Here is a 53,156-nt window from a genome sequence, read left to right as displayed (position 1 = left end):
GATCTTTTTCCCAGGTAACTGCGCAATTTTGAACGAAAGCGCTTCAGTTGCGCAGTTACTATATGCCTCGATTCGTTACCAATTTACAAATGCTTAACCAAACCGTCCGTTTCAGCCCGCCGAGACGGCCGACGACATGACACAGATTTCCGGTGATTCGCCTATTCGCCGAGGGCTCGAAGTGACTGATACCCACGGTGGCTTTCCAGCCGACCGAGATCAATGACGTCGCCGTATAAGCCGGATTTATCAACAGCTTGGGCGCTGCCTCTCTATTTCCCATCATCCTTCAGGTAGTTGTTGCCGTTGACCGTCGGAACCTTTGTCCGGCTCGAACATGCTCATGGTCTCGGTCTTGCCGCTCGCGTCGGTCAGATCGAGACGATAGCCGGAAGCTTGTAGCGTCCGCTTGCGCCGGCCGGTTGCTTGACGTGGTGACGCCCGATTGCGATCCGCCGATTTCGTTCGTCATCGAGGCGCCCGACCAGCCTGTGCGTTCGAAAGTATCGTTTCGATGAATCCTCAGCGTATGGCTGGACGCCACCGACCCCGATGAGGTCTGGGATTTTATGCAGGTTTCTTGAACGCTTAGCCAATGCTCCACTAAATGGATTACTCACGACGCCACGCCACCTCCTATTAGGCGAATGGCGGGGGGCCGGCAAAAGTGGGAGAACTATCGACCGGAAATTCTCCGCACTTGAAGGTTCCTACGACGCCTGGAGGTGTGCCATGAGAACCATGTGCTCCGCATTGACGCTGTGCATCGCCATTGCCCTTTGCACGGCAAATGCCAGATATGTCACCTTGCCCGGATACGCCTTCAAGACCAACCCGAAATGTCAGCGCCACGAACCGAAAACGAGGTTTGACACAAGGTGCGACTGGCCGAGATTGGGCTTCAAGGACTTCACGCCCCCGCTCGTGACCGTGCTTGGAATCTGAAGATCCTTCTCAGCATCCGGCGCTTTAGAGATAACCGCTGGCACGGAAATAATCGCCCGGGCAGTTGCCCGACCCGCCCGAGAGGCTCTACTCCCGCGCCAGCACGAAATCGTGCTCATCACTTCGCCGAGTTTGTCAGGTCCGTCTTCGAGAGCTTGCGCCACCTGATCAAGCGTCATGAGGAAGCCGTCGTCTGGGGCAACTAGCGGGGCGGCAGCCTGCGATGAAGACGTGCTTCGCTAACGACCGAAATTGGGATGTACGGGTCGCTACGCGGCACCTCACATTCTCGAACATTCCCACCGCCGCCCGCAGCACCATGGTGCTGGTAACATAGCTGGCGCTTTTCCCTCGACGACACTTAATCCGGCTCGTCGAGGGAGATTTGTTCTTAGAAGCGACGCGGTCCTTCGGGCTTGTTTCCGACGATCGTGTCGATCCGGTCCAGAACGTCAGACGTCATCTTCTGTCGGTGTGAGAGGGCCGCGAGATTGTCCTGCAACTGGCTGGCGCGCGAGGCTCCGAGAATGACGGTCGAGACGTTTCGATTGGCAAGGCACCACAAAAGGGCGAGATGCGTGATCGACAGGCCGATCTCGTCCGCGAGCTTGGCGAGCTCGCCGACTTGTCTGAGCTGGGAGCGGCCGGCATCGCTGGACCACTTCTCCTTCAGCCATTCGTAGCCCGGCAGGTTCATACGGCTGTCGGCCGGAACACCGTCGTTGTATTTGCCGGTCAGGACGCCGGAGGCCAGCGGCGACCAGATCGTGGTGCCAAGGCCCATCAGGTCATAGAGCGGCAAGTAATCGGACTCGACCTTCTGGCGTTCGAAGATGTTGTACTGCGGCTGCTCCATGGTCGGCGGCGTGATGCGCAAGTCCCGGGCAACGGCGTAGGCTTCCGTCAATTGCTGTGCGGACCATTCCGACGTGCCCCAATAGAGCACCTTGCCTTGGGCGACGAGATCATGCATTGCCCGGACCGTTTCCTCGATCGGCGTGTCGATATCCGGGCGGTGGCAGAAGTAAAGGTCGAGATAGTCGACCTGAAGCCGCTTGAGCGCTGCATGGCAGGCATCGGTCACATGCTTGCGCGACAGGCCGCGCTGTGTGGGCTTCTGGCCTCCCCAGAAGACCTTGCTGGAGACGACGAAGCTGTCACGGCTCCAGCCAAGCCGGTTGAGCGCCTCGCCCATCACGATCTCGGACTTGCCGCTCTCGTATCCTTCAGCATTGTCGAAGAAGTTCACCCCGTTGTCGTAGGCAAGCTTCATCAGGTCGACGGCGTCGCCTCCATCGACCTGTTTGCCGAACGTGACCCATGAGCCGAAAGAGAACTCGCTCACCTTCAGGCCCGACTTTCCCAAACGTCGATATTCCATCATGCAACTCCCGAAAGTTATGAATAGGTACCGGCCGGTCACCGGGGTCGGTGTCGCCCGATTGATCGACGACCGATTGGCGTAATCTATGGCATGAACAACGATATGCGAGGCTCAGCTATCGGTTCTCATACCTCTTTTGTGACGAGACGCCGAATCCAAAGAAAAGGGCGCTCCACGACATCAGTCGGAGCGCCCGTGGCATGCGGTCGACGACGTTTGCGGCGGAGGTCGACAGCAGCAACGGCAGAATGATGAGATTCGGAACGGATAGGCAACATGCGATTGCCATCTGCGACGTTATCGCCCGCTGATTGATCGTGTCGTCCACCGGATATCCACAGCCTATCCACAGGCACGGCGGCGGCGACCGCAACAACTTCAATGACATTCGCCTGGCGGCAAAACACTCCTCACAAATGCTTATGTGACTGTGGAATGACACCGCATTTTTGTTTATCTGCTTGGATACAAACCGTGGCCTGGCTCAGATAGGCTCAGCGCTCCTCCCGACCGTGGCGGCGGACGCCGGGAGGGGTGGGCGGTGGGCAACATGAGGGCCCGCCGCCTTCTTTTAACCGCGCCCCGGCCAGTTCACACGCCACTCTCACGGACAACCAAGTCGTTGGAAAGGCAATTCGCGCGTCCTCCAACCGCCAGCCCTTTACCACGCGCATTGCTAGCCTGGCGGCGTGGCGGCCGGTGTTGCCGATGAACTCACCGTCAACTCATTGCTGCAGGTGCGCCGACGATCCGTGCGGCGGCCTGGAAGCCCGCGTAATCCGATGCCAATCCTTTGGACCTGCCGCCGCCACTTCAACGCTAGCTGCCAGAATCCGGCCCAATGTTGACTTAGCCGGCAAATGAGTGTTTGCCATTTGCTGTTTTGCAGTGCACAATATTTGCTGCCAACAGGAGTTGAGCCGGTGAGAATTTGCATCTACAAATCAGATGAAGCTCCTGAAGTAACGCTATTTTTGCGAGAAGGCGTACCGGTGCCTGCACATCCGAAGGGCCAAAAGTGGCGGCACTTAAAAGCGGTTGTTGGCGAAGAGGTAAGGGCGGACCTTCTGACACAAATAGAGATCGGCAATGGATGTCTTTTCGTCAACCTTGGGGCATCCCCGAAGCACTGATCCAGGATGCTGCGGTGAACGCCGTTTCACCCGACATGGAAATATACTCGCTCATTATCGCACCCGCCACCAGATCACCAATCGGCCGTCCTCCAGCAGAATGCCGATAGCGGCGCCCTTCGATAGGCGATCACCTCCTCACGCTCAGCGTCTCCCACGGCTTCGCTGATCGGCGGCTCGCGCATCCCGCACTCCATGCCTCAATTTCAGATTGGCAGCCGCCCCGCTGATGTTCTTGTTATGTTTGAATGAGTCGCTAATCAATCTGGGTGAATTGCTTTTTAAGGCTTTGCTGATGAACTGCCATCATGAGAAAACCGCCCCGCAAGCCTTCCAAGACGCTGCCCGGTGAAGCCTCCGAACCGCTCCGCAGCCGGCCGCGCCGGCGGCGAGATCCCGCTCAGCCTAATCTTGCTCTCGATCCGATGCCGGCGCATATCGCGCCGCGTCGGGCGGAAGGGAGGACACGGTTTCAGATAACGCACGAGCCGGAATTGAATCAGTCCAAGGGTCAGCAAAGTCAGCAGCAGACGACCGACCGGGACATCGCTGCTCGCAACTACCTGAACCTCGACACCGCGATCTTGCTGGGGATCCTGTTTATTGCGATCGTCTTCAGATTCCACAAGATCACCTTGCCGCTGGTCGACGGCTTCAGCTGGCGCGAGATAAGCACTGCAATGATGGCCGACAATTTCCAGCAGCGCAGCTGGAACATTTTCTTTCCGGAAGTCAGCTGGACCGGACCCGGACCAAGCTATCAGGGGCGCGAGTTCCAGATCGTCAGCTATCTCACAGCCCTGCTCTATCAGTTCTTCGGCTGGCACGACTGGTTCGGCCGCATGGTTGCTGCCTTCTTCGGTCTGGTGACGGTGTTTTCGCTGCACCGGTTAACGGCGCTCTGCTGGGACGAGATGCACGCCCACGCGACGGCACTTGCCTACGCGCTGATGCCGGCGGCGGTCATGATCGACAGCTCGTTTCTTCCCGATCCCGCGATGCTGGCCTTGGTCACTCTCGGCGTCTGGCTGTTCGTCAAATACTGGGCGGGCGGCAGCGGCTGGCTCTTGCCGCTCGCCACGGTCTGCTTCTCGCTCGGCGTGCTGTCAAAGCCACCAGGCATCGCTGCCGGCGCCGTCATCTTCTATCTGATGGTCTGCTGGATTCTGGAGAGGAAGCGAAAGCAGGCGACCTGGGTTTTCCTGTCGGGGCTTTTGAGCCTGGCCATCATTGGCGCTTATTTCAGCTGGGCGATTTATCTCGCCGCAGCTATCCGCCGTTTCATGTCGCCGGCACCGGCGGCTATATCTGGGATGACGGCTTCTGGACATATGTCAGGGACAGATTCTACTTCGAATCCTTATGGAACACCTCGGTCTTGTGGTTCTACGGCTATCCGTTCTTGGTGCTGCTGGCCGTCGGCTTGTGGATGCCGCCCAGCCCCGCCGAAGACCCGAAGCAACGCACCCTTTCGGCCATTCCCTACGTGTGGCTGGCTGCGGCCATGATCGTCTATCTGGCTGCGGCCGGCGAGATCACCAGCAATGTGTGGAACTTCCACATCTTCCATGTGCCGGTCGCGATGTTCTGCGGCCACGGCGCGCTTTTTCTGGCAACGCTTGCATCGCGAAGCATTCTAACGCCGGCGGTTGTGCTTCGCTCGATCTGCATCGTCGCCGTCGGGCTTGCGTGGTCGACATTGCCGCTCGTCAGGACGATGAAGAAGCCAATCGCCATGAAGGGCAAGCTGCTTGGCGAGGAACTGGCGCGGTTGGCGCAACCGGGCGACCTCGTCGTCGCCATCGCGCCCGAGGTCGGCGATCCCGTCGCAGTCTACTACAGCAGGGCGCGCGGCTGGTTGTTCCCGCCTGGCGGAGGCGATGTCGAATGGTCGAAATTCGTCGCGGATGACGCCACCGCGATCGCACAGCTCGAGGAATTGCGCGCGCAAGGCGCGGATCTGTTCGGCGCGGCCAAGAACGCCGTCGACAAGCAGGGCCGGCTGTTCGTCGAGCATCATGATGGTGTCATCGACTATCTGGACAAGACCGCAACCAAGCTTGTGGATTCAGATGATTTGCTGGTCTACAGGATCACCCGTCCATGAGATCGCGACAGTTCACGGCCATCGGCTTGGAACAGGATATGGCCCCGACAGTTCGAGAGAAAAGAGACTTCGGTATCTCGCATTGCGTATTGCCTTACCACGACCGGATCAATGCTGATCCGGTCGCAGAACCACAATGCGCCGTTTATTTATTGGACGCAGCGTCTTCGATGACCTTCGCGACTTTATCGGGATGAGAGACCATCACGACGTGAGACGCGCCTTTCACCACAACCGTCTCTTTAGAACCCGCTCGTTCCGCCATCCATCCTAGCGCCTTTGGCGGTATGTTTTTATCCGCGTCACCATAGACGAACCAAGACGGGATCTTCTTCCAGCTCGCCACGGTCGAGGCCTCGCCAAGAGCCTTATCGGTGATTGGGCGCTGTGTTGCGGCCATCAGCTTGCCATCCGCCTTGGATACATCTGCAGCGAATTGATCGTGAAACGCGCTCTGCTTGATGTACAGGTCCTTTACTCCCCCATCCAACTGCACGGGTTCCGCGAGGGTCGGTGCGAGCGTGCTTCCGGGAAACTTGCCCGAAAGCACAAGGGCAGTTTCCCCAACATCGGGCGCGAACGCCGCGACGAAGACGAGCGATTTGACATTGGCGCTGCCGGCTGCTGCCTCGTTGATCACTGAGCCACCGTAGGAGTGGCCGACGAGAACGACGTCGGTCTTCAATCCAGCAACCACTTTGCCGACGTAATCGCCATCGGACGTTACGCTTCGAAGCGGATTAGCGACCGCCACCACCGGATATCCATCTTTTTCAAGACGTGTGATCACGCCATTCCAACTGGAGGCATCGGCAAATGCGCCATGCACAAGGACGACCGTCGGCTTTTCGGCCGCATGGGCGTTCAAAAGGCCACCTGCGGTGATCGCGACAGCGGCGACAAATATCTTCAACATAGTCAAACTCCTTTTATATCGCACGCGATTACTTAGTGCACAATATTTCGGAAAGCAAGTCCTGGAATTCCCGTTCACCTCGATTTGACGATTGCGGTGAGCCATTGAGACCACACGCATTGCTCAGACCAGACCCGGCAACGATACCGGTCAGCGGCAGGTCAATTTTAAATCCAAAAGCCGCATGACCTACTCCCCCATCGATTGGTAGAGCCAGTCGGAGAGCTTCTCGGTTGCAACGCGCGCGCCGGCGCCTGGAAGCAGCGCGTCGTCAGTCAATTCAACGCCGAAATACGAGGTGGATGGATCCGTTACCACCTGCCGTTCATCTTCGTTCGCGGTGAGATAGATCCGAGCGATTTCATCAATAGCGAATTGCTCCGGGCCACTGATTTCGGCGACATCGTTGAACGGCGCTCCCATTGCCAATTCCGCCAGCAACGCGGCGACGTCTCCAGCTGCGACCGGTCTCATGAACGCCGGCGGCAATCGAAACACATCACCATCAGCGCCGGTGTCGATCAATCCGCTGATGAACTCGTAAAACTGCGTGGAGCGGAGAATAGTATAGGGTCGCTTCGACGCCCTGATGAGATTCTCCTGCACCATTTTCGCGCGGAAGTAATCGCTTTCAACGAGACGCGGCGTACCGACGACGGAAAGTGCAAGATAGTGGCTGACGCCGGCCTCAGTTGCGGCAGCAAGCAAATTCCTGGTCGAAGCCCTGAAAAAATCCAGCGCGGCGCGGTCGCCGAAGGACGCCGCGTTGGTGACATCAACAATGACCTCAGCCCCTGCCAAGGCCGCATCAAGGCCTTTTCCGGTGATGGTGTCGACGCCCAGCGACAACGATGCGGCCGCGACTTGATGACCGGACTGGCGCAAGTTTTCACTGAGCCGTGTTCCGATAACACCTGTTGCTCCCGCCACCGTGATTTTCATCTCAGCACCCCTTTGTTGCATTGCGCGGCGCGAATGAAGACGAGATCGCCGACGGGCTCCCCATCGTCTTCAATGTCTGGCGATCGATTGGATCGACAATGACTGGAAAACCAGGCGCCCTCTATCGTCCGTGGGGATCGGTCGCTTTAGCCGTAGGTCTAGGAAAACCAGCCCAACGGTCAGGATGCCCCACCAGGAAGGCAGAACAGGTCCCCAATTCCTCGTTTGCGCAAAAGTGCCGACCCCGGCACGGCGGTTACATCCCCGCGCAATGCATGGGTTTCCATGAGTTGCGGTTGTAATGTGGCGGGGTTACGGTTTGAACATGAGCTCGCCAGCCCCGAAATCGAGAAGAACTACGGTACGAAACGCCGACGATCCGCTGGCTTTGCCTGTCCGGCAGGAGCAGCTGATGATGAGCGTCTGGTCGCACCGCCCCCGACCCCTGCATCTGGGGCTTTTCATCGTCGCCTATGTGCTGGCATGCGGATTCGCGCAGTCGCTCGCAATTGTCCCTGGAACCGGCATTTCCATCTGGCCTGCGGCGGGGCTTTTCATCGCGACACTTGTCCTCGCCCCCCGCTACAGCTGGCCTTGGTGGGTACTGGGGGGCTGCCTGGCTGAATTGTTCAGCAATTACGTATGGTTCCACAGCCCCCTGCCTGCGGCCGTCCTGATCTACATCGGCAACGCTCTTGAAGCGGTGGCCGGAGCATGGCTCGTCAACCAGACTTTGAAGCGGCCAGTTCGGTTTGAAACCTTGCAGGACGTTTTGGCATTTGTGGTACTGGGCGCAGGGATCGCGCCCATCGTCAGCGCGACTGTGGGAAGTGCGACCCTGGCATGGTTTGGCATGCAATCGCAATCCTTCGCAACGGCTTGGCCTCTATGGTGGATCGGAGACGCCACCGGCGTCTTGATCGTAGCGCCGCTGGCGCTGGTTGTATTTCATAGCTGGCGCGGCAAGACCCAGCTCTCAGCCGCGCAATGGGTGGAAGCTGGCGTCCTGGGATTGATCTTTCTCGGCGTTGCCGCTCTTTCTCTGAGCGGCTACCTCCCCTTCGCATACATCATCATGCCGCCCCTTCTTTGGGCTGCCGTTCGCTTCGAGTTCAAAGGTGCTGCCGTATCCTTGGCTCTCCTCGCCCTGATCACGGCGCTGTTTACGATAACGGGGACCAGCCAGTTCGCCGGCGATCCCGAGTCCCAGAAGCACAAGCAGGTCATGCTGCAGCTTTTTCTGGCCATCTCGGCATTTTCGGCGCTCATCGTGGCCGCCATTTCCCGGCAGCACCAGTCGGCATTGCTCAATTTGCGCCAAAGCATAGAAACATTGCGGGAACGGGAGGAGGAGCTTTCGCATCTCGTGGATATGGTTCCGAGCCATGTGTGGCGCCTGACGCCCGATGGCGAGCCGACATTCTTCAATAGGCGGATGGTCGATTTCCTCGGCCTGGATGTGGTGGATTTCGATAAGCCGGGCATGAGTCGGCTGGAGGCGCTCCTGGACGCCACTGTTCATCCCGAGGATGCGGTGGGGTTCGGTGATGCCCTGCGGAGGTGTCTTCTCACGGGCGAGAACTTCGCCAGCCGCTATCGCTTGCGCCGCGCCGACGGAATTTATCGCTGGATGTCGAGCCGGGCCGAGCCAATGCGGGATCAGGCGGGGCGCATCGTCCAATGGTACGGCCTTTGCCACGACATCGACGATCAGGTCCATGCCGAGGAAGCTGTGCGTCGAAGCCAACAACAGCTTCAGCAGATCATAGACGCCGTGCCGGTCCGCATCTGGAGTGTAGAGCCTAACGGCGGGTCGTTCTATTTCAACAAGCGGTATCAGGACCATTTCCGCTCGGTTATCGCCAATTTCGACGCTCTCGGTGAACCGCGCATCGACGATCTGCTGCAGCAGCTGGTTCATCCCGAAGACGCTCCCGATATCCAGCGCACGCTCCGGAACTGCTTCGAAACCGGCGACGGCTGCGCGATGCGATTTCGCTGGCGCGAAAAGGATGACGTCTACCGCTGGGCGGAGTGCCGGGTGGAGCCTCGGCGCGACGAAAACGGAACGGTCGCGGAATGGTATGGCGTTTCTCTCGACATCGACGATGAGGTGCGCGCACTGGAGGCGTTGCGTAACCGAGAGCGCGAACTCTCGCAGCTCGTCGACATGGTCCCCGCTCAGATCAGGCGCCTGACGCCGGAAGGGGAGCCGGTCTTCTTCAACAAACGCCTGATCGACTTTTTCGGTCTCGACGTAGGCGATATGGACAGGCCCGACATGAGCCGTCTCTCGTCGGTCATTCACACCCTCGTCCATCCCGATGACGCATTGAGGTTGCTGGAGACGGTTCACCATTCCCTCGCCAGTGGCGATCCCTTCTCGATAAAATACCGCATGCGCCGTTTCGACGGTGCCTATCGCTGGGTCGACGGCCGCGCGGAACCGCTGCGGGATCAAGGCGGCGCAATCATGCAATGGTATGTGATCTCAGTCGACATCGACGACGAGATGCGCGCGCAGGAAGCGCTGCGCGACCGCGAGCGAGAGCTTTCGCAACTGGTGGATATGGTTCCCAGCCTGCTCTGGCGGCTCAACTCGGAAGGCACCCCGACCTTCTTCAACCAGCGCCTGATCGATTTTCTCGGTCTCGGCATCGCCGATATGGAAAAGCCCGGCTTGAGCCGGCTGGCAGCCCTCATCGAAGCCGCCGTCCATCCCGATGATGCCGCCAGCCTCGCCGAAGCGCTCAACCATTCCCTCGTCACCGGCGAGGGCTTTTCGAAGCAGTATCGCCTGCGGCGCGCCGACGGCGCCTACCGCTGGGTGAAAGGCAGCGCCGAACCGCTGCGGGATCAGAGCGGCCGTATCGTCCAATGGTATGGCCTGTCGCATGACATCGACGATCAACTACGCGTCGAGGAGGCGTTGCGGGAGAGAGAACGATCGCTCTCGCAGCTCGTTGAAACGCTGCCGGCAATGATCGATTGCGCAGCACCTGATGGGGAGCCGATCTATCGCAGCCAGCAACTGCGCGACTTCCTCGGTTATAATCTCGATGAGTTGGATGGAACAGGCAAAACCCGGCTGGACGGCACACTCGATGCCGGGGTTCATCCCGACGATGTGGCAGGGGTCAAAGAAAACTATGCCCATTCATTGTCCACTGGCGAGCCCTATGCGCGTAGGCACCGTCTGCGGCGCCATGATGGTGAATATCGCTGGGTCGAGACGCGCGCGGCACCGATGCGCAATGCCGAAGGCGTCATCGTCCAGTGGAATGTCATATGCCTCGATATCGACGGTGAAGTTCACGCGGAGGAAGATCTGCGTCGAGCGCGAGAGGGTCTTGCACGGGCGAGCCAGGTGGCGAGCCTGGCCGAGCTTTCGGCCTCCATCGCGCACGAGGTGAACCAGCCGCTTGCGGCCGTCGTGGCCAACTCACACGCCTGCCAGCGCTGGCTCATGGCCGAGCCGCCGAATATGGAGCGTGCACAGAGGACGGTCGAGCGCATCATCCGGGATGCCAACTCGGCGGCGGATGTCGTCAGCCGCATTCGCGCCTTGTTCAAACAATCCGTTGACAGGAGGATCCAGACGACGCTCTCCAGCATCATCGACGAAGCCCGCAACCTCATGGCTGACGAAACGTCGCGGCGTCGCGTTCGGATGGACGTGAACGTCGACGGCAACCTTCCGCTCATCGCAGTCGATCGCATCCAGATCCAGCAGGTTCTGATCAATCTGATCCGCAACGGCATTGAGGCGATGGAAGCCATTGCAGGAGATAAGTTGATCGAGATGCGCGTGCGCCACATCGGCAATGTCGTGCAGACCGAAATCAGCGATCGCGGCCACGGTATCGAGTTCCCCGAGAAGATGTTCGACCCTTTCTTCACGACAAAAGAAAATGGGATGGGCATGGGGCTGGCGATCTGCCGCTCGATCGTCGAGCAGCATGGTGGCCGATTGTGGGCCGAGAAGAACGACCCCCGCGGAGCGACGTTGATCTTCACATTGCCTATTGAAACGAAGGCGGTGCCATGACGGTTGACGACCATATCGTCTTCATCGTCGACGATGATGAACGTGTTCGGGAAGCGCTCGGCGAGCTGCTGGACTCGCACGGCATGCGCGCCATCGCCTTCGAATCGGCCGGCGACTATGTGAGAGCGGACAAGCCGGACGTGCCCGCCTGCCTCGTGCTGGATATCGAGCTGCCTGACATCAACGGTCTCGATCTGCAGAGGCAGATCGCCGACAGGGATCATCCGCCGATCGTCTTCATTACGGGACACGGCGACATTCCCTCCTCCGTGCGTGCGATCAAGCATGGCGCGGTGGATTTCCTGACCAAACCGTTCAGCGATGCGGATCTCATGGCGGCAATCCAGGCGGCGCTTGCTCAGGATCGGGAAAAGAGAGCCGAGCGCGCCGAGATCGACATGCTCAGACGGCACTATCTCGACCTGACGCCGCGCGAGCGCGAGGTGCTGCCACTCGTTGTCAGCGGCCTTCTCAACAAGCAGGCGGCAGCCGAATTGGGAATCAGCGAAGTAACGCTGCAAATCCACAGAAGAAATGTGATGCAGAAAATGGCGGCGGCGTCGCTCGCCGATCTGGTGCGGATCGCGGAGAGATTGGAAATACCAATAACCCACTCGCGCCGAGTGGGAGGGAATTGAACATGAACAAGACAAGACACGTCGTGGCAATCGTCGATGACGATCCGAGGTTGCTGGAATCGATGGGCGACCTTCTGGAATCTGCGGGTTATGTGGCCCGCAGCTTCTCGTCGGCGGGCTCGCTGCTCATCAACGGGCTGTCGGACCTCGACCTGCTCATCACCGATATCGGAATGCCTGGCATCGACGGCTTCGAACTTCGTGACCTCGTGAGGAAGTCACGTCCGGAGCTGCCGGTGTTCCTGATCACCGGCCGCCACGAGATAGCCGATCAGGGACGCGCTCAAGGCGCGGGCGGATTTTTTCGCAAGCCCTTCGATGCCCAGGCCCTGCTGGCGGCCATCGCCAATGCTTTGCATAAATCGACAGATGGAGGGTGACATGAGAGTTGACCAGCCGTTGCAGCGGAGATCGGCGCCGTTATCACTGCAGTGCACTTATGAAGAGAACCAGCCGCTTGTCATTATCGTCGATGACGACGCATCGGTTCGCGAGGCGCTATCGGAGTTGATCCTGTCGGCGGGTTTCCAGTCGACCAGTTTTGCTTCGACCCGTGAATTGCTTGACGCCGATATCTTGGACAGCCCCGGCTGCCTGATCCTCGATGTGCGCATGCCGGGGGCAAGCGGCCTCCACCTGCAGCGTCATCTGGCCGAAAATGGCAATTCCAAGCCGATCATCTTCCTGACCGGGCATGGCGACATCCCGATGACCGTCCAGGCGATGAAGGCCGGTGCCGTGGATTTTCTCACCAAACCGGTGCGGGACCAGACGCTGCTCGACGCCATCAGTGCAGCCATTGCGATGGATGCCGAACGACGGGCGGAAGCCGCGATCGCCAAGCGCAATATCGAGCGCTTGGAAACGCTGACGCAGCGTGAACGCGAAGTTCTGCATGAAGTGGCACGCGGACGTCTGAACAAGCAGATCGCCTTCGACCTCGGCATCAGCGAAGTGACAGTCAAGCTGCATCGCAGCAATGTCATGCACAAGATGGAGGCGGCCTCTATCGGCGAACTGATCCGGGCCTGGGAAACACTGCCCGCACAAATGCGCCAGGTCGGCCCGCGCTAGCGCATAGGCGAAGGATGCCGGCCTCGAACATGATCTGCCGCCGCTGTCCATTTGATGCGCGCCGTATCCGATTCGCGCCGGAAAAGACGACGCGGCGCCGATAATGGGTTTCGGCCCCGCACCCATGCGTTATCTCTAAATTAAAGCTCGGGGATATGACCCGGCTTTGGTTCCCCAAAGGAGATCTCGCCTTGAACAATCAATCGTCAGCCGCGCCGTCCCCTGAATCCAACGCCTTCGACAACGAAGCAAACTTCTTGTCGGCCATGGGGAACGCCAAACGGCTTCACATTCTGCATCTGCTGGCCGAAGGAGAAATGTCCGTGGGCGTTCTGGCCGACGAGGTCGGATTGAGCCAATCTTCGACTTCCCAGCATTTGGCAATTCTTCGAGATCAGGAACTCGTGCAGCCGCGAAGGGCTGCCCAGACGATCTACTATTCACTTCAATCCGACGCGGCCAAGGCGATGCTCGATACGCTCGCTGACGTCTTCGGATGGCACCGTCGCACCCAAGGGGAACGCGTCCGAGCCGCAGGCGCCTGACGAAATGACGAACCGTTGCCCTTGCGGCTCATGATTGGCCTCCAATTCTGCCGAGCATGATCTTGTAGGCAACTCAGTATCGGCGCCGAGGCAACGAAGAGCAGCGCAGCGGGGAAGAACGCGGTTTCGAAGGAGATGATTGCGGCTTGAGCGTAAGCGCCAAGCTGGAAGTCGGGGCGTAATTCCAGGCCGGGATGCAGTTGCGCGGGAGTCTCGCGATCCTTCGCCCACATGCCCCCGATCGCATCGATCCCTGATGTACGTTTGATGTACGCCTCCTAGACCACGGTGTGATTACGCCTCCATTGCGAATGGAGATAATGAACCACATCAGGAACGGAACAGTCAGCACGAGACGGCCATGACTATGGTCGTAACGAACGGCCGGCGGACGGAGGCGATCATGGACGTATATGAGGCAGTCAAAAGTCGACGGTCGGTGCGCGGATTTAAAGACGAGCCTGTGCAGAGGGAGGTGCTTGAGCGTGTGCTGTCCGCCGCCGCTTGGTCGCCGTCAGGATCGAACATCCAGCCGTGGAACACCTACGTGATGACGGGCGCATCGCTGGCAGAACTCAAGACGTCCGCCGTCGAGCGCGTCGCCCATGGCGACCCCTGGGACAAGCGGCAGTACGAGATGTACCCGCACGAGCTGAAGCCCCCCTATGGGGAGCGCCGGTCCGCCTTCGGCAAGGAGCGCTACAGCGCGCTCGGTATTGCGCGCGAGGACTGGGAGGCGCGCCAGCGGGCAGCAATCGCCAACTGGAACTGTTTCGGCGCGCCCGCCGCCCTGTTCTGCTACATCGACCGTGACCTGGGGCTACCCCAATGGGCTGACGTCGGCATGTATCTGCAGACCGTCATGCTGTTGCTCCGCGCCGAAGGTCTGCACAGTTGCCCGCAGATGGCGTGGTCGCAGGTTCGCGAGACGGTCGCGGAGGTCCTGTCGCCCCCGGACGGGCTGATCCTCTTCTGCGGCATGTCGATCGGGTACGAGGATCCCAGGGTCAGTTACGCCCGTACAGGCCGCGCCCCGCTCGACGAGACGGTCACGTTCCTCGGCGATTAGTGACCTGCGATCAAAGGACAGGAAACCCCTTCTGTGATCCTAGCGTATGATACGTCCATTCTCATGCGAGATATTGGAGAACGCCATGACCACGCATAAAGTAGGCTATCTCATCGGCAGCCTCGCCAAGGGCTCGATCAACCGCAAGCTCGCCAACGCGTTGGTGCGGCTCGCCCCGCCGGAACTTGAAATGTCGGAGATATCCTTCAAGGACCTGCCGCTCTACAGCTACGACTATGACGCCGACTACCCTCCGGCTGGCAAGGCATTCAAAGCGGCAATCGCGGCTGTCGACGCGGTGCTGTTCGTCACGCCCGAATACAATCGATCCATACCCGGCGGGCTGAAAAACGCCATCGACTGGGCGAGCCGCCCCTACGGCACCAACTCGTTCACACGCAAGCCATCAGCGGTGATCGGCACGTCGCCGGGCGCGATAGGCACGGCAGTCGCCCAGCAGAATTTGCGCAGTGTGCTCAGTTTCTGCAACTCTCCCCAGATGAATGCCCCGGAAGCATACATCCAGTTCACAACGGGGCTGATCACCGATGACGGTGAGGTCACGAACGACCAAACCGCTGATTTCCTTCGCACTTACATGCAGGACTTCCATGTCTTCATCGCAAGGGTTCGCTCAGTGCTGCCGAAAGATGCCTAGAACAGGATGATTTTAGGCCGGTCGGCCTAAAATCCGAATCCTGTCCTAAATTAAATACTTAGAGCATGATGTCACCCGAAACCGCTCACACCTTTCGGCATCATGCTCTAGAAGCGTCGCCCTGCGGGCGCTGGCCGCGTCCATCCGGGCGGCCAGCGCCTGTTATGAAAGCGCGCAATGCCCTCAGGCGAAGGCGTAGGAGCCGTCGGGCCGCTTAGGCACGCGCCGCTGCCAATGGATGTAGCCTTCCTCTTCCATCGCCTTCTCGTCAATTTCGACGCCCCAGCCCGGCCGATCGGGACGCAATTCGAGATAACCGTCCTTCGGCAGATAGGGATCGACGACGTAGCGGGTTTCTCCCTGCCGCTTCTCGATATCGATGCCGCCATAGACGTAGGCCTGTCCCTTTGGCAGCCGGTATTCGAGGATGCGGAAATTTTGCACAGCGGCCGAAAAATGAACGTTGACCGCGGTGGCAAGCGGTCCCATCGGGTTATGCGGCGCCACACCGACGAAATAGGCTTCGGCGAGCGTGGCAATGCGGCGCATTTCACTGATGCCGCCGACAACACAGATATCCGGCTGGATGAGGTCGGCGCCCTTGACCTGTAGCAGGCGCAGGAACTCGTTTCTGTTATAGAGCGACTCACCTGTCGCCAGCACGCAATTGAGCCCCTGTTTCAGATCACCCCAGGCCTCGATGTTCTCAGGCCGCAGCGGTTCCTCGTAAAACAGCGGGTCGTAGGGGGCCAGCGCATTGCCGAGTTGCCTTGCGGCGATCGGCTCGAAGATCTTGGCGTGGGCGTCGAAGGCAATCTCGTATTCGTCATTGACCGTTTCGCGCAGCGAGCGGAAATAATCCGCCGAGGCTTTGACGACATTGCCCCAGCGATGTGCGTGCATGTCGAGCCGCCAGGGGCTAAGCTTGAAGGCGGTAAAACCCCACCCCTCCTTCAGACGATCGAACTCGTCGCGGGCCGCCGGCGCATCCGGTGCGGTGTATACTCCGGCATAGACCTTGATGCGGTCGCGTACTTCGCCGCCCAGCAGCTTGTAGACCGGGACGTTCGCCGCCTTTGCGGCAAGGTCCCACAGGCAGTGATCGAGCGCGGAGATCGCGGCAAGGCCAAGCGCGCCCGGCGGGAACCGGCTTTGCTGGATCAACAGGTTGACGAGATAGTCGACGCGTGTCGGATCCTGGCCGGACAAAAATTCGTAGAGATAATCGAGCAGCGGCGGAAGCGCCTTGTCGGGGCCGTGATTGTAGCATTCGCCCCAGCCCGTCAGCCCGTCATCGGTGTCGAGTGCGACGATCACGCGGGGACGGTCCTTGTCGCGGGTCATGAAAACCCGCATGCGGTCGATCTTCATCTTTCTGTCCTTCTAGCGATTGAAATAGCTGCGGCGCGACTGGCGCGTCTGCACGTAGAGATGCTCGTTGTCGGTTCCGGGATTGTAGGCGCCGGCGCTTTGCGGCACCGAGACATTGCCGTTGCTGGGGAAGCGCGCCACGAAGGCCTCGTCGATATCGCAGCCAAGTCCCGGGCCATTGGGAACGGCGATCAAGCCGTCGACCTGTTGCGGATGCGGCACGATCGTCTGGCGGCGGCCCTCCCAGTCATCGTCGAGGCGCTCGAGGATGAGGGCGTTCGGGATCGCCGCAAGCAGATGCAAAGCCGCATATTCCGCCACCGGCCCGAGCGAGCCCGAATGCGGCGCCATCTGGATATGATGCGCCTCGGCCATGGCCGCGATTTTCTTCATCTGGGTGATGCCGCCGGCCCGGCCTGTGTCCGGCTGGATCACGTCGACCAGTTCCTTCTCGATGAGCTCACGCTCGCCGAAGATGGTTGCCGAACGTTCGCCAGCGGCAAGCGGCACATGCGCTGCATCGCGGATGCGCCGGTAGCCGTCGATATTCTCCGGCGCGATCGGATCTTCCGCCCACATCAATTCATAGGGTTCGAGCGCCCGGACCAGCCGGCAGGCATCCGCCGGCGTCAGCCATGGCGGCCCATGCAGATCGATGGCGATGTCCATGTCGTCGCCGACGGCCTCACGCAGGGCGGCGACCTTGCGGACCGGATCGGCGACACCGCCGCATTTGATCGCCTTTATGCCGCGGTCTTTGAGGGCAAGCGCGTGCTCGGGTGTATTTGCATGCGAATAGATCGGGATCCGGTCGCGCACCTTGCCGCCGAGCAGCATCCAGACAGGCACGCCGAGCGCCTTGCCCTTGATGTCCCATAGCGCCATGTCGATGCCGGTCATCGCACCGCCGCCGACCGTCCCGAGCATGCCATGGCCCATCATGGCGATATGCATCTTCTGCCACAACCGTTCGATATGGGCCGGATCTTCGCCGATCAGGAGTGGGGCGAGATCATGGATCGCCGTCTCGACGACGCGCGGCCAGCCGGAGCATTCACCGATGCCGGTGATGCCCTCGTCGGTATCGATTTTCAGGAAGAGCCAGTTTCTGGTACCGCCGAACTGCTTGGAGGCGCCATCGCCCGCAGGTTGGTCGGAAGCCCATTTCGAGGGGTCTGGCTGACCGACACGCATGAGAAAAGTGCGGATCCCGGTGATTTTCATCGCAGAGAACTCCCATTCTTCAGAATGTCCGGCGCGACATAGCGGAAACGCCTGGAATGATCGCGATCACGCGGATCGGGGCGCGGGATCGCCGATATCAGCGCCTGCGTATAGGCGTGCTCGGGCGTGCGGCAGACCTTCTCCGCATCGCCGATCTCGACGAGCTGGCCTTTGTACATCACCCCGACACGGTCGCACATGTAGCGGATAACGCCGATGTCATGACTGATGAAGATATAGGCGAGGCCGAGTTCGTCCTGCAGGCGCATCAGCAGATCGAGCACCTGCGAGCGCACGGAGACGTCGAGCGCCGAAGTTGCCTCATCGGCAACGATGACGCGCGGATTGAGAGTGATGGCGCGGGCAATGCCGATGCGTTGACGCTGGCCGCCGGAGAATGCGTGTGGATAGCGCTCGCGTGCCCTCGGGTCGAGACCAACCTGCTCCATAAGATGGCAAACCCGCTCTTCCAGCGCCCGCCCCTTTGCGACACCATTGACGAGCAGCGGCTCGCCGATGATCTGGGAGACGGTCATGCGCGGGTTGAGGGAGCCGAAAGGATCCTGAAACACCATACGCAATTCCCGCCGCGCGGCGGCGAGCGTCTGACCTTTTGCCGTTGCCAGATCGATGATGTCGCCGTCGGCACGGCGATAGAGGATTTCGCCTGACGTGGGATCGATCAGCCGCATGATCGAGCGACCCATCGTCGTCTTGCCGGATCCGCTCTCGCCGACGATGCCGAGTGTTTCGCCCGGCAGAAGCGAAATGGAAACATCGTCCAGCGCTTTCACCTCGCCGAAATCCATCGATACATTGCGGAGTTCGAGGATCGGTGGCGCCGTCGTGTCGAGCGGCGGGCGCGCCAGCCGGATTTCGGCCTTCGCTTCCAGCTTCAGCACCGAGCCGATCAGCATCCGGGTATAGTCGTCTTTCGGCGCATGAAAGATCTGCTCGACCGGCGCATATTCCTTGGCGACGCCGTTGTGCATAACGAGCACATCGTCGGCGATCTGCGCCACGACGCCCATGTCATGCGTGATGAAGAGCACGGCCATGCCCTTGGCCTTCTGCAGCCGCGCGATCAGGTCGAGAATTTCGGCCTGAGTCGTCACGTCGAGGGCCGTGGTCGGCTCATCGGCGATCAGCAGCTGCGGTTTGCAGGCGAGCGCCATGGCAATCATCGCGCGCTGGCGCATCCCGCCGGAATATTGAAACGCATATCGGTCCAGCGCTTTATCAGGTGAGGGAATCTCGACCTGCTTAAGCAGCGATATGGCTTCCGCGCGAGCCTCTGCCTTGCTCATCCTGGTGTGTAGGCGAAGCGCCTCGACGATCTGGTTGCCGACCGTGTGGATCGGTGACAGCGACGACATCGGCTCCTGGAAGATCATGGCGATGTCGCGGCCGCGGATCGCTCGGATCTGACGCCCGCGCGGATTGAGGCTGGTCAGATCGATCGAGCCGCCGTTCTGATCGTTCAGTGTGATCGATCCGCCGGATATGCGGCCGGGCGCATCGACGATCTGCAGGATCGAACGCGCCGTCACCGACTTGCCGGATCCGCTTTCGCCGACGACACAGAGCGTCTTGCCCGGCTCGATCGAGAAAGACAGATCGCTGACCGCGCGAAAGACGCCGGTGCGCAGAGGGAACTCGACCGTCAGATTTTTCACCTGGAGCAGCGGCCTGCCGGCAATGGGAAGGATATCGGTCATGCCGGCCTCATTTGTTGTAGGGGTCGGCCGCATCGCGCAGGCCGTCGCCGAGAAGGTTGAGCGCCATCACGGCGACCACGACGGCACAGCCCGGCATGAAGAGCCAAGGCGCGGTGGCGATCGAGCGAATGTTCTGGGCCTCGCGCAGAAGCACGCCCCAGGAGATGGTCGGCGGCTGCAGACCGAGCCCCAGAAAAGAGAGAGAGGTTTCGGCAAGGATCATCGCCGGCACCGCAAGCGTGATCGAGGCGATGATATGGCTGGCGAAACTCGGCAGCATATGTCGAAAGATGATGCGCCTTTCGCGAACACCGTCGAGCCTGGCGGCAGCGACGAATTCCTCGGTGCGCAAAGACAGGAAGCGGCCGCGAACGACGCGGGCAAGCTGCGCCCACCCGGTCAGCGACAGGATGATCGTGATCATCATATATTGCAGCGTCGCAGGCCAGTCCTGCGGCAGGGCTGCGGCCATTGCGAGCCAGATCGGGATCGTCGGCAGCGACAGCACGAAATCGATCACCCGCTGCAGGAAGAAATCGATGCGGCCGCCGTAATATCCCGAGATGCCGCCGAGCACGATGCCGAGCATGAGCGAGAAGAAGACACCGACGAGGCCGATCGACAACGAGATCTGCGAGCCCTGCACCGTTCGGCTGAAAACATCGCGCCCAAGCCTGTCGGCGCCGAACAGAAGCAGCGGCGTCGTCTTGTCGGGCGAAGCGATCAGATGGATGTTGGTCCTGAACAGGCCGAATACGGAATATTCATAGCCGCGCCCGAAGAACTGGACGTCGACACGTTTTGTCGTGTCTTCCTTGAAGATGGCGGCCAGCGTTTCCGGATCGCGGGTCAGCTTCATCGGATAATAATGCGGGCCAAAAGAGAACCCATTCTGCGTATCGATCAGATGCAATCTCTGCGGCGGGTGAAAAGTCGCCCGCGCATTTTGCAGATTCGGGTCGTTGATGGCGAAGAAGCCGGGAAGCAGGGCAACGATATACATCAGCACGGTGACGACGAGCGCGACCATGGCCAGCCGATGCCGGCGGAAAGCCCACCAGATGAGCTGCCACTGCGATGCGACGGCGGCGCGATCCGGTGGAATGTTCGTAACGGTGATGTCGGCCATATCGGCTCCTATTCCAACCGGATGCGGGGATCGACCAGCGCAAGCAGGATATCGCTGATCAGAGAGCCTATCAGCGTCAGCGCGCAGATCAGCAGAACGAAGGCGCCGGCGAGATACATGTCCTGAGCCATCAGCGCCTGCAGCAACAAGGGAGCAGCCGTCGGCAGATTGAGGACGATGGCGACGACGACCGAGCCGGAGATGAGATTAGGCAGCAGCCAGGCAATCGTCGAGATGAACGGATTGAGCGCGATCATCAGAGGATATTTCACCAGCAGCCGGAACTCGGAGAGACCTTTTGCCCGTGCCGTGGTCACGTAAGGCTTCGGCAGCTCATCGAGCATGTTGGCGCGCATGACGCGGATGAGGCTCGCCGTCGAGGAGACGGCAAGAATGATGACGGGAAGCCAGAGATGCGAGAAAAGATCGCCCATCTTGGCGAAGCTCCAGGCCGCGTTCTCATATTCCGGCGAAAAGAGCCCGCCGACATCCTGGCCGAATTCGACAGCCGCGACATACATCAGCACCAGCGCCAGCAGGAAGGACGGAACGGCCAAGCCGAAGAAGGTGAAGGCAGTGAAGAAATAGTCGCCGATCGAATATTTGCGCACGGCGGAAAAGACGCCGATCGGCAGCGCGATCGCCCAGGTGGCGATCAATGTCGACAGAGCCAGAACAAGCGTCAGCGCCATGCGTTCCCAGATCAGATCCGAGACCGGCTGCTGCCATTCGAAGGAAATGCCGAAATCACCGCGCGAAAGGATACCCCATGTCCATTTGAAATATTGGATCAACATCGGATCGCCGAGACCGAAGCGTTCGCGCAATTGCGCCGCCGTGTTCTGATCGACAATCTCGTTAGAGGCGGCCAGCGTCGCGATATAGGTGGTGACGTAATCGCCCGGCGGCAGCTGGATCAGCACGAAAGCGAGGAAGCTGACGGCAAAAAGCGATGGAATCATCCATAGCAAGCGTTTGGCGATGAAGACCAGCATGGGGCGCCTCTTGCATTGAACGCCGCCTTCCGGACCTTGCCGGCCGCCATGGCCGGCAAGGCATCTCGGAGGGCGAACTGAAAGAAAGCGCCGTACCGTCAGGCACGGCGCCGGAGGTGCAAATCAGCTCGTGAAGGTAAACTGCTGCGGCATTGCCGGCCCCGGATTGGGCCAGGACCAGCTATCCGGCTGCTTTTCGGGAACATTGCGCAGATTGTTGCGGATGATGCCGAAGCCGCCGACGGCAAGGCAAAGCCCGACAGTCTCGAATTCTTCCGCCGCGATATCGAATATCTGCTTCATGATCGCACCGCGCTGGTCGAGATCGGCCGTCGAACGCGCCTCGTCGAACAGCTTCATACGCTTCTTCTGGCTTTCCGGCGGCTCTTCGCCGCGTGCACCGTTGGAAGTGTACCAAAGCGTCCACGGAATGGCGTAACGCGAGCCTTGCGGATGAAAGGCGAAGAAATCGCGCGGATCGAGCATCGGATCGAGGCCACCGGGGCCAGGCCATACCTGCGCATCATGGGCATTGTCGTCGCCGCGGGTGTAGTAGAGCGCCCGCTCGATCGTGTTGACCTTCATGTCGATGCCGATCTGCGCCCAGTGGGTCTTGACCAGTTCGAGCGCGTCGACGAGGTCGGGATAGAGCGTCGGAATGACGTCGATCGAGAAGAACACCTTCTGGCCGTCCGGCCGGAGGCGGAAACCATCGCCACCTTTCTTGTAGCCGGCCTCATCGAGCATCGCGCCTGCCTTGTCGGCGTCAAATTCGGTGAACTGGCGCGCGTATTTCTCATTGTACCACGGATGGGTCGGACGCGGCCCGGCCTGGTAGGGCTCGCTCTGGCCGAAATAGACGATATCGATGAGTTCCGGGCGGTTGATGCCGATCGAGAGCGCTTGCCTGAATGCCTTGTCGGCAAACATCTTGCGCATCGCCGGATCTTTGTGAGTGATGTTGAAGTAGATCTGGCACTGCTGCGAGGCCGAAGGCACGAGCGTCAGCAAGCGATAATCGCCTTTTTCCATGTTCTTCGACAGCGTCGGCTTGTTGGCAAGCACGCTGATATGGCGTTCCTGGATGTCGATCTTTCCCGAGATGACATTCAGCATCAGCGATTCCACATCCTGCGAAATGCCGAAGTTGATCTCATCGATGTAGGGAAGCTGATTGCCCTCGGTGTCGACCTGCCAGAAATATGGATTGCGGGTCATGACGACACGCGTCGCACCGCCGGCATAGGGTTCCTTGACCACCCATGGATCGAGCGTCGGCTTGTCGACATTGCCCCAGCGCGACGGGATCTCGATGTCACCGCAGCGGCTGCGGAATAGTTCCGTCCAGCTGGTGACGCCGGCTTTCTTCGCATCGGCCTCGATATTGGGGTTATATTTCGGCAGGAACTGGCTGCAGTAATGCTTCGGAAAGAGCGTCGGATGCTGACCGAGCGGCGTAGCGAGATTTTCCAGGTAAAGCGCGTTGGCCGCCGCAAAGGTGAACTTCACCGTATGATCGTCGATCTTCTCGACGGTGACCGGCTTGCCGGCGACGGCAAGCTGCGCCGGTGTCGAGCTGTAGAGTTCGGTGTTCTTGACGCAGTCTTCGATCGCAAAAACCACGTCGTCGGCGGTAAAGGGATGACCGTCCGACCAGCGCACGCCCTCGATCAGATGGAAGGTGAATTGCGTCGCGTCGTCGCTGACTTCCCAGCGCTCGGCAAGATTCGGCTCCACAGCGGTAAATTCGAGGTTCCAGCGCACGAGACTCTGGTTGCCGACCATGCGCAGGATGCCGTTGTGGTCGGATGAACCGCGAAGGCCGCGGCGTAGCGAGCCGCCATAGGTGCCGACTTTTTCGAACGGCTTGACGACCATCGGCTTCTTCGGCAGGCGCTCGGCGAGCGGCGGCAGTTTTCCGTCCTTCACAAGCTGTGCAAGTGCGGGTGCTTCGCCGCCTGCGGCGGCAGAGACGCGACCGGCAATGGACAAGGCTGCGACGCCCGCCATGCCACCAAGCACAGTGCGGCGGGTAACGCCGCGCGACAGAATTTCATTGGGCATCGAGTTCCTCCCTTTCTAAGCCGGTGCACCTTTTGAACCGGCTGATGCGGCAGGCTCCCGACCTGCCGCCCGCACCCTCCTCGGCGCTGGGACCGAACCATAGACACGTTCCCAAATGATTACAAGAGTTGACAGATAATTACAAATTTTGTAGCGATGCAGCAACAGAACCGGGTTCTCGCGCGCCAATAACAAGGCAAATACGCATCTGAGACAGAGATCTGTTAGAAGCTGTACACTTCCACGCAGACGTTCGGTCGGCAACTGCAAGAGCCCAAATCGTTCGGAGAAAAGCACCATAATGACATTCGCGGTCGATGCCGTTTCGAACAGGGGCGCAACGCGCTTCAGCGACATCATCTACGAGAAGATCGTGGGGATGATCGCCGACGGCAATTTTCCGGTGAACGAACGGCTGCCGTCGGAGACGAAGCTCGCCGCCGATTTCGGCGCTTCGAGACCCGTCGTGCGCGAAGCGCTCGAACGCCTGAGAGCCGACGGCCTGGTCGTTTCGCGCAAGGGCTCGGGCTCCTATGTCCGGCAAAGACCGGATTCGTCGATGCTGAAAATGGTGCCGGTCGGATCGCTCGCCGATGTCCAGCGGTTCTTTGAATTCCGCGCCGGGCTCGAGGCCGAGGCGGCGGAGCTTGCCGCGCGAAACTGGCAGCCGGCCGACAAGGAGAGGATTACGGCAGCGCTTCTTTCGATCGAGCAATGTCTGCGCAACGGAGAGCTCGGTGCCGAGGAGGATCAGGTTCTGCACGATGCCATCGCCATGGCGACCGGCAACCAGTTCCACATCACCGTTCGCGAATGGTTCAGGCCGCATTTCGCCATCGGGCATTCCGTCACGCGAAGCCTGAGCTTGAAACGGACGCTGGAGCAGATTCGCAGCGTCCAGGATGAGCATGCGGTGATCGTCGAGGCGATCTTCGCACGGCGGGAAACCGAAGCGCACGATGCGATGAAGAAACACATACTGAACGCCCGCGCCCGCATGTTTCAGGGGGTTGAGCGATAATGGAAGGAAGAATAATGAAACGGATCGCTGTGACGGGCGCTGCCGGCCGTGTCGGAACGCTGCTGCGCCCTCACCTTCACGCGCATTTTGAGCACGTCCACCTGATCGACCTGCAGGAACCGGCTGAGCTTGGCGAAAACGAGACTTTCGTAAGAGCAGACCTTACAAAGCTCGACGAGGCAACGGCGGCGCTGAAGGATGTCGACGGCGTCGTTCATCTCGCCGGCATCGCCAGCGGCATCGACATGAACGCCATTCTGCACGCGAATGTGCTTGGAACCTACAATCTCTACGAAGCGGCACGGATCAACAAGGTCCAGCGGGTCGTCTATGCTTCCAGCAACCATACCACCGGCTTCTATCCGCGCGGCGAAGTCATATCGCCGCTCGACCCGATGCGCCCCGACAGCCCGTATGGACTTTCCAAATGCTGGGGCGAACTGGTGGCGGGGCTCTACTACGACACGTCGGGCATTCGCTCCCTTTCCATCCGTATCGGCAATGCCGGCACCTATCCCAACAGCGAGCGATCGGTGGCAATCTGGATCAGCGCGCGGGATCTGGCGCAACTGGTGCGGATTGGGCTCACTCACCCACAGATCGCCGCAACAGTCGTCTACGGCGTTTCCGACACGGACACGCAATGGTGGGACAACGAGCTGGCGGCACGATTGGGCTACCAGCCGCAGGACCGGCCGCGCGATTACGCACTGATCGAAGAGGGATCCGAAGGTCCGGTCGCGCTGGCATTCCAGGGTGGCGGATTCTGTGAGATCAATCACGACGGCACCATCCGCATGCGCGACGCCGATGGCTTGGTCAAGAGCTTGGAGACGGTTGAATGACGGCGCCGCGGGTCATCCGCCCGGACGTCCGTTCCGTAATCCAGCAACCGCTGACGGTCGGTGAATCGCCGGTATGGGACGAGGAGACCGGCACTCTGTGGCTCGTCGATATTCTGGCGCCGGCGCTCGTCCGGCTTTCGCCTTCAGGTAAGATCGACCGCTTCGAGATGCCGGCCGCAATCGGCGCCCTCGGGCTCTGCCGCGATCACAGGATCGTCGTGGGGCTCCAAACGGGCGTCCATCTCTTCGATCCGGTTTCGGGAGATTTCGAGTTTGTGTCGGATCCAGTCGGGCGCCACATCAACTGCCGCCTCAATGACGGAAAGGTCGGCCCCGACGGGCACTTCTGGATCGGCTCGTTCAGCGAAGCCAAGCCGCAGACCGATGAGGCCGCCCTTTACCGCGTGGGCGCCGATGGCCGCACGCGGACCGTTGCAACCGGACTGACTAGCTCCAACGGTCTCGCCTGGTCGCCGGACGGCCGGCGGATGTATCACTCCGACAGCCGGCAATGCTTCCTGCAGGCGTTCGACTTCGATCCTGATACGGGCGAGCTCGGCGATGGGCGCCGGCTTCGCAGCTTCACGGAAGACGAGGGTCGGCCCGACGGCGCGACAACCGATCGTGACGGGTTCTACTGGAGTGCCGGCGTTTCCGCCGGTCGCCTCAACCGGATTTCGCCCGAAGGCGACATCGTCGAAATCTACATTCTGCCGGTTCCCGCACCGACGATGCCGTGTTTCGGAGGGCCGGATCTGCGCACCCTCTACGTCACGAGCCTGTCGACGGACCGCACCGGACATTTCGAGGCAGGCACTGTCATTGCCTTCGATGTGAATGCGGAGGGCTTGGCGCCCTACCACTTCGGATAACGACCATTAGGATGGAAAGCGAACGGGGAAGAAAAAATGAGCATCGCGATCATGCGCAAGGCGCTTACGGGCGTTTCGGGTGTTCCCGTCACGGCCTATGACGGGAGAGGCGAAGTCGAACCTCGGATTACGGCGAAAGTCTATGAGCGGGTGGCGGCAGCGGGTATTCACAACATCGTCGCTGCCGGCAATACCGGGGAATTCTATGCGCTCACGCCGCAGGAAATCAGGATCGTCCATGAGGCGGCGGTTTCAGGCGTCGACGGCAAGGCGCCGGTGACGGCCGCAATCGGCCGGTCGCTGCGAGAGGCGATCGGCATGGCGAAAGATGCGGCGGTGATCGGCGCATCCGCCGTCATGTCGCATCAGCCCGTCGATCCCTTCGCAGCACCTGCGGCCCAGATCGACTATTTCTGCAATCTTGCGGATGTTTCCGCCCTGCCGCTCATCGCCTATGTCAGGGCCGATGGTTTCGCCGTCGCCGATATCGTCCGCCTCGCAAATCACGGCAATGTTGCCGGCATCAAATTCGCCACGACCGATCTGATGTTGTTGTCGAGAGCGATCCCGGCGGCGAGCCCCGGCGGCGCGCTGTTCGTCTGCGGCCTGGCGGAGAGCTGGGCGCCGACATTTACCGCAGCCGGCGCCCGCGGCTTCACGTCCGGCCTCGTCAATGTCGCGCCGAAGCTCTCGCTTGCGGTCCACGCTGCGCTTGAAAAAGGCGATTTTGCCGCCGCCAGGGCGATCGTCAACAAGCTCGAGCCATTCGAGCGGATGCGGACCAAATTCCGCAATGGCGCGAACGTGACCGTCGTCAAGGAAGCCGTCACCTATTCCGGTCTCGATGTCGGTCCCGTGCGTGTGCCGGGATTGCCGCAGCTCGACCAGCATGACCGCGAGGAGCTTCATCGGCTCCTTCAAGGCTGGGAGGCCGAAGGCGACATTCAAACTCATTCAGACCAGCCGGCCGTCAAGGCGGCCGGCTGATTTCGCCACTATCCACAAACAACAGGATTGGGAGGTCTTGAGATGCTGAGACAAGTACTGACAACGATCGCAATTGCCGGCGCCCTGACGACGGCGCAGCCCAGCTTCGCGGCGTCGCCGCCCAACATGCTGGTGATCGGCACCAATCTCACCGGCATAAGGACGCTCGATCCGGCCCAGAACAATGCCCGCACGGTATCCGAGCTGATCTCGAATCTCTACGACAACCTCGTGCAGCTGTCGCCGGACGATCTTAAAACGCTGAAGCCGATGCTCGCGACGCAATGGAGCGTCTCGGCGGATGGCAAGATCATCACGCTGACATTACGCGACGACGCGGTCTTCCAGAGCGGCAACAAGGTGACCGCCGAGGATGCAGCCTGGTCGATCCAGCGCGTCATCAAGATGGGACAGGTCGGCTCCACCGACATCGCACTGTGGGGCTTCACGCCTGAAAACGTCGAAAAGCTCGTTCGCGCAAAAGACGAACACACGCTCGAGATCGAGCTGCCGCAGTCGGTCAATACCGATCTGGTGCTCTATTCGCTGGCGGGCTCGTCGATCGGCATCGTCGACAAAAAGACGGTGCTGTCGCACGAGGCGAACGGCGATTTCGGCGGTGCCTGGTTATCCGCCAATTCCGCCGGCAGCGGCCCATTTAGTCTGGCCCAGTGGCGGCCGAACGATGTCGCGATCTTCAATGCGCAGCCGAAATATTGGGACGGCAAGCCGGCCATGGCGCGCGTCGTCGCTCGTCATATCCCGGAATCCGGCAATCTCCGGCTTCAACTCGAAGCCGGCGACGTCGATGTCGGGCAGTATGTGGCAAGCGGCGACCTCGATGCGCTCGCCAGCAAAAAGGACATGGTCATCGAGAATGTCCCGGGTCTCGGCTTCTACTACATCGCCCTCAATCAGAAAGACCCGGATCTGCAGAAGCCGAAGGTTCGCGAGGCCTTCCAGCATGCCTTCGACTGGAAAGCGATCTCCGGCAACATCATGCGTTATACGGGCTTTCCCTGGCAGTCGATGATCCCTCGCGGTATGATCGGCGCCCCTGAGGAAGCTGCCTCGCACTACGATTACGATCCCGCCAAGGCCAAGCAGTTGCTGGCGGAGGCCGGATATCCCAATGGGCTGAAGAAGGTACTCAATCCGTCGGGAGCCCCGACCCTGCCCTTCGCCGAAGCGCTGCAGGCGAGTGCCCGCGCCGCCGGCATCGATCTCGATCTCGTGCCCGGCGAGTTCACGCCCGCCTTCCGCGAGCGCAAATTCGAAGTGCTGCTCGGCAATTCCGGCGCCCGCCTGCCCGATCCCTTCGCGGTCGCCACGCAATATGCCTTCAACCCCGACAATAGCGACGAGGCACGCCTCGGCAGCTATTACCTCTGGCGCACGGGCATGAAGGTGGACGAGCTCAACACGCTCATCGACCAATCGATGAAGGAGCGCGACACGGAAAAGCGTACCGACATCTTCAAGAAGATGGACGGCATCTATGCCGGCATGGCCTCCCCGCTGGTCATCTTCTTCCAGCGAACCGACCCCTATGTCATGCGCGCCAACGTCAAGGGCTATCACGGGCATACGACATGGTCGACGCGCTGGCACGACGTGACCAAGGAGTAGAACGCGTGGCAAGCGCCGATACGACATCGAAGGAGGAGAGCAGCCGGCACTCCCCGGCGGGCGGGTTCGCCGAGGCGGCCCCGCACCCGGCACTGAGCCTGCTGCGGCGCCTGGCGGGACGCGTCGTAGCCGTCGTGACGACGCTGCTCGGCCTGCTCTTCCTGACCTTCTCGATGGGCCGCCTGCTGCCTGCCGACCCGGTGCTCGCCATCACCGGGGCGGAAGTCAGCAAGGAGGTTTACGATCGCGTCTATAACGAGCTGGGTCTTGGGCAGCCGATCTGGATGCAGTTCCTCTCCTACGTCGGCAAGATCGCCACAGGCGATCTCGGCATGTCGGCGACGACGGGCCAGCCGATCCTCACCGATCTGATGACGATCTTTCCCGCGACGATCGAACTTGCGATCATCGCCATGATCATCGGGGCGATCGTCGGCATTCCTTTAGGGATCACTGCTGCGGTCAGGCGCGGGACCATTATCGACCACGTCGCGCGGATCGTCGCCCTTGCCGGCCACTCCATTCCGATTTTCTGGACCGGACTGATGGCGCTCTTCATCTTCTATGCGAAGCTGAAGCTCGTCGGGGCCTCGGGCCGGATCGATGTCTTCTATGAAGGCCTCGTCACGCCGATGACCGGCTTTCTCCTGATCGACGCGGCGATTCAGGGCCAATGGGACGTGTTTTACAACGCCCTTGGCCACATCATCCTGCCGGCGGCTATCCTCGGCTACTATTCCGTCGCCTATATCAGCCGCATGTCGCGGAGCTTCATGCTGGAGCAGCTGAGCCAGGAATACATCATCACCGCGCGGGCAAAGGGGCTCGGCACCCGCAAAGTGGTGTGGCGCCATGCATTCAAGAACATCCGCGTGCAGCTTCTGACGATCATGGCGCTGACCTTCGGCGGTCTGCTCGAAGGCGCGGTGCTGATCGAGACCGTCTTCGGGTGGCCGGGGCTCGGCCAGTACCTGACCCGGGGGCTGCAGATGAACGACATGAACGTGGTCATGGGTTCCGTCCTGACGATTGGCGCCGTCTTCCTGACGATCAACATCCTGTCGGACTTCCTTTATCGCATTCTTGATCCGAGGACACGATGACGCCATGACGATCTCCTCTGAGCACGCGGACAGCACTAACACTGGCGGCCTTCGCAACTGGCTGCTCGCGCCGGAACCGCGAGGCTGGTTTCAGTCGTCGGTGCAGCAAATTCATCAGGGCTGGCGGAAATTCAGCCTGCACCCGCTTGGCCTGGCGGGACTTGCCATCATCGTAGTGCTGATCGTCGTGGCGCTGGCCGCACCCCTGCTGACGAGCTACGATCCGATCGTTCAGGACATGGCCGGGCGGCTTGCCGCGCCATCGGCCAGCCATTGGCTCGGCACCGATAATTTCGGCCGCGACGTCTTCTCCCGGGTGATCTACGGCGCCCGCACAACACTCTACATCATCATGCTTGTCACGGTCATCGTCGCCCCGCTCGGCCTGTTGATCGGCACCGTCTCAGGCTATTTCGGCGGCATCGTCGATGAAGTCCTGATGCGCGTCACCGACATTTTCCTTTCCTTTCCCGGCCTCGTCCTCGCGCTCGGTTTTGCCGCAGCGCTCGGTCCAGGCATCACCAATGCGATCATCGCGATTTCACTGACGGCCTGGCCGCCGATCGCGCGTCTTGCGCGCGCCGAGACGCTCAGCCTTCGCAAGGCGGATTACATCGCCGCCGTACGCCTGCAGGGCGCGACATCAATTGCGATCATCACCCGTCACATCCTGCCGATGTGCATTCCCTCGGTGATCGTCCGCGTCACCCTCAATATGGCCGGCATCATCATCACCGCCGCCGGCCTCGGCTTCCTCGGCCTCGGCGCGCAGCCGCCATGGCCGGAATGGGGTTCGATGGCCGCCAGCGGACGTGAATTCATGCTCGACAGCCCCTGGGTCATCGCGGCACCCGGTATTGCCATTGCGCTGGTCAGCCTCGCCTTCAACCTTGTCGGTGATGCACTCCGCGATGTTCTCGATCCCCGAGGTTCAGAATGACTGACCTGATTGATATTCAGAACCTCGAAATCGCCTTCGGCGGCGGGCAGGTGCGAGCCGTTCGCGGCGTGAGCTTTTCGCTTGGACAGGAAAAACTCGGGATCGTCGGTGAATCCGGATCGGGAAAGTCGACCGTCGGCCGCGCGATCATGAAGCTGCTGCCACCGACCGCGATCGTCAATGCCGAGCGGATGCGCTTTTGCGACGTCGACCTGCTCAAGGCGAATGAAAAAACGATGATGACGATCAGGGGACGGCGGATCGGCCTGATCCTGCAGGATCCAAAATATTCGCTCAATCCCGTCATGCGGATCGGCGAACAGATCGCCGAGACCTACCGCTTCCATCATCCGAGGACGAGCAGGGCAAGGACCTGGCAGCAGGCTCTCGATATGCTCGAGGCCGTTCAGATCCGCGATCCGGAGCGTGTGGCCCGCCTTTATCCGCACGAAATCTCGGGCGGGATGGGCCAGCGGGCGATGATCGCCATGATGCTGATTGCCGAACCCGAAGTGCTGATCGCCGACGAACCGACGTCAGCACTCGATGTGACGGTGAGACTTGAGATCCTGGCCCTGCTCGACGAGCTCGTCTTGCGCCGCAATCTCGGGCTGATCTTCATCAGTCACGATCTCAATCTCATCAGGAATTTCTGCGATCGCGTCCTCATCATGTATGCGGGGCGGGTCGTGGAAGTGCTCGAAGCGCGCGATCTCGACAAGGCCAGACATCCCTATACGCAAGGGCTTTTGGCATCCCTGCCGACGATCGAGGATCCACCCGCCCGACTGCCGATCCTGAAGCGGGATCCCGCCTGGCTCGACGAACCCGCATTGGAGCCGCCACGGTGATCAAAATCGACAATCTCTCCATCCGTTTCGGCCATGGCCAGCGGCCCGTCGTCAGAGATGTAAGTCTTTCCATCGAGAAGGGAACTGCTTTCGGCCTGGTCGGCGAATCCGGCTGCGGAAAGTCCACCGTTCTAAGAGCGCTCTCCGGTCTCAACTCCAATTATGACGGCCGGATCGAGCTCCACGGAGAGACGCTGGACCGACAGCGCAGCCGGCCGTTCTTTCGCCGGGTGCAGATGGTGTTCCAGGACCCTTATGGATCGCTCCATCCCCGCAAGACCATCCGCTCGCAGCTGAAGGAACCGCTGCGCAACCAGGGCCTCGATACGAATTCCGTCGACGTGAACGCCGTCCTGAGATCAGTCGGCCTCGACCCGGCGCTGAGCTACAGATTTCCGCACCAGCTCTCCGGAGGCCAACGGCAGCGCGTGGCAATCGCCCGTGCCTTGATGCTGGATCCGGACGTTCTGCTTCTCGACGAACCGACATCGGCGCTCGATGTGTCCGTTCAGGCCGAAATCCTCAATCTCCTCCAGGATCTGCGAACCAATCGCGGCCTGACCTATCTGCTCGTCAGCCATGATCTCGCCGTCGTCTCGCACATGTGCAGCCGCGTCGCCATCATGGAAGCGGGCGAGATCGTCGAACAGGTCGATGTCGGCGCCTTGCGAAGAGGTGCGGTCGAACATCCTTATTCGCAACGCTTGCTGCGGGCGAGCCGGATGTATGGAAAGGCGTAATTCCCAATCTGGCCTTATTCGCTCGATCTAGAGTACAGGCCAAGGTCGCCTATCACAGCAAATTCGCAACGCTGATAGAACTCCGACAGCGCCCCTCCTCGCTTCGAGATCAGCCACAAGCTGCTACATCCTTCAGCTGTGGCTGTTTCGAACATTGCAGAAAGTAGAGCGGTCCCAATTCCCTTACCCTGTGCATCGGGTTGCACTGAAAGCTCGTCCAGATAAATCACCGGGCCGGTATGGCGCCGCTGTCGTATCCCGAGCGCAATGCCGAGCACCTTGCTTCCGTCAACTGCCGCAAGTGCAATTGACCTGGGAGTTTCAAGCACATAGGTCACATTTTCTGCAGCCGCTTCAAGGGACCAGCTCTCATTCCACGGAGGCAGGGCATAGGCATTTACCAATACGACGGCCGCACCGCTAATGTGTTTTTCAACCAGACGCTCGATCCGAAATGACATAAACTCGCCTCACGCCACGTCAGGTGACATTCGCCGAAGGCTATTGGTTTCGCAATGGTAAGTTGCCTGCATCCGCAGGTTTTTCGCCGAGCTTGTCCCTGAAAAGGGTAAAGATCGCTGCTCGCCAAGCAGGTCCGGGCCAGTCCGCCCGGCTGAGCCCAGCATTGAAAATGCCTTTTTCCACCCGCGCGAAGCCGCAAGATCCCAGGCGGGGCTGGACGAATGAACTCTACCGAGCGCAGGCAGCATCTTTTTCTTTTCGGCAAACCGCAGCATTGGCAGGCTGATCCTGTTGAAAACGCGTGCGCTGCGGCGAGCGAATACGTCCCATACGGAACCAATTCACCGCCGAGCGGTTATATGACACCCTCCTCCTCGATCAGACGAGCGTCGTTATGCGGATGTTACGCGGTCCGAAAGTTACTCAGCTGATGAAGGTCCTTGCATGTGCCATCGCCGTTGCGACGGCGTCGATAGTTATGGCCTGCGACGCCAAGGCCGACGAGTCCGCGTTCCTGAAGACACTGGCGGGAAATTGGAGCGGTAAGGGTACGGTGAAAGTGCGGACAAATGCACCCACCATGACAGTCACTTGCCGTTTCAAGTCGGATGCGAATGCAAGCTCCCTTGCACTCAATGGGCGCTGCACCAGTCTCGTGCTTTTTTCCCGTGTCATCAGCGCTAACCTCAAGGCTAGCGGTGGCACCTACACCGGCTCCTACGTGGGCGCGGGCACTGGCACTGCGGGTCTTGGCGGAAAACGCGCTGGTAATGCCATAAGCCTCGCGATCAGATGGGCGAAAGAAGTCAATGGCGATCGACTTGCGCAGATGACGATCGAAAAAACCGGAGCATCGGGCATGCGCCTCACAACCGTCGATACCGACCCCACGACAGGTCGATCGGTTGTTACGAGCCGCATTGAGCTACGTCGGAGCTGATATCTTTTTGCGTTCAAAAAGCCGCCAGTGTGCTAAAGGGTTGATAGAGAAGCCCCGAAGCTATAGTTTCGCCTTCGCAAATCGCTGAACGACACAAGGAAATAGTTATCTCATGCCGACAGGTACCGTTAAATTCTTCAATGACGACAAGGGCTTCGGCTTCATCACCCCTGAGGGTGGCGGGCAGGACGTTTTTGTTCACGTGTCTGCGCTGCAAAGCGGCGGGTCGCTCCGCGAAGGCGACAAGGTCAGCTTCGAAATCGGACAGGATCGCAAGACCGGAAAATCGAAGGCTGAGAACGTCTCGACCATCTGATCGAAAACCGAAGATGGCCCAGCCTGCGTTGAGCAGGTTGGGCTCGTCGTCATGGCGACCTGCGATGTCGCCCTCTTCCGCAAACGACTCCAGCCGGAGCGTTTCCGCCTGTCCCCGTGTCACGAAAACGCTCTATCTTTTTGTTCTGCGCAGTTCCGGGCGCAAGACCGCTCCGCAATATGCCGGAGTTGCTCTATAGTCGATTGGCGCGCAATAAGGTGTCACGAGAGAAATATCCCGCAAGCGTCCCATCGGCGGCTCTGACATGCACCCCCGGCATCTCACCGGAGAGGATGAGCGCCAAGGCGGAAACTCTCGACGAATTCATTGACGGGACGCGCAAGATTTCTTGCGGGTATCACATATTGAAAGCGGCGGCGGCCGTCCGGCATGATCGGTCAGACGATGTTCAGCAGCCCGATCAGGCAAAGCCCGAGAGCCCCTAACGCCAACAGCGACAGCGCCCCCGCTGCGAGGACACGACCGCCGGTATGGGCGACGGATCTGACATCGACGGAGAGGCCCAAAGCCGCCATGGCGGTGACGGTGAAGGCGGCAGAGACAGCCGCCATCCCGGGCAGCAGCGGCGCCGGGATCGCGTCGAGGGAACGAAGCGTCGCCATGGCTGCAAAACCGAGGATGAACCATGGGAGAACATAGCGGAGCTTGACTGGCGAACTGCCGGGACGGCAGCCATGGACTGCGCCGAGCACGAGGATGACGGGTCCGAGCATCATCACGCGGATCAGTTTGACGAGCGTGCCCACCTGAGTGCTGACGGCCCCGGCAGAGGCCGTGGCCGCCAAGACCTGCGGGACGGCATAGGCCGTCAGTCCTGCGAAAACACCATATTGTACGGCGCTGAGACCAAAAACCAGGTGAAGCAGCGGCAGCGTCAGCACTGCACCGATGCCGAGCACTGCGGTAAAGGCTATCGAGGCCGCAATATCGTCCGGTTTGGCGCCGATTACCGGAGCTGCGGCGGCAATTGCAGAATTGCCGCAGATCGAGTTGCCGCAAGCAACCAACGTCGCCAGGCTGGCCGGCAGCCCGAAGAGCCGCCCGATAACAAAGCTTCCGGCCAAAGACAGAGCAACCAGAACGGCAATTCCGCCGACCAGCGGCAGTCCAGCCTGCCTGATGGCAGCCATGCTGAGCGAGGCGCCGAGCAACACGACCGCAATCTCGAGCAAGGTCTTGGCGGCGAATTGGATGCCGGGAATGAAAGTCTGCGGCAGGCAGACCGAGGAGCGCACGGCAATGCCGATCAAAATGGCGAGCACGAGGTTCTCGATCCAATGCGAGCCGAAAACCATCATCTGCAGCTGTTCAAGGAGATACGCAGAGAGCGTGACTGCCGCACACAGGACGAGTCCCGGGAGGACGGCAGGAAGCGACAGGGAACGGGAGGCGGAAACGATCATCGGCGAGACCTTGCGCAAGACTACAATCTCCCACACCCAATTGTCGACTTCCATTGAATAGTTTAGGATCGTTCATTCGCTAAAATCGAACGATTGAATCAATGACGTTTGAACAACTTTCCATTTTTGTCGCGGTTGCGGAACGCGAGCATCTGACCAATGCCGCCTTTGCGATCGGGCTGACGCCCTCAGCCGTCAGTTCGGCTATCCGCAATCTCGAGACCTCCTATGGTGTCGAGCTTTTCCACCGCGTCGGACGCCGCATAGAACTGACATATGAAGGACGGGTGTTTCTGGGGGAGGCAAGAGCGACGCTGGCACGCGCAAAGGCCGCAGCGCTCGTCCTGTCCGATCTCGGCGGCTTGCAAAAGGGTGACCTGGTCGTTTTTGCGAGCCAGACGATCGCCAGCTACTGGCTACCGGCGATGCTGATGCGTTTCAAGATCCGCTACCCGGGCATTGACCTGAAGCTGATGATTGGCAACACGACCACCGCGGCAAAAGCGGTACTCGATGGATTGGCCGAAGTCGGGTTCGTCGAAGGCAGCGTCGATGAGCCAGCGCTGCACGTTCAGCCGCTTGCCAAAGACGAACTCCTTGTCGTCGTCGGTCCGCGCCATCCCTGGGCGCGTGGCAAACCAATTGCACCGGCAGAGCTGGTTTCGGGCACAAAATGGGTCATGCGGGAAAAGGGGTCCGGAACCCGATCGGCTTTCGAGGCGGCGATTTCCAATCTCGGCATAGGCCCAGGAGATCTGGCTGTCGCGCTGCAACTGCCGTCGAACGAGGCGGTCATATCGGCAGCAAGAGAGGGCCTCTGCGCGACGGTCGTTTCGGGAGCCGTGGCAGCACCACTCTTGACGCAAGGTCTCCTGGTCAAGGCGCGCTTCCCTCTGCCGTCCCGCCAATTTGCGATCCTGCGGCATAAACAAAGGCACGCCAGTCGCGCCTCGCTGGCGCTGGAAATGATTTGCTGCGAGGACAAAGCTGCCGAAGTCCAGAATTGGGATGATTGGGCGCTCTAGGCGCCTCATCCGCCACGCCGCCGGCTTGACATCGGCAGTGTTAAGGCTGAAGCCGCACTCGGCCGCGCATGCGCGGCCGTTTTTGCGAGGATGCGAGAGATGACGACCAAGACTGGCTTAGCCGATGCCGGAAACCTGATCATAACAGGCGTCGTGCTGATGCTGCTCGGCGATCTGCTCTTTGCGCTGAACGATGCAATGGGCAAGTGGCTGGTCGCCAGCTTTGCCGTCGGCCAAGTGCTGGTGATCCGCTCGGTCGGCGCCTTCATCGTGCTCGGACCAATGATCCTCCGGCAAGGGCCGATGGCGTTGTTCCGCGTCGAGCAGAAGGGCCTCCAGTTCATCCGGGTCTTCATGGCGACTGTCGATGTCGCCTTGTTCTACGCTGCCGTCGCCTATCTGCCGCTCGCAGATGTGATGACCTTCTATATGGCCGGGCCGATCTACGTTGCGGCGCTCTCGCATTTCTTTCTCGGAGAAAAGATCGGCTGGCGCCGTTGGCTCGCCGTTCTGACCGGCTTCGCAGGCGTCGTCATCGCGCTGCGTCCGTCCACGGCGATGCTGTCGCTTCCATCGCTCTTCGGACTTGCCGGCAGTCTTGCCTTTGCGCTGTCGCTGGTGATGAGCCGCTATCTACGCTCGACCAGCGACACGACGCTCGTGACATGGCAGACGGTCGCGGCGCTCGTCACCGGCATCGTCCTGAGCATCGGTCATTGGCAGCCGGCGGCGCTCATCGATTGGTCCGGCATGCTGCTGCTCGGCGTCGTCGCCTCCTGCGCGCATCTGCTCATCACCCGCTCGCTGAAGCTCGCACCGGCATCGCTGCTCGCGCCGCTGCAATATACGCTGCTGCTCTGGGCGATCGTCCTCGGCTACCTCTTCTTCAATGATATTCCCGATACGCAGATCATCGTCGGTGCCGCAATCATCGTCGTTGCGGGGCTCTTCATCTTCCATCGGAAGAATTTGAAAGAGACGGTTCCGGCCGAAGCCGTCCCGCCCGACGGTCATTGAGAACTGGTGCAATCGCAGCAAAGGCGCGAAGCGGTTTTATAAAGGGCTAGAGCGGTTCATCGCTTCTCGGAATCGCTAGATTCTCGAATCAGCAAATATGTGATTCCTGATGGGTACTGGAAAGGAGGCCAGTATCCATGACACGACCATATTCCAATGATCTTCGTGAAAGAGTTGTCGCTGCAGTTGCGGCCGGTCAGAGCTGCCGGGTGGTGGCGGATCGGTTCGATATAGCTGTTTCCTCTGTGGTGAAGTGGTCGCAGCGTTATCGAACGACGGGCAGCGTTACGCCTGGGAAGATGGGCGGCCATCGCCGGCGGGTGCTGGAGCCGCATCGTGCCTTCATCATCGAGCGGATTGAGAAGACCTCGCATCTGACGCTGCATCGTCTGAAGGACGAACTGGCGGCGCACGGCGTGACAGTCTCCCACAACGCCATCTGGCAGTTCATGCGTCGCGAAGGCTTCAGCTTTAAAAAAAACACTATTCGCCCTTGAGCAAGGCCGTGCCGATATCGCCCGGCACCGCAGGCGCTGGAAAGCCTGGCAAAGCCGTTTCGACCCGAGTCGTTTGGTCTTTATCGACGAAACTTGGATCAGAACCAACATGACGCCGTTGCGGGGCTGGGGGCCAAAGGGCAAAAGGCTGCACGGCTTTGCCCCGCATGGCCGCTGGCGAACGCTGACCTTCCTCGGCGCGCTCCGCTGCGATCGGCTAACCGCGCCCTGCGTCTTCGACGGCCCGATCAACGGCGAGTGCTTCCGCGCCTATGTGAGCCAGCAACTGATTCCTACCCTCAAATCCGGCGACATTGTCATCGCCGACAATCTCGGTTCTCACAAATCCAAAGCAATCCGGGATGCCATCAAGGCGGTCGGGGCAAGGCTGTGGTTCCTGCCGAAATACTCGCCCGACCTCAATCCGATCGAACAGACATTCGCCAAAATCAAGCATTGGATGCGCGAAGCTCAAAAGCGAACCAGCGAGGATACATGGCGCCATCTCGGGCACCTCGTCGAAACCATCAAACCAGACGAATGCGAAAACTACTTCCGCAATGCAGGATACGCTTCAGTCAAAACATGAACCGCTCTAGGGCATTTTCGTCACTCGGAAAGACGGAGATGTTCTAGCTCTCATCCGCGGGCGGCTCCTCCCAGCCGAAGACGCTCCGACCGCCGAAATCGGCGGATTGACGGAATTCGCCGGCGATGATTTCCTTGAGGTCTGGACCCGTCACATAGCGTTCCATCTGCCTGGATTGGTCGTCCAGGCGCTTGAGCGCCTGCAACTCCTCCTCGCGTCCGAGCCTGCCCTTCTGCACCGCCGTTTTCATCACGGCGATCGTCTCATCATAAACCTTGAGCGGGACCGGAAAAGGATGGCGATCCTTGCCGCCATGGGCGATCGAGAAGCGCGCCGGATCGGAAAAACGGCAGGGCGCGCCGTGGACGACTTCCGCCACCATCGCCAACGCCTCCACCGTGCGGGCGCCCACGCCTGGAACGAGTAGCAGCTCTTCGAAATCCGCTGGGCCGCGGTCGGCAGCGGCAGCCAGGTTTCCATGCAGCCGCCGCATGTTGACGTCGCTCTCGCGGACATCGTGATGGGCAGGCATGATCAGGTGCGGCAGCATCGGCTGTGCGGCAGGTTCGGGCGCCGGCTCTTCGGCACGCAGCAAGGCAGCGGCCTCGCGGATGATCCGGTCGGGACCGAGGGTCGCCAGCAGATCGAGCTGACCGCGTCGCGAGCGTTCCGCTCGCCGGTCGGCAAGATTGACGATTTCACCCTTGCTCCGTCCCTCGATTGCCGCATGCGGCGAATCCACGAAGCTCTCCAAGCCTTCGGACAACCAGTGATAGCGCCGGGCCTGCCGCTTGTCGCCGTTCATGCCCTGCTGCACGACCACCCAATGGCCGTCATCGGCGACGATGAACCCGTGCAGATAAAGATCGAACCCGTCCTGAAGGGCGGCGCTGTCGACCTTGGCTATAAGACGGCTCGTGGTCGCAAGCCCCTCGCCGTCGAGACCGACACGCTCGCCAATCGAGACGAGCTCCAGCGGCGTCTTGCGCGAATGCGCGCCGCGGCCGCCGCAAACATGCAGGCCGAGCTCGCCGGCACGCGGCTTCAGCCCGCGTTTCAGCGCGCCGAGAACGCTGGTCGTGATGCCGGAGGAATGCCAATCCATGCCCATGACCGCGCCGAAGGACTGGAACCAGAAGGGATGCGCCAGCCTGCGCAGGAATTCGTCGCGGCCATAGTGATGGACGACCGCCTCAGTGATCAGCGTCCCGAGCCGCGTCATCCGGTCGCCTAGCCAATGCGGCACGCGTCCTCCGTGAAGGGGAAGATCGGCGCTGCCTGCTCGTTGTGACATTTCGCTGTGTCAATCCTCTATGGCGGGCCGCCGCCCATTGCAACAGCCGCGTCCTGCGATCGGGAACCCGGTGAAATTCCAGGCGTTTGTTCTCAGTCGAGAGGCCGAGGCAAACATGACCGCATTTGAAACCATGTCCGATCAATCGTACCTGACCCGAACGAAAGCGCAACATCCGTGCGGCGAAAAACAAGAAAGCACGGCACGGCGCCTGCAAGGATATGCGGAAAAGGCTGCTTTCCTGATCAATGGTAACCGCTATTTCTCAGAACTGGCGCGTGCGTTGCGGCAGGCGCGACGCAGAGTTTGGATCATTGGGTGGGATTTCCATCCCGATATTCGGATCGAGCCCGAAAAATCCGACGAAACCTTGGCCGACCTGCTGCATTCCGTAGTAGCGACGAACCCCGACCTCGAAATACGCATCCTCGTTTGGGCGCTGGGGCCGATCTATTCGGACAAATCAATCCAGTTGCTTCGGAAGAAGGATTTTCCAAAGGATGACAGGATCGATCTGCGCTTCGACCTTCCAGGTACAGTACGCGGCTGCCATCATCAAAAGCTCGTCTGCATTGATGATGCCGTCGCCTTCATCGGCGGCATCGATCTGACGTCGCGGCGATGGGACACAAGGCGCCATCGCGTCATGGACAGGTGGCGGCGCGACCCTGGTGGCGAGCCCTACGATCCTCTGCATGACGTTCAGGCGATGACCACTGGCGATGCCGCCCGGATGATCGGCGACATCGCCAGGCGGCGCTGGGAAAACGCCACCGGCGAACGCCACCTGCCGTTGACTGAGAGCGTTCCCTTCACATGGCCCGCCAATCTCGCCGTTTCCATGCAGGAGATCCCGGTCACCTTGGCGCTGACCGAACCGTCGACCGCTTTTCGCAACGGCATCAGCGATGGCATCGCCATGACATTGGACGTCATCGCCCGGGCGCGGCGGCAGCTCTACGTCGAGGCGCAATACCTCGCCTCCTTCCGTGTCGCCGACGCCATTGCCGCGCGGCTGCAGGAGGAGGACGGGCCCGAGGTCATCATCATCTGCACGCGGAGCTCTCACGGCCTGATCGAAAAAATCGTCATGGGCGGCAATCGCGACCGCGTCATCCGTCGCCTCAAACGCGCCGATCGCGCAGCCCGCCTGCGCGTCTACTATCCCGTCGTGCCTGGGCCAGTGCAGAAAAAGGACAACGAGGTGGAGGTGCTCATCCACTCCAAGCTGATGATTGCCGATGATGAGCTGATCCGCATCGGTTCCTCCAATCTCAACAATCGCTCGGAAGGGCTGGATTACGAATGCGACATGCTGTTCGAGGCCGACAGCGGCGAACACCGCCGCGCGATCGCTGATCTGCGTAGCCGGCTTCTGGCGGAATATCTCGGCACCGCCCCGGAGACTTTTGCCGCAGCCTTCATGAGAAGCGGCTCGGTGGTCCAGGCAATCGACGCACTCAACGACGGGCCGCGAGGTTTGCGGGAATTCGCCGTCGATCTGTCGGGCAGCATTTCGCCGATTCGGGGTACTGGCCTCTTCGATCCGGCTCGGCCTTTCGCACCCCTAGACCGACTGGGCCTCGGGGCGCTCGTCCGCCTCCTCATCCGCCCCGCGTGATTTCCGCCGGAAGATTACCTCGCTGATAACAAGGAGCATGGTACCGAGCGCCAGCGGAATGAAGAAATAGGCACAGCGGAATGCAATCAGCGCTCCGATCGACGCCTCCTTCGGCACCGCGTAGGAGACAGTTGCCTCGAGCACGCCGAGACCGCCCGGAACATGCGTTGCGATGATCGCCGAATTGGCGAGCACGTAAGCCGTTACCGATCTGAAGAAGGCAACGTCGCCGAAGGTGGAAAGCATCTGATGCAGACAGGCGGAGACGAACATGAAGTTGATCGTCCCAATTCCGACCTGGGCAACCGCGATCGAAAATCGCGGCAGCTGAAACGACCAGCGCCACAGCCGCAACGTGCCGCGGACGAAAAGCGCCAGAGACGCATAGACGACCGGCACCATCAGCGCCAGTGAACCGAAGACACGGGCGCTTGCAGGATCGATGCGCAACAGGCGCCCGGCATCGCCGGGATTGATAATCATGGCGAGGCCGCCGAGCGCGATGAGCCCGAGCCCCACAGTGACACCGCAAAACAAGATGACTTTCGCCACGTCTTCCGTCGTCAGCCCCCAACGCGAATAGTACCGATAGCGGAAGGCGCCGCTGCTTAGTCCGGCAAATCCGATATTGTGGCCGAGCGAAAGGCTGACGAACGAGGCGAGTAGAATGTTCCGGTATGGCAAGGATTTGCCGAGCGAGCGGATCGCCAGGAGGTCGAAGCAACTGAGGCAGAGATAAGATGCCGCCGTAAACAGAAGCGCTGTGCAGAAGGTCAAGAATGGAATGCTGCGAACCGATTGGACGATCTCATCCAGGCTGTACTGTTGGAAGATCCGATAGAGAAGGAAGACCGCAAGACAAAGGGCGGCAATTAATAATCCATTCCAGATTATGCTTTTCAGGCTCATCTATTATCCATCCGAAGCGCGATGCGCAGATTTTGCGGGCGAGCGCTTCCCCCTGCCTTCGAAGAAAGCACGAAGGCGTTACGTCGATCATCTGGAACGATCAAACGAGTTCTGTGTTCCCCCGAAGGACAATTTCCATGTCCTGGGGGAACGAGCTTTCAGCGGGGCCGATGCCGGATCAATCAATCAAACTCCTGACCTATAATGTGCACAGCTGCATCGGCGGCGACCGGAAGCTCGATCCCGGCCGCATCGCTTCTGTCATCGCCGAGGCGAAGGCTGATATCGTCGCTCTTCAGGAGGTCGATGTTCTCCGGCGCAGGACCGGCGGTGTTGACCAGGCCCATGCGATCGCCTCGCTTTTGAAGATGCAGGCTCATTTCCATCCGGCGCTGTCGATTGCCGAGGAGCAGTATGGCGATGCGATCATCACGGCGCTGCCGACAGGCGCGGTCAAGGCCGGCCCGCTGCCATCCATTGGCGAACAGCGCGGCGCTTTGTCTGTCGAAATACTGGTCGGCGACAGAAAACTGCTGGTCGTCAACACCCATCTCGGCCTTCGTGGCCGCGAGCGCATCCGGCAGATGACGACATTGCTGAACCCCGGCTGGCTGCGCGGCACGGCGGATGAGCCTCTTCCAACCATTCTCTGCGGCGATTTCAACGCCATTCCGTCCTCGGCGACCTACCGACTTGCCGCGCGGTCATTGAAAGACGCCCAGCTCGCAGGCGGCGCCGCGCCGAAAGCGACCTTTCCGTCGCGCTACCCGCTGATGCGCCTCGACCACATCTTCGTCACTGACGATCTCATCGTCAAACAGGCGGCGGTCTTGGAAAGCCGCCTGACAAGGATCGCATCGGACCACCTGCCCCTGCTCGCCGAAATCGGCTTCGCCTGATAGTCATCGGCATTGATGACTTTACCGGGCGAGCTTCCGGTTCATCACCGCCGCCACCAACGGCAGCGCCGTCGTCGCCACGGCTGCCAGAGGCAACCTCATGATGCCGCGCGTGACGACGAAGGCCGCCGCCATAGCACCTGCCAGCTTGAGCCAGGGCTGATTGCCGAGCTGCGCATGGGCGCTGGCATCGGCCCATCGGACGTTCTCCGTAACAACGGTCGCGGCCTGATGTTTGATCACGTGAAGGCGAGCCCGTAGGTTTTCGAGTTCTTCTCTCAGTTCTTGCAAACGGCCTTCCAAGACATGACCTTCGTAGATCTGGAGGGGCTCCTCGACGGTGTCTGCAACGGAAGCATAACCACCGAGCGTCGCAATATATGCCCGATATTCGGCCTCGCTGGCGAAACCCTCACGTCTAATAAGATCAGGGTTGATGCTCGCCTCTTCAAAGGAGGCCGGCGCGGTTTCCACACCGTCGTGCATATCCTTGTTTGTGCCGGTGTCCCCGAGTTCGTCCTTGAACATGATGCGTCTCCAGTTGTTCCTGGCGATAGAACGCTCGAGGGCTCAGAAGGATGCATCGGCCTCCGCTCCTGCCTTCATCTTCGCGAGGCGCTGAAACGCTCCGGCCGAAAGTCCGCCAGCAGCTGATGGCGGCGTCCAGTGCCGATCTCGTCCGCCAGCAGTTCGCCGGCAATTAGGCCGAGGGTGGCGCCGCTATGACTGAAAGCGACGAAATAACCCGGGATCGAAGGCAGTTCGCCGAAGACGGGCTCGCCGTCGCCCGGAATGGGCTTCGGCCCGACCCCATAATCTTCGACCTCCAGCGCCGGATTGCCTTCGAGAACCCTGGAGGCCTCGCGCAGCAGCCCCTCCAGCGTCGATTGTCTGATTTCGTAGCTGCCGTCGGGCCTGACACTCACCTCTTCCTCGGACCAGGCGGAATCGAGCGCGAAGCCGCCGTTGGGCGTCGGCCGGATGGCGACGCGAGGGGTGTTGAGCACGGCCTTCAGCGGGTGGCGGATCGGCTTGGTCCGGACGAGAAGGGCGATCGGCGTTGCATCGCCGATATGCTGGCCGACCTCGGCCACGATTGCGGGGACGTCGCCGCCGGCAGCGAGCAGCACGGCATCCGCATCGCGGCGCATGCCGTCTGCCGTGATCACGCCACGGGCACGCCCGCTTTCGACGTCTACCGTCGCGCGACCCGCGTCCGTGACGATCTCGCCCCCCAACGTGCGGTATTCCTGCGCCAGCACGCCGATCAAGGACGGAAGATCGACCCAGCCCTCCCCGGGATTGAAGATCGCGCCTTGGCGCGTCACAGTACTCGCGTCCACACCTGGCGTTACCCCAGCAATTCTTTCCGGGGAGAGCCATTGCGCGTGATAGCCTAGCTCACGCTCATAGTCGAAGACCTCGGCGATCTCGTTGCTGGCATCGTCCGCATCCCAGGTCAAGCCGCCGTTGAAGCGCAGCCACGGCGCGTCGGGATTCCGGACAGCCAGCGTGCGGTAGCGATCTATGCCGGCCAACCGCAGCCGGTGATAGGCCTCGGTGCGTTTGCGTGCCGAGTTGAGCCAGGCGAGCGAACGGCCGGAGGCGCCATTGGCAAGCGGGCCGTTATTGACGAGCACGGTGCGGACCCCGAGCCGTGCCAGATGGACAGCGGTCGAGACGCCAAAGATGCCGCCACCGATGACGACGACCTTGGAAGGTTTGATGGAAGCATTCATGTCGATAACCTTGTTTTCTGCTCTTACTAGATGAAATCCGGCGCGCCGGCGTGAGGACGACCGGGAGCACCATGCGTTGCCTCAGGCGCTTCAGAGAACTTCAGCAAGGAAGCGCTTCAGCCGCTCGCTTCGGGGATTGTCGAAGATCTGCTGCGGGCAGCCCGCCTCGACGATGCGGCCCTCATCCATGAAGACGACCTGATCGGCCACCCTGCGCGCAAATCCCATCTCATGCGTCACCACGGCCATCGTCATGCCCTGGCGGCCGAGAGCGGCCATCAGGTCAAGCACACCTTTCACCAGTTCGGGATCGAGCGCACTCGTCACTTCGTCAAACAGCATGATCTCCGGATCCATGGCCAGCGCGCGTGCGATGGCGACGCGCTGCTGCTGCCCACCCGACAGACCTGCCGGCCGATGATCCCTGCGTTCTGCGAGACCGACCTCGGCCAGACGTGCCTCCGCGATGCGCCGCGCCTCCTGCCTCGGCATCTTCTTGATCTTGGTCAGCGAAAGCATGACGTTTTCGAGTGCCGTGTGGTCGGGAAACAGGTTGAAGTGCTGGAACACCATCCCCACGCGCCGGCGCAGCCTCTCTTGCTTCATCGCCAGGATGCTCTCGCCATCGAGCAGGATGTCGCCGCTTTTCGGTTCGACAAGCCTGTTCATGCAGCGCAGCAGCGTCGATTTGCCCGAGCCGGAAGGGCCGATGATGCAGGTGACGGTGCCGGCGGCGATGTCGAGATCGACACCCTTGAGCACGTCGAGATCGCCATAGGCCATGGTGAGGTCGCGGATGTTCAGGACGCCGCCTTTGAAGCGCGGTGTCCTCTCCTCGGCCGTGCCCGTGGGGTGGGGGCCGGCAGCGGCCCGCAATTCGCTTACCTCGACCAATCCGCTCGCAGCACCCGAGCCGCGGCCTTGTTTTCCGAGGCGCAGTCTCGCATCAATATAATTGACAAAGTGGGTCAGCGGCACGGTGATGACGAGATAGAAGACGCCCGCCAACAGCAGCGGTGACAGATTGCCCGTGACCACCGCCTGATCTTGCCCAACACGGAAGATTTCCCGCTCGGAGGCGAGCAATCCCAGGAAGTAGACAAGGCTGGAATCCTTGACGTTTCCGATGAATTGATTGACCAGCGCCGGCAGAACGCGCCTGATGCCTTGTGGAATGACGATCAGGCGCATGCCCTGGCCGTGGCTCATGCTGAGCGCCCGGCAGGCTTCCATCTGGCCGCGCTCGACGCTTTGAATGCCGGACCGGAAGATTTCGCCTATATAGGCTCCGGCAATCAGGCTGAGCGCCAGGATGCCGAGCGGAAATGGAGACGGACCGAAGATCTCGCGTCCGATCCGGGCAAAACCCTGGCCGATGATCAGGATCGTGACGATCGCGGGCAGCCCGCGGAAGATATCGGTGTAGATGCGCGCCGGCAGCCGCAGCCAGCGGGATTGCGAGATGCCCATCACAGCAAGCGCCATCCCGATGATGACGCCGAGCACGGTAGAGGCGGCGGCCAGGATCAGCGTGTTCTTCAGGCCGACGCTGATCATGCTCGGCAGAACGTCCGCCATGGCGTCCCAGTCCAGGAAGCTGCGGCGCAGATTTTCAAGCCAGTTCATTCAGATCCCCATGAATTCTTGCCCGGCGCAGACGCCGCCGTCCGGCAGAGCCTTGGTAAGCCGCCCACCATGAGCGGGCGGCTTGCGGCGTCACTTCTTGGGAAGATATTGTTCCGGCATCGGTGAGCCGGGGAACCACTTTTCGTAAAGGGTCTTCCAGGTGCCATCCTGCATCGCGTCGTGAAGCGCGCCGTTCAACGCCGTCCGGAAGGCATCATTTCCTTTTCGGACCACGAAGCCTGCCGGCGCATCGAAGGACGGGATGTTTACCGCAACCTTCAGTGCGGGATAGCGCTCGCCATATTGCTTGGCAGCCTCGTAGTCGAGAAAATGCGCATCGACCGTTCCGTTGTTGAGCGCGGCCACGCCGGAATTGTTGTCGGGGAATTTCACCAGATCAGTTCCCCCGAAATTCTTGGCTGCATAGACTTCCTGCAAGGTTCCCTGCACGACGCCGAGACGCTTGCCCTTGAGGCCATCGGCATCCTTGATACCGGCATCCGGGGTCAGGACGGAGAGATAACCGGCGAGATAGCCGTCGGAAAAGTCGACGGTCTTCTTGCGGGCTTCGGTGGTTCCGATCGCTGCAACGGCAACGTCGAACCTTTCGTTTGCGACCGACGGCAGGAGTGCAGAAAATTCCTGGCCCGTGAACGTCACCTTGTCTTTTGGAAAGCCGAGGCGGGAGACGACGTTGAGAAACAGTTCGATATCGAAACCTGTGAACTGGCCGTCCGCAGTCGCAAACGTATAGGGCTTGGAATCGCCCATCGTGCCAACGCTGATAGTCCCTGGCTCGATCAGGTTATAGGGATTGTCAGCCGCCGCTGCGGAGCCTGCGCCCATCGCAAGAAGGCATGTTAAAAGGCCAGCGCGCAATGGGGCGAGGGTGGCCACGAATGATTCAAAAGGCTTCATGTTCGTTCTCCGCTCTGAAAGGAATGCTCTTGTCGGCATCGTCGGGTCGCCCTGCCCCGCCACATATGCGGCTAAAGGCTTCCTGGACAAGATACCGGTCTCCCGTATAAAGAGACCGGTCTCATAGCATATTTGATATCCGTCAATTGACCGGCAGTCAACAACTCTTGTAGTCCTGGCCCATGGAAGATTCCGCTCATCCGAAACGTTCAGTCACGGTCGCCGACGTCGCGAAGGCCGCAAAGGTCTCGAAGGCCACGGCCGCCCGCGTGCTCGGAGGCTACGGCGTGGTCAGCTCCAAGGTCACAGATCAGGTCATGGCGGCGGCCGCTGCCCTCGAATATCGCCCGAACGAGCTCGCCCGGAGCATGAGCACCGGAAGATCCGGCATCATCGGGGTCGTAGTCGGCGATATCGAAAACGCTTTCTTTAGCCTGGCGGTGCGCGGCATCAGCGACGCGGCCCGCCTCGCGGGCTTCAACGTCATCATCGCCAATTCGGGCGAAGAACTCGATGCGGAAAAATCAGCCGTCGACCTCCTGATCGGCAAACGCGTCGATGGCCTGATCGTCACGCCTGCCCGTTGCGACAGCGTCGATCATCTCCAGCACGTCCGCCGCGCGGGCGTGCCATTGGTTCTGTTCGACCGGGCCATCCCGGAACTCGAAGTCGACGCCGTGACCGGCGACGACCGGAATGCGGCCATCACCGCGACCCGGTACCTGATCGGGCGAGGACATCGCCGCCTCGCCTACGTCTCTGCCATGGATGCCGGCGACGGTGGGCTCACCGATATTGGGTGGATCTCGAATTCCGCCGTGCGCGAACGCGTGGAGGGTTTTGTCAGCGTGCTGACCGAGGCGGGTTTGTCGAGCCCTCTTCATTATGTCAGGCTTGGCGCTACCGATCAGCATCAGACGGACGCCGTGATCAAACGCCTACTCTCGGATGGATCGCCGCCAACGGCGCTGCTGGCTTCAGACAGCCTCGTTGGTTTGCGCATCTTCAAATCGCTGCGGTCGCTCGGCCTGTCGATCCCTAAGGACGTCTCGATGATTTCGTTTCTCAACGCGGACTGGACCAGCGTCACCGTTCCGCCGATCACCATCGTCGACCAGCGCGTCTATGAGATGGGCAAGCTTGCCGGCGAACGGCTCGTCGCCCGCATCGAACGCACCCCCCTTGCCGTCGAACATCTGCGCGTCAGCACGAACCTCGTCGTGCGCGGTTCTGTCGCGACGATCGACCGGTGAGATCGCGGCTAATCATAGAGCTCGCCGTGACCGATCTGCGCCTGTCTGGCTGGTGTGTCGCTGATCGAGGGATCGTCGGCCGGATCGGGATCTCTCTTGTTGGCATCGCTCATAAACTGCGCGGCCTTAAGCAATGCCGCGGTGATTTCTTCGGTGCCCCATCCGGCTTCATTGGCAGCTGCGATCACCCTTTCCAAAGCGTCGCGTGCGGCAGCGGTCGCCTCTTCGAAGCGCTGCGCGGGGAATTCGGTCTTCGGTGATGGAAAGTTCATCGGCGTTCCCTCCATGTGTATGGCAGTTGGAGGATGAACGCAGGTCGCGGGAAATGGATGCACGACTATGGTGATTTAACCCGCGGAAGCCGGTTCGTACCCAACCGAAAACGGTCGACGACGTCTTTCCCGCGTCAGATGACGGTCTGCAATAGAAACGGCGAGCGCTCCACTGGACGCTGGGCAAGAATCCTCAGCATTGCGGGGCCTTGTATGCCACTGGTCGTGCACGAACGACCGTCGTGATAGACTACGGTCATAACCTGATTGAGAATATCGTACCTGATCTGTGCGATCGTTCGGGTGTGAACCGGAAAAATGAATTCATCGGGGCTAATTTCCAGCCCGGTGGTTTTCAAGGTCATCGCGATGCCTCAGCAACAATAGACATTTCGGCCCGACCGATGGTCTGAGCCCAACGGCGCCTATCAAGCACATATTGCTGCGACGGTCGCGTGACATCGGCGTGACAAGCAGAATCGAGATAATCAAATGCGGGCCGCGGGTCTCGTAGCCGTCGGTCGGAGGCCTGGCGATGAGCCGTCAGTGCACCGTTCTGCAGATTGCGTGCACGTGGGCACCTTTCAGCGAATATTCAACCGAGCGGACCAGCGAGCGGACGGCCTCGTCCACATTGAAAACAATGTCTCCGAGTCGCTCAATCTCATAGTCGAGCTCGTACACTTCTACCTCGTCAAACTCTTCACTCTGCAGCATCCGCCGCATCGCCTCGATCAGACGCTCCGTCTGCCCAACGATATCAAGTGCACTTCTCACGATAATATCGAACATGTAATCCCTCGCTGATGATGGAGCGTCGGGCATATCGATGATTTTCGCAATCCTGAAATCTTGTTAGAGCCGGTCGCGGACAGAGTCATAGAACTCGCGCAATTCGTCCAGTGCCGGCCGATAGCGATAGCGCCGCGGCGGCTCTGCACGACGTCCGGTGAAGATAAGCGCTAACGCGCCACATACAGCCGCCACCACGACCAATGTCGAGACCGGGTGATGCTTCACCGCCGCCTGCGTCTGCCGCATTGCGTCGCCGGCATTCCCCTTGGCCGATTGGGCGGCGTTGGCCACCCGCTGCTGGAGCGCGTCGATTTGTTTTCGCAGCGCGCTCAGGTCTTCCTGCAGATCAGACTCTGCCTGCCTTGGAACTCCGACGGAGGCGGTATTCGTATCAATGATGGCTTTTGGCACGGGCTCGCCAATTTTGGCTCCCGTGGTGTCGAGTGTTTTCGTTGCTGTGCTCTTGCGGGGCGGCATGATCATTCTCCTTCCTAATCTCTCAAGGCAACTGCTCGTTTTAGTCGTCGTCGAGCGAGAAAACCGGGCGGTAATGGCGCTCCGCGATAAGCAAGCTCCTGTCGGGTCGGATGACGTAGATTTCCTCAACCTCGCGTCCCCATTGATCGGTGAAGGTGTGCGGGAAGGATGAACCTGCGGGCGACTTCGTCAACTTGGTGCGGGGCTGGCCACCATAAGTGATGCTGCCAGGAATGGGAGCGAGGCCTGACGACGAATAACCGCCTACACTCGTCGTGCAGCTTGTCAGCACAAGGGCGAAAACCAGCGCAAATCCTATCCTTAGCTGCATCGGAACCTTCACTTCTTCCTGTCCCCCGAGTGTTGCTCGTCTTTCGCCAAGGTAACCAGGCTTGAGGGACATTTGTTCCAGAATTTGCCTGAGACATGAGACAGGCGAGGCTCCCGATTGAACCGGAACAACCCCGTCATCGCGTAGCTCGGTCAGCAAAGGAGATACGCTGTTGCGGATTGCTGACTGGCGCAGCCAATCGACAATCGTAAGGGCGCCAAGGCGCTGGGACTTGTCAGCGGTATTAAATCAGGAATCGCACTGATGAAAGAATAGGATTTGCACGAGGGACTAAGAACAACCCGAACGCAGCATCAGCGTCCCAGCGGTGCCGGCGCAAGGACGAGTCGGCAGCGGCGGACGCCGCTGCCGCTACAGCTCATCGCTGCGACGCTTCACTGCGTGCTTCAGCGCAATCAGATGTTTGCGCCGCTCAAGCATATAGTCGGCATAGCCGACACAGATAAACAGCAATGTCGGGCCGGCGAAGATGACGATGAGAGCCAATGCAACAAGAATGAATGCGGTCGTCATGGTCTGTGTTCCATCATATTGGTCATGTTGTGCGGAAGGACCTCGTGCCTTCCGCCGATCAGTTTCCACCGCTGCGGCTGCCGCTCACTTTCGCTGCGGGTCGTGGCTGTGATGGCGATCATGCTCACCGCCACCGCCTGAGACCTTGCTTTGCGTGCGCCTGTCCGGGCTCTGCCGCCGCTTGGGTATTTCGAGCGGAGCCTTTGCGTTTTCATGCGATGCGCCGGGGCCACCCTGACGGATGGTCGACGGGCTCTTCTTCGATGTAGACATCGATGCCTCCTACCGGTCCTGCTGGTTACCCTGATGGGTCGTATTGATCTTGCTATTGCCTTGCTGCCCCTTCTTGTCGGGGTTTTCAGCGCTGCTTGCCATTTCGGCATCGTCAGCACTGGTCCTCGCTCGCTTGCCAGCGACGCCCTTGCCGCTGACATTCTCGGCTGGAACGGGGGGTAACCTGCTGCTCATCAACGTCTCCTCATTCAGGATCTCGATTGGCGCTGTGATCTGAATATTGCTCAGTCTGGACCGTCTTGCTGTCGAGGCCGCGCTCCTTGGAGTGCCGGGCCTTGTCGCGGTTGGAAAGGACCATGTTTTCGCGAAGCTGCTCCTCGTCGAGATTGGTCATCGCGCCGCTGCCGTCGCCCTTCCCCTTCGCTCCGGCGCCAATATGTTTTCGGTCGGCATTTGCCATAGTCTTTCTCCCTTCGGTTATCAGGTCAAACAATCAAAACCCGCGGAGGTTCCGCCTGAAAAACAAATCGCGACAGCAAGGGCGGGTGTTCCTACGATTTGTCCAGATGCCTGCGCAGTTCGTCCTTATGGATGAAGTGATCGGTTTTGCCCGGCTCATGATCGGGATGTGAAACCTCCACATCGAGTTCATCAGGAAGCGCGATCGCCTGTTTGGCGTTCATGATGCCCAGCGCAATTCGCCCTTCTTCGGTATCTACGGCGACTTCGACCAGCTGTTTCTTAGAAATCATCTCGAGGATCCTCATCCTTGCCTATTCAGAATCCGCCCATCTGCTATTCGTTCCCTCGCCCCTCGATTTTGCGGCCTTTCTTCTCCCATCGCCGCCGTTACGCGCTTGAGTAGCGGACTCGACGTCATATCCTCGAGCAACACCGATAGCTTCGGCCTCCAGTTCGGATAGCTGTCGCTCGTGCCTGGAATATTGGTCGGCTTTTTCTCGTCGGTGAGATCGGCAAGACGCACTGCGGCGAGAAGCGATGGAGTCCTGGCAATGAAGCGATAGGCGCTGACGGT

The 53,156-nt window shown here is 60.3% G+C and carries 53 protein-coding genes and 2 pseudogenes (1 of these 55 only partly in view); 26 read left to right on the top strand and 29 right to left on the bottom strand.

Going from position 1 to position 53,156, the window contains the following annotated elements:
- Positions 1-272: 272 nt before the first annotated feature.
- A pseudogene (locus N1937_RS31470) lies at positions 273-562 on the bottom strand (hypothetical protein); the annotation flags it as partial.
- 170 nt (positions 563-732) lie between these two features.
- Here N1937_RS31470 and N1937_RS31465 point away from each other — a divergent pair.
- Complete coding sequence (locus N1937_RS31465; RefSeq protein WP_018493339.1) at positions 733-945, top strand: hypothetical protein; 213 nt, start codon at positions 733-735, stop codon at positions 943-945.
- 391 nt (positions 946-1,336) lie between these two features.
- Here the strand turns inward: N1937_RS31465 and N1937_RS26820 are convergent, their stop codons facing one another.
- On the bottom strand, positions 1,337-2,326 hold the full coding sequence (locus N1937_RS26820; RefSeq protein WP_260059425.1) for a potassium channel beta subunit family protein: 990 nt from the start codon (positions 2,324-2,326) through the stop codon (positions 1,337-1,339).
- Between the two features lie 1,612 nt (positions 2,327-3,938).
- On the opposite strand from N1937_RS26820, the pseudogene N1937_RS26810 reads away from it, so the two are divergent.
- Positions 3,939-5,569, top strand: a pseudogene (locus N1937_RS26810) (ArnT family glycosyltransferase).
- Positions 5,570-5,714: 145 nt separating this feature from the next.
- Here N1937_RS26810 and N1937_RS26805 read toward each other — a convergent pair.
- Both N1937_RS26805 and N1937_RS26800 read right to left on the bottom strand, forming a co-directional pair.
- Positions 5,715-6,485 carry an alpha/beta fold hydrolase gene (locus N1937_RS26805; protein ID WP_017967385.1) on the bottom strand — a complete coding sequence of 257 codons (771 nt, stop codon included), beginning with the start codon at positions 6,483-6,485 and terminating at the stop codon, positions 5,715-5,717.
- Positions 6,486-6,674: 189 nt separating this feature from the next.
- Positions 6,675-7,427 carry an SDR family oxidoreductase gene (locus N1937_RS26800; protein WP_260059423.1) on the bottom strand — a complete coding sequence of 251 codons (753 nt, stop codon included), beginning with the start codon at positions 7,425-7,427 and terminating at the stop codon, positions 6,675-6,677.
- Between the two features lie 412 nt (positions 7,428-7,839).
- Between N1937_RS26800 and N1937_RS26795 the strand changes: the two genes are divergently transcribed.
- From N1937_RS26795 to N1937_RS26765, 7 genes are all read left to right on the top strand, one after another.
- A complete protein-coding gene (locus N1937_RS26795) occupies positions 7,840-11,475 on the top strand; it encodes a PAS domain-containing protein (RefSeq protein WP_260059421.1) in 3,636 nt (1,211 codons plus the stop codon).
- A complete protein-coding gene (locus tag N1937_RS26790; RefSeq protein ID WP_162116382.1) occupies positions 11,472-12,113 on the top strand; it encodes a response regulator transcription factor in 642 nt (213 codons plus the stop codon). The genes N1937_RS26795 and N1937_RS26790 overlap by 4 nt, the downstream gene beginning before the upstream one ends.
- A gap of 2 nt (positions 12,114-12,115) precedes the next feature.
- Positions 12,116-12,493 carry a response regulator gene (locus N1937_RS26785; protein ID WP_017967389.1) on the top strand — a complete coding sequence of 126 codons (378 nt, stop codon included), beginning with the start codon at positions 12,116-12,118 and terminating at the stop codon, positions 12,491-12,493.
- 1 nt (position 12,494) lies between these two features.
- A complete protein-coding gene (locus N1937_RS26780; RefSeq protein ID WP_170258415.1) occupies positions 12,495-13,187 on the top strand; it encodes a response regulator transcription factor in 693 nt (230 codons plus the stop codon).
- A gap of 191 nt (positions 13,188-13,378) precedes the next feature.
- The gene (locus N1937_RS26775) at positions 13,379-13,732 is read left to right on the top strand and encodes an ArsR/SmtB family transcription factor (protein ID WP_162116409.1); all 354 of its coding nucleotides are present in this window, start codon (positions 13,379-13,381) and stop codon (positions 13,730-13,732) included.
- A gap of 403 nt (positions 13,733-14,135) precedes the next feature.
- Positions 14,136-14,801: a nitroreductase gene (locus tag N1937_RS26770; RefSeq protein WP_162116408.1), complete on the top strand. Its 666-nt coding sequence runs from the start codon at positions 14,136-14,138 to the stop codon at positions 14,799-14,801.
- Positions 14,802-14,886: 85 nt separating this feature from the next.
- Positions 14,887-15,459, top strand: coding sequence for an NADPH-dependent FMN reductase (locus tag N1937_RS26765; RefSeq protein ID WP_162116380.1), 573 nt, complete (start codon positions 14,887-14,889; stop codon positions 15,457-15,459).
- A gap of 183 nt (positions 15,460-15,642) precedes the next feature.
- Here the strand turns inward: N1937_RS26765 and N1937_RS26760 are convergent, their stop codons facing one another.
- The 6 genes from N1937_RS26760 to N1937_RS26735 form a co-directional block, all read right to left on the bottom strand.
- Positions 15,643-16,830: a galactarate dehydratase gene (locus tag N1937_RS26760; protein WP_162116379.1), complete on the bottom strand. Its 1,188-nt coding sequence runs from the start codon at positions 16,828-16,830 to the stop codon at positions 15,643-15,645.
- Positions 16,831-16,842: 12 nt separating this feature from the next.
- Positions 16,843-18,054 (bottom strand): mandelate racemase/muconate lactonizing enzyme family protein, encoded by a 1,212-nt coding sequence (locus N1937_RS26755; protein ID WP_260059420.1) that lies wholly within the window; start codon positions 18,052-18,054, stop codon positions 16,843-16,845.
- A complete protein-coding gene (locus N1937_RS26750; RefSeq protein WP_170275935.1) occupies positions 18,051-19,772 on the bottom strand; it encodes an ABC transporter ATP-binding protein in 1,722 nt (573 codons plus the stop codon). The genes N1937_RS26755 and N1937_RS26750 overlap by 4 nt, the downstream gene beginning before the upstream one ends.
- A 7-nt stretch (positions 19,773-19,779) precedes the next feature.
- Positions 19,780-20,901 carry an ABC transporter permease gene (locus N1937_RS26745; protein ID WP_017967395.1) on the bottom strand — a complete coding sequence of 374 codons (1,122 nt, stop codon included), beginning with the start codon at positions 20,899-20,901 and terminating at the stop codon, positions 19,780-19,782.
- Between the two features lie 8 nt (positions 20,902-20,909).
- A complete protein-coding gene (locus tag N1937_RS26740) occupies positions 20,910-21,896 on the bottom strand; it encodes an ABC transporter permease (RefSeq protein ID WP_260059404.1) in 987 nt (328 codons plus the stop codon).
- 123 nt (positions 21,897-22,019) lie between these two features.
- Positions 22,020-23,960 carry an ABC transporter substrate-binding protein gene (locus N1937_RS26735; RefSeq protein ID WP_017967397.1) on the bottom strand — a complete coding sequence of 647 codons (1,941 nt, stop codon included), beginning with the start codon at positions 23,958-23,960 and terminating at the stop codon, positions 22,020-22,022.
- A 301-nt stretch (positions 23,961-24,261) separates the two neighbouring features.
- On the opposite strand from N1937_RS26735, the gene N1937_RS26730 reads away from it, so the two are divergent.
- The 9 genes from N1937_RS26730 to N1937_RS26690 are packed head-to-tail and all read left to right on the top strand — an operon-like array spanning position 24,262 to position 32,948.
- On the top strand, positions 24,262-24,981 hold the full coding sequence (locus tag N1937_RS26730) for a FadR/GntR family transcriptional regulator (RefSeq protein ID WP_017967398.1): 720 nt from the start codon (positions 24,262-24,264) through the stop codon (positions 24,979-24,981).
- Positions 24,982-24,995: 14 nt separating this feature from the next.
- Entirely contained in the window at positions 24,996-25,826 is an 831-nt protein-coding gene (locus tag N1937_RS26725) for an NAD-dependent epimerase/dehydratase family protein (RefSeq protein WP_162116375.1), read from the top strand.
- Positions 25,823-26,698: an SMP-30/gluconolactonase/LRE family protein gene (locus N1937_RS26720; protein WP_162116374.1), complete on the top strand. Its 876-nt coding sequence runs from the start codon at positions 25,823-25,825 to the stop codon at positions 26,696-26,698. The genes N1937_RS26725 and N1937_RS26720 overlap by 4 nt, the downstream gene beginning before the upstream one ends.
- Positions 26,699-26,734: 36 nt before the next feature.
- The gene (locus N1937_RS26715; protein WP_162116373.1) at positions 26,735-27,685 is read left to right on the top strand and encodes a dihydrodipicolinate synthase family protein; all 951 of its coding nucleotides are present in this window, start codon (positions 26,735-26,737) and stop codon (positions 27,683-27,685) included.
- Positions 27,686-27,727: 42 nt separating this feature from the next.
- Entirely contained in the window at positions 27,728-29,314 is a 1,587-nt protein-coding gene (locus tag N1937_RS26710; RefSeq protein WP_162116372.1) for an ABC transporter substrate-binding protein, read from the top strand.
- Positions 29,315-29,319: 5 nt separating this feature from the next.
- The gene (locus N1937_RS26705; protein ID WP_162116371.1) at positions 29,320-30,417 is read left to right on the top strand and encodes an ABC transporter permease; all 1,098 of its coding nucleotides are present in this window, start codon (positions 29,320-29,322) and stop codon (positions 30,415-30,417) included.
- Between the two features lie 4 nt (positions 30,418-30,421).
- Complete coding sequence (locus N1937_RS26700) at positions 30,422-31,357, top strand: ABC transporter permease (protein WP_162116370.1); 936 nt, start codon at positions 30,422-30,424, stop codon at positions 31,355-31,357.
- Entirely contained in the window at positions 31,354-32,208 is an 855-nt protein-coding gene (locus tag N1937_RS26695) for an ABC transporter ATP-binding protein (protein ID WP_222295463.1), read from the top strand. The genes N1937_RS26700 and N1937_RS26695 overlap by 4 nt, the downstream gene beginning before the upstream one ends.
- Positions 32,205-32,948: an ABC transporter ATP-binding protein gene (locus N1937_RS26690; RefSeq protein ID WP_260059401.1), complete on the top strand. Its 744-nt coding sequence runs from the start codon at positions 32,205-32,207 to the stop codon at positions 32,946-32,948. The genes N1937_RS26695 and N1937_RS26690 overlap by 4 nt, the downstream gene beginning before the upstream one ends.
- A gap of 14 nt (positions 32,949-32,962) precedes the next feature.
- Here the strand turns inward: N1937_RS26690 and N1937_RS26685 are convergent, their stop codons facing one another.
- Positions 32,963-33,409 carry a GNAT family N-acetyltransferase gene (locus N1937_RS26685; RefSeq protein ID WP_170259676.1) on the bottom strand — a complete coding sequence of 149 codons (447 nt, stop codon included), beginning with the start codon at positions 33,407-33,409 and terminating at the stop codon, positions 32,963-32,965.
- A 320-nt stretch (positions 33,410-33,729) separates the two neighbouring features.
- On the opposite strand from N1937_RS26685, the gene N1937_RS26680 reads away from it, so the two are divergent.
- Together N1937_RS26680 and N1937_RS26675 are read left to right on the top strand one after the other, a co-directional pair.
- Positions 33,730-34,350: a hypothetical protein gene (locus N1937_RS26680; RefSeq protein WP_260059717.1), complete on the top strand. Its 621-nt coding sequence runs from the start codon at positions 33,730-33,732 to the stop codon at positions 34,348-34,350.
- Positions 34,351-34,462: 112 nt separating this feature from the next.
- The gene (locus N1937_RS26675; protein ID WP_017967409.1) at positions 34,463-34,666 is read left to right on the top strand and encodes a cold-shock protein; all 204 of its coding nucleotides are present in this window, start codon (positions 34,463-34,465) and stop codon (positions 34,664-34,666) included.
- Positions 34,667-35,064: 398 nt separating this feature from the next.
- Here the strand turns inward: N1937_RS26675 and N1937_RS26670 are convergent, their stop codons facing one another.
- Positions 35,065-36,126 carry a YeiH family protein gene (locus N1937_RS26670; RefSeq protein ID WP_260059400.1) on the bottom strand — a complete coding sequence of 354 codons (1,062 nt, stop codon included), beginning with the start codon at positions 36,124-36,126 and terminating at the stop codon, positions 35,065-35,067.
- Between the two features lie 65 nt (positions 36,127-36,191).
- Here N1937_RS26670 and N1937_RS26665 point away from each other — a divergent pair, with 65 nt between their 5' ends.
- The 3 genes from N1937_RS26665 to N1937_RS26655 all read left to right on the top strand — a co-directional run bounded on the left by N1937_RS26665 (position 36,192) and on the right by N1937_RS26655 (position 39,218).
- Positions 36,192-37,115, top strand: a complete 924-nt coding sequence (locus N1937_RS26665) for a LysR family transcriptional regulator (protein WP_260059399.1) — start codon at positions 36,192-36,194, stop codon at positions 37,113-37,115.
- Positions 37,116-37,214: 99 nt separating this feature from the next.
- Positions 37,215-38,132 (top strand): DMT family transporter, encoded by a 918-nt coding sequence (locus N1937_RS26660; protein WP_162116363.1) that lies wholly within the window; start codon positions 37,215-37,217, stop codon positions 38,130-38,132.
- A gap of 137 nt (positions 38,133-38,269) precedes the next feature.
- Positions 38,270-39,218 (top strand): IS630 family transposase gene (locus N1937_RS26655; protein WP_085991549.1). Its coding sequence is split into 2 segments (ribosomal slippage): positions 38,270-38,605 and positions 38,607-39,218, totalling 948 coding nucleotides; the frame shifts between segments, so codons are not numbered across the junction.
- Positions 39,219-39,261: 43 nt separating this feature from the next.
- Here N1937_RS26655 and N1937_RS26650 read toward each other — a convergent pair.
- On the bottom strand, positions 39,262-40,512 hold the full coding sequence (locus N1937_RS26650) for a DUF763 domain-containing protein (protein ID WP_260059397.1): 1,251 nt from the start codon (positions 40,510-40,512) through the stop codon (positions 39,262-39,264).
- Positions 40,513-40,627: 115 nt separating this feature from the next.
- Between N1937_RS26650 and N1937_RS26645 the strand changes: the two genes are divergently transcribed.
- Positions 40,628-42,133, top strand: coding sequence for a phospholipase D-like domain-containing protein (locus N1937_RS26645; protein ID WP_170256548.1), 1,506 nt, complete (start codon positions 40,628-40,630; stop codon positions 42,131-42,133).
- Here N1937_RS26645 and N1937_RS26640 read toward each other — a convergent pair.
- The gene (locus N1937_RS26640; RefSeq protein ID WP_162116360.1) at positions 42,080-43,042 is read right to left on the bottom strand and encodes a lysylphosphatidylglycerol synthase domain-containing protein; all 963 of its coding nucleotides are present in this window, start codon (positions 43,040-43,042) and stop codon (positions 42,080-42,082) included. The two genes, N1937_RS26645 and N1937_RS26640, sit on opposite strands and share 54 nt — an antisense overlap.
- Positions 43,043-43,212: 170 nt before the next feature.
- On the opposite strand from N1937_RS26640, the gene N1937_RS26635 reads away from it, so the two are divergent.
- Entirely contained in the window at positions 43,213-43,941 is a 729-nt protein-coding gene (locus N1937_RS26635; protein ID WP_170256693.1) for an endonuclease/exonuclease/phosphatase family protein, read from the top strand.
- Between the two features lie 21 nt (positions 43,942-43,962).
- Here N1937_RS26635 and N1937_RS26630 read toward each other — a convergent pair whose 3' ends face one another.
- The 4 genes from N1937_RS26630 to N1937_RS26610 all read right to left on the bottom strand — a co-directional run bounded on the left by N1937_RS26630 (position 43,963) and on the right by N1937_RS26610 (position 48,224).
- Positions 43,963-44,469 carry a hypothetical protein gene (locus N1937_RS26630; protein ID WP_170256549.1) on the bottom strand — a complete coding sequence of 169 codons (507 nt, stop codon included), beginning with the start codon at positions 44,467-44,469 and terminating at the stop codon, positions 43,963-43,965.
- A 74-nt stretch (positions 44,470-44,543) separates the two neighbouring features.
- Positions 44,544-45,680, bottom strand: coding sequence for an NAD(P)/FAD-dependent oxidoreductase (locus N1937_RS26625; RefSeq protein ID WP_260059396.1), 1,137 nt, complete (start codon positions 45,678-45,680; stop codon positions 44,544-44,546).
- 90 nt (positions 45,681-45,770) lie between these two features.
- The gene (locus N1937_RS31455) at positions 45,771-47,306 is read right to left on the bottom strand and encodes an amino acid ABC transporter permease/ATP-binding protein (RefSeq protein ID WP_017967422.1); all 1,536 of its coding nucleotides are present in this window, start codon (positions 47,304-47,306) and stop codon (positions 45,771-45,773) included.
- Positions 47,307-47,396: 90 nt separating this feature from the next.
- Entirely contained in the window at positions 47,397-48,224 is an 828-nt protein-coding gene (locus N1937_RS26610; protein ID WP_170279667.1) for an ABC transporter substrate-binding protein, read from the bottom strand.
- Between the two features lie 182 nt (positions 48,225-48,406).
- Between N1937_RS26610 and N1937_RS26605 the strand changes: the two genes are divergently transcribed.
- On the top strand, positions 48,407-49,477 hold the full coding sequence (locus tag N1937_RS26605; RefSeq protein WP_260059394.1) for a LacI family DNA-binding transcriptional regulator: 1,071 nt from the start codon (positions 48,407-48,409) through the stop codon (positions 49,475-49,477).
- A gap of 8 nt (positions 49,478-49,485) precedes the next feature.
- Here N1937_RS26605 and N1937_RS26600 read toward each other — a convergent pair whose 3' ends face one another.
- The 11 genes from N1937_RS26600 to malQ form a co-directional block, all read right to left on the bottom strand.
- Positions 49,486-49,749 (bottom strand): hypothetical protein, encoded by a 264-nt coding sequence (locus tag N1937_RS26600; protein WP_017967425.1) that lies wholly within the window; start codon positions 49,747-49,749, stop codon positions 49,486-49,488.
- 134 nt (positions 49,750-49,883) lie between these two features.
- Entirely contained in the window at positions 49,884-50,114 is a 231-nt protein-coding gene (locus N1937_RS26595) for a hypothetical protein (RefSeq protein ID WP_170256553.1), read from the bottom strand.
- Positions 50,115-50,292: 178 nt separating this feature from the next.
- Positions 50,293-50,541: a hypothetical protein gene (locus tag N1937_RS26590; protein ID WP_026154490.1), complete on the bottom strand. Its 249-nt coding sequence runs from the start codon at positions 50,539-50,541 to the stop codon at positions 50,293-50,295.
- 63 nt (positions 50,542-50,604) lie between these two features.
- The gene (locus N1937_RS26585; protein ID WP_170256694.1) at positions 50,605-51,021 is read right to left on the bottom strand and encodes a hypothetical protein; all 417 of its coding nucleotides are present in this window, start codon (positions 51,019-51,021) and stop codon (positions 50,605-50,607) included.
- A 40-nt stretch (positions 51,022-51,061) separates the two neighbouring features.
- Positions 51,062-51,352 carry a hypothetical protein gene (locus tag N1937_RS26580; protein WP_162116403.1) on the bottom strand — a complete coding sequence of 97 codons (291 nt, stop codon included), beginning with the start codon at positions 51,350-51,352 and terminating at the stop codon, positions 51,062-51,064.
- Between the two features lie 372 nt (positions 51,353-51,724).
- Positions 51,725-51,886, bottom strand: a complete 162-nt coding sequence (locus tag N1937_RS26575) for a hypothetical protein (RefSeq protein WP_017967429.1) — start codon at positions 51,884-51,886, stop codon at positions 51,725-51,727.
- Positions 51,887-51,970: 84 nt separating this feature from the next.
- On the bottom strand, positions 51,971-52,159 hold the full coding sequence (locus N1937_RS26570) for a hypothetical protein (protein ID WP_260059393.1): 189 nt from the start codon (positions 52,157-52,159) through the stop codon (positions 51,971-51,973).
- A 9-nt stretch (positions 52,160-52,168) separates the two neighbouring features.
- Positions 52,169-52,354, bottom strand: a complete 186-nt coding sequence (locus tag N1937_RS26565) for a hypothetical protein (RefSeq protein ID WP_017967431.1) — start codon at positions 52,352-52,354, stop codon at positions 52,169-52,171.
- 10 nt (positions 52,355-52,364) lie between these two features.
- Positions 52,365-52,580 carry a hypothetical protein gene (locus N1937_RS26560; RefSeq protein WP_170256555.1) on the bottom strand — a complete coding sequence of 72 codons (216 nt, stop codon included), beginning with the start codon at positions 52,578-52,580 and terminating at the stop codon, positions 52,365-52,367.
- Between the two features lie 91 nt (positions 52,581-52,671).
- The gene (locus tag N1937_RS26555; RefSeq protein WP_017967433.1) at positions 52,672-52,887 is read right to left on the bottom strand and encodes a hypothetical protein; all 216 of its coding nucleotides are present in this window, start codon (positions 52,885-52,887) and stop codon (positions 52,672-52,674) included.
- A protein-coding gene (gene malQ, locus N1937_RS26550) for a 4-alpha-glucanotransferase (protein WP_260059392.1) crosses the window boundary here: on the bottom strand, positions 52,884-53,156 show its 3' end. The gene runs 1,635 nt beyond the window's last position; 273 of the gene's 1,908 nt are visible here — the last part of the coding sequence; its start codon lies beyond the right edge, outside the window — the gene reads right to left on this strand; it ends in the stop codon at positions 52,884-52,886. Before malQ ends, N1937_RS26555 begins: the two co-directional genes overlap by 4 nt.

It is taken from the genome of Rhizobium sp. WSM4643 (assembly GCF_025152745.1).
GTDB lineage: Bacteria > Pseudomonadota > Alphaproteobacteria > Rhizobiales > Rhizobiaceae > Rhizobium > Rhizobium leguminosarum_I.
The sequence above is the reverse complement of the archived record's forward strand: the minus strand, read 5'-3'. Positions and strand labels throughout refer to the sequence as shown.

Excerpts from the sequence above, each read along its gene's own strand:
- N1937_RS26580 (WP_162116403.1), bottom strand. The coding sequence starts at position 51,352 with ATGCAGCTAAGGATAGGATTTGCGCTGGTTTTCGCCCTTGTGCTGACA.
- N1937_RS26605 (WP_260059394.1), top strand. The coding sequence starts at position 48,407 with ATGGAAGATTCCGCTCATCCGAAACGTTCAGTCACGGTCGCCGACGTC.
- N1937_RS26660 (WP_162116363.1), top strand. The coding sequence starts at position 37,215 with ATGACGACCAAGACTGGCTTAGCCGATGCCGGAAACCTGATCATAACA.
- N1937_RS26640 (WP_162116360.1), bottom strand. The coding sequence starts at position 43,042 with ATGAGCCTGAAAAGCATAATCTGGAATGGATTATTAATTGCCGCCCTT.
- N1937_RS26795 (WP_260059421.1), top strand. The coding sequence starts at position 7,840 with ATGATGAGCGTCTGGTCGCACCGCCCCCGACCCCTGCATCTGGGGCTT.
- N1937_RS26645 (WP_170256548.1), top strand. The coding sequence starts at position 40,628 with ATGACCGCATTTGAAACCATGTCCGATCAATCGTACCTGACCCGAACG.
- N1937_RS26685 (WP_170259676.1), bottom strand. The coding sequence starts at position 33,409 with ATGTCATTTCGGATCGAGCGTCTGGTTGAAAAACACATTAGCGGTGCG.
- N1937_RS26610 (WP_170279667.1), bottom strand. The coding sequence starts at position 48,224 with ATGAAGCCTTTTGAATCATTCGTGGCCACCCTCGCCCCATTGCGCGCT.
- N1937_RS26675 (WP_017967409.1), top strand. The coding sequence starts at position 34,463 with ATGCCGACAGGTACCGTTAAATTCTTCAATGACGACAAGGGCTTCGGC.
- N1937_RS26745 (WP_017967395.1), bottom strand. The coding sequence starts at position 20,901 with ATGGCCGACATCACCGTTACGAACATTCCACCGGATCGCGCCGCCGTC.
- N1937_RS26600 (WP_017967425.1), bottom strand. The coding sequence starts at position 49,749 with ATGAACTTTCCATCACCGAAGACCGAATTCCCCGCGCAGCGCTTCGAA.
- N1937_RS26565 (WP_017967431.1), bottom strand. The coding sequence starts at position 52,354 with ATGAGCAGCAGGTTACCCCCCGTTCCAGCCGAGAATGTCAGCGGCAAG.
- N1937_RS26590 (WP_026154490.1), bottom strand. The coding sequence starts at position 50,541 with ATGTTCGATATTATCGTGAGAAGTGCACTTGATATCGTTGGGCAGACG.
- N1937_RS26735 (WP_017967397.1), bottom strand. The coding sequence starts at position 23,960 with ATGCCCAATGAAATTCTGTCGCGCGGCGTTACCCGCCGCACTGTGCTT.
- N1937_RS26575 (WP_017967429.1), bottom strand. The coding sequence starts at position 51,886 with ATGACGACCGCATTCATTCTTGTTGCATTGGCTCTCATCGTCATCTTC.
- N1937_RS26715 (WP_162116373.1), top strand. The coding sequence starts at position 26,735 with ATGAGCATCGCGATCATGCGCAAGGCGCTTACGGGCGTTTCGGGTGTT.
- N1937_RS26695 (WP_222295463.1), top strand. The coding sequence starts at position 31,354 with ATGACTGACCTGATTGATATTCAGAACCTCGAAATCGCCTTCGGCGGC.
- N1937_RS26770 (WP_162116408.1), top strand. The coding sequence starts at position 14,136 with ATGGACGTATATGAGGCAGTCAAAAGTCGACGGTCGGTGCGCGGATTT.
- N1937_RS26750 (WP_170275935.1), bottom strand. The coding sequence starts at position 19,772 with ATGACCGATATCCTTCCCATTGCCGGCAGGCCGCTGCTCCAGGTGAAA.
- N1937_RS26820 (WP_260059425.1), bottom strand. The coding sequence starts at position 2,326 with ATGGAATATCGACGTTTGGGAAAGTCGGGCCTGAAGGTGAGCGAGTTC.
- N1937_RS26570 (WP_260059393.1), bottom strand. The coding sequence starts at position 52,159 with ATGTCTACATCGAAGAAGAGCCCGTCGACCATCCGTCAGGGTGGCCCC.
- N1937_RS26625 (WP_260059396.1), bottom strand. The coding sequence starts at position 45,680 with ATGAATGCTTCCATCAAACCTTCCAAGGTCGTCGTCATCGGTGGCGGC.
- N1937_RS26730 (WP_017967398.1), top strand. The coding sequence starts at position 24,262 with ATGACATTCGCGGTCGATGCCGTTTCGAACAGGGGCGCAACGCGCTTC.
- N1937_RS26630 (WP_170256549.1), bottom strand. The coding sequence starts at position 44,469 with ATGTTCAAGGACGAACTCGGGGACACCGGCACAAACAAGGATATGCAC.
- N1937_RS26790 (WP_162116382.1), top strand. The coding sequence starts at position 11,472 with ATGACGGTTGACGACCATATCGTCTTCATCGTCGACGATGATGAACGT.
- N1937_RS26595 (WP_170256553.1), bottom strand. The coding sequence starts at position 50,114 with ATGACCTTGAAAACCACCGGGCTGGAAATTAGCCCCGATGAATTCATT.
- N1937_RS26700 (WP_162116370.1), top strand. The coding sequence starts at position 30,422 with ATGACGATCTCCTCTGAGCACGCGGACAGCACTAACACTGGCGGCCTT.
- N1937_RS26725 (WP_162116375.1), top strand. The coding sequence starts at position 24,996 with ATGAAACGGATCGCTGTGACGGGCGCTGCCGGCCGTGTCGGAACGCTG.
- N1937_RS26555 (WP_017967433.1), bottom strand. The coding sequence starts at position 52,887 with ATGAGGATCCTCGAGATGATTTCTAAGAAACAGCTGGTCGAAGTCGCC.
- N1937_RS26665 (WP_260059399.1), top strand. The coding sequence starts at position 36,192 with ATGACGTTTGAACAACTTTCCATTTTTGTCGCGGTTGCGGAACGCGAG.
- N1937_RS26760 (WP_162116379.1), bottom strand. The coding sequence starts at position 16,830 with ATGAAGATCGACCGCATGCGGGTTTTCATGACCCGCGACAAGGACCGT.
- N1937_RS26740 (WP_260059404.1), bottom strand. The coding sequence starts at position 21,896 with ATGCTGGTCTTCATCGCCAAACGCTTGCTATGGATGATTCCATCGCTT.
- N1937_RS31455 (WP_017967422.1), bottom strand. The coding sequence starts at position 47,306 with ATGAACTGGCTTGAAAATCTGCGCCGCAGCTTCCTGGACTGGGACGCC.
- N1937_RS26560 (WP_170256555.1), bottom strand. The coding sequence starts at position 52,580 with ATGGCAAATGCCGACCGAAAACATATTGGCGCCGGAGCGAAGGGGAAG.
- N1937_RS26780 (WP_170258415.1), top strand. The coding sequence starts at position 12,495 with ATGAGAGTTGACCAGCCGTTGCAGCGGAGATCGGCGCCGTTATCACTG.
- N1937_RS26585 (WP_170256694.1), bottom strand. The coding sequence starts at position 51,021 with ATGCCGCCCCGCAAGAGCACAGCAACGAAAACACTCGACACCACGGGA.
- N1937_RS26635 (WP_170256693.1), top strand. The coding sequence starts at position 43,213 with ATGCCGGATCAATCAATCAAACTCCTGACCTATAATGTGCACAGCTGC.
- N1937_RS26765 (WP_162116380.1), top strand. The coding sequence starts at position 14,887 with ATGACCACGCATAAAGTAGGCTATCTCATCGGCAGCCTCGCCAAGGGC.
- N1937_RS26710 (WP_162116372.1), top strand. The coding sequence starts at position 27,728 with ATGCTGAGACAAGTACTGACAACGATCGCAATTGCCGGCGCCCTGACG.
- N1937_RS26800 (WP_260059423.1), bottom strand. The coding sequence starts at position 7,427 with ATGAAAATCACGGTGGCGGGAGCAACAGGTGTTATCGGAACACGGCTC.
- N1937_RS26785 (WP_017967389.1), top strand. The coding sequence starts at position 12,116 with ATGAACAAGACAAGACACGTCGTGGCAATCGTCGATGACGATCCGAGG.
- N1937_RS26755 (WP_260059420.1), bottom strand. The coding sequence starts at position 18,054 with ATGAAAATCACCGGGATCCGCACTTTTCTCATGCGTGTCGGTCAGCCA.
- N1937_RS31465 (WP_018493339.1), top strand. The coding sequence starts at position 733 with ATGAGAACCATGTGCTCCGCATTGACGCTGTGCATCGCCATTGCCCTT.
- N1937_RS26805 (WP_017967385.1), bottom strand. The coding sequence starts at position 6,485 with ATGTTGAAGATATTTGTCGCCGCTGTCGCGATCACCGCAGGTGGCCTT.
- N1937_RS26720 (WP_162116374.1), top strand. The coding sequence starts at position 25,823 with ATGACGGCGCCGCGGGTCATCCGCCCGGACGTCCGTTCCGTAATCCAG.
- N1937_RS26650 (WP_260059397.1), bottom strand. The coding sequence starts at position 40,512 with ATGTCACAACGAGCAGGCAGCGCCGATCTTCCCCTTCACGGAGGACGC.